General features: G+C 69.5%; 55 protein-coding genes, 3 tRNA genes and 1 pseudogene (2 of these 59 running past the window's edge). 29 read left to right on the top strand and 30 right to left on the bottom strand.

The window, feature by feature from the left end:
- Positions 1–63 carry the 3' portion of an adenosine deaminase gene (locus tag ACFYWI_RS03620; protein ID WP_389224744.1) on the top strand. The gene continues 999 nt to the left of window position 1, outside the view, so 63 of the gene's 1062 nt are visible here — the last part of the coding sequence; the start codon falls outside the window, past its left edge; the stop codon is at positions 61–63.
- Positions 64–93: 30 nt separating this feature from the next.
- On the opposite strand, the gene ACFYWI_RS03615 is transcribed toward ACFYWI_RS03620, so the two are convergent.
- Positions 94–714 (bottom strand): TetR/AcrR family transcriptional regulator, encoded by a 621-nt coding sequence (locus ACFYWI_RS03615; RefSeq protein WP_389224742.1) that lies wholly within the window; start codon positions 712–714, stop codon positions 94–96.
- Positions 715–801: 87 nt separating this feature from the next.
- On the opposite strand from ACFYWI_RS03615, the gene ACFYWI_RS03610 reads away from it, so the two are divergent.
- Positions 802–1434 (top strand): NAD(P)-dependent oxidoreductase, encoded by a 633-nt coding sequence (locus tag ACFYWI_RS03610; protein ID WP_389224740.1) that lies wholly within the window; start codon positions 802–804, stop codon positions 1432–1434.
- A 12-nt stretch (positions 1435–1446) separates the two neighbouring features.
- Here the strand turns inward: ACFYWI_RS03610 and ACFYWI_RS03605 are convergent, their stop codons facing one another.
- The 8 genes from ACFYWI_RS03605 to ACFYWI_RS03570 all read right to left on the bottom strand — a co-directional run bounded on the left by ACFYWI_RS03605 (position 1447) and on the right by ACFYWI_RS03570 (position 6262).
- Positions 1447–2502, bottom strand: coding sequence for a UDP-N-acetylmuramate dehydrogenase (locus ACFYWI_RS03605; RefSeq protein ID WP_389224738.1), 1056 nt, complete (start codon positions 2500–2502; stop codon positions 1447–1449).
- 125 nt (positions 2503–2627) lie between these two features.
- The gene (locus tag ACFYWI_RS03600; RefSeq protein ID WP_389224736.1) at positions 2628–4079 is read right to left on the bottom strand and encodes a DHA2 family efflux MFS transporter permease subunit; all 1452 of its coding nucleotides are present in this window, start codon (positions 4077–4079) and stop codon (positions 2628–2630) included.
- A gap of 79 nt (positions 4080–4158) precedes the next feature.
- Positions 4159–4719 (bottom strand): TetR/AcrR family transcriptional regulator, encoded by a 561-nt coding sequence (locus tag ACFYWI_RS03595; RefSeq protein WP_389224734.1) that lies wholly within the window; start codon positions 4717–4719, stop codon positions 4159–4161.
- Positions 4720–4844: 125 nt separating this feature from the next.
- On the bottom strand, positions 4845–5273 hold the full coding sequence (locus tag ACFYWI_RS03590) for a MaoC family dehydratase (RefSeq protein ID WP_389224732.1): 429 nt from the start codon (positions 5271–5273) through the stop codon (positions 4845–4847).
- A complete protein-coding gene (locus tag ACFYWI_RS03585) occupies positions 5273–5728 on the bottom strand; it encodes a MaoC family dehydratase N-terminal domain-containing protein (protein WP_389224730.1) in 456 nt (151 codons plus the stop codon). The genes ACFYWI_RS03590 and ACFYWI_RS03585 overlap by 1 nt, the downstream gene beginning before the upstream one ends.
- A gap of 88 nt (positions 5729–5816) precedes the next feature.
- Entirely contained in the window at positions 5817–5981 is a 165-nt protein-coding gene (rpmG, locus tag ACFYWI_RS03580) for a 50S ribosomal protein L33 (RefSeq protein WP_003956487.1), read from the bottom strand.
- An 88-nt stretch (positions 5982–6069) separates the two neighbouring features.
- Positions 6070–6142 (bottom strand) — tRNA-Met (locus tag ACFYWI_RS03575).
- Between the two features lie 47 nt (positions 6143–6189).
- A tRNA-Thr gene (locus ACFYWI_RS03570) sits at positions 6190–6262 on the bottom strand.
- 338 nt (positions 6263–6600) lie between these two features.
- On the opposite strand from ACFYWI_RS03570, the gene ACFYWI_RS03565 reads away from it, so the two are divergent.
- The 5 genes from ACFYWI_RS03565 (at position 6601) to ACFYWI_RS03545 (ending at position 10797) form a co-directional block, all read left to right on the top strand.
- Positions 6601–7833: an amidohydrolase family protein gene (locus ACFYWI_RS03565; RefSeq protein ID WP_389224728.1), complete on the top strand. Its 1233-nt coding sequence runs from the start codon at positions 6601–6603 to the stop codon at positions 7831–7833.
- A gap of 56 nt (positions 7834–7889) precedes the next feature.
- Entirely contained in the window at positions 7890–8546 is a 657-nt protein-coding gene (locus tag ACFYWI_RS03560) for an NAD(P)H-binding protein (protein WP_389224726.1), read from the top strand.
- A gap of 71 nt (positions 8547–8617) precedes the next feature.
- A complete protein-coding gene (locus ACFYWI_RS03555) occupies positions 8618–9115 on the top strand; it encodes a GyrI-like domain-containing protein (RefSeq protein ID WP_389224724.1) in 498 nt (165 codons plus the stop codon).
- A 260-nt stretch (positions 9116–9375) separates the two neighbouring features.
- Positions 9376–9753 carry a DUF2267 domain-containing protein gene (locus ACFYWI_RS03550; RefSeq protein WP_389224722.1) on the top strand — a complete coding sequence of 126 codons (378 nt, stop codon included), beginning with the start codon at positions 9376–9378 and terminating at the stop codon, positions 9751–9753.
- A gap of 465 nt (positions 9754–10218) precedes the next feature.
- A complete protein-coding gene (locus ACFYWI_RS03545) occupies positions 10219–10797 on the top strand; it encodes a hypothetical protein (RefSeq protein WP_389224721.1) in 579 nt (192 codons plus the stop codon).
- 301 nt (positions 10798–11098) lie between these two features.
- Here the strand turns inward: ACFYWI_RS03545 and ACFYWI_RS03540 are convergent, their stop codons facing one another.
- Entirely contained in the window at positions 11099–11305 is a 207-nt protein-coding gene (locus ACFYWI_RS03540) for a hypothetical protein (protein WP_389224719.1), read from the bottom strand.
- A 148-nt stretch (positions 11306–11453) separates the two neighbouring features.
- Here ACFYWI_RS03540 and ACFYWI_RS03535 point away from each other — a divergent pair, with 148 nt between their 5' ends.
- The 3 genes and pseudogenes from ACFYWI_RS03535 to ACFYWI_RS03525 form a co-directional block, all read left to right on the top strand.
- Positions 11454–11657, top strand: coding sequence for a hypothetical protein (locus ACFYWI_RS03535; RefSeq protein WP_389224717.1), 204 nt, complete (start codon positions 11454–11456; stop codon positions 11655–11657).
- 1310 nt (positions 11658–12967) lie between these two features.
- Entirely contained in the window at positions 12968–14215 is a 1248-nt protein-coding gene (locus ACFYWI_RS03530; RefSeq protein ID WP_389224715.1) for a hypothetical protein, read from the top strand.
- A 290-nt stretch (positions 14216–14505) separates the two neighbouring features.
- A pseudogene (locus ACFYWI_RS03525) lies at positions 14506–14631 on the top strand (IS5/IS1182 family transposase); the annotation flags it as partial.
- A gap of 12 nt (positions 14632–14643) precedes the next feature.
- Here the strand turns inward: ACFYWI_RS03525 and ACFYWI_RS03520 are convergent.
- The 3 genes from ACFYWI_RS03520 to ACFYWI_RS03510 all read right to left on the bottom strand — a co-directional run bounded on the left by ACFYWI_RS03520 (position 14644) and on the right by ACFYWI_RS03510 (position 17523).
- On the bottom strand, positions 14644–15417 hold the full coding sequence (locus ACFYWI_RS03520) for a class I SAM-dependent methyltransferase (RefSeq protein WP_389224713.1): 774 nt from the start codon (positions 15415–15417) through the stop codon (positions 14644–14646).
- A gap of 709 nt (positions 15418–16126) precedes the next feature.
- Positions 16127–16633, bottom strand: coding sequence for a hypothetical protein (locus ACFYWI_RS03515; RefSeq protein WP_389224711.1), 507 nt, complete (start codon positions 16631–16633; stop codon positions 16127–16129).
- A gap of 808 nt (positions 16634–17441) precedes the next feature.
- Positions 17442–17523: transfer RNA gene (locus ACFYWI_RS03510), tRNA-Tyr, on the bottom strand.
- A gap of 192 nt (positions 17524–17715) precedes the next feature.
- Here ACFYWI_RS03510 and ACFYWI_RS03505 point away from each other — a divergent pair.
- The 7 genes from ACFYWI_RS03505 to ACFYWI_RS03475 all read left to right on the top strand — a co-directional run bounded on the left by ACFYWI_RS03505 (position 17716) and on the right by ACFYWI_RS03475 (position 23206).
- Positions 17716–18204 carry a YajQ family cyclic di-GMP-binding protein gene (locus tag ACFYWI_RS03505; protein ID WP_389224709.1) on the top strand — a complete coding sequence of 163 codons (489 nt, stop codon included), beginning with the start codon at positions 17716–17718 and terminating at the stop codon, positions 18202–18204.
- Between the two features lie 479 nt (positions 18205–18683).
- On the top strand, positions 18684–19067 hold the full coding sequence (locus tag ACFYWI_RS03500) for a hypothetical protein (protein WP_389224707.1): 384 nt from the start codon (positions 18684–18686) through the stop codon (positions 19065–19067).
- A gap of 14 nt (positions 19068–19081) precedes the next feature.
- On the top strand, positions 19082–20650 hold the full coding sequence (locus ACFYWI_RS03495) for a peptidoglycan-binding protein (RefSeq protein WP_389224705.1): 1569 nt from the start codon (positions 19082–19084) through the stop codon (positions 20648–20650).
- 8 nt (positions 20651–20658) lie between these two features.
- Positions 20659–21105: a hypothetical protein gene (locus ACFYWI_RS03490; protein WP_389224703.1), complete on the top strand. Its 447-nt coding sequence runs from the start codon at positions 20659–20661 to the stop codon at positions 21103–21105.
- 22 nt (positions 21106–21127) lie between these two features.
- Positions 21128–21538, top strand: a complete 411-nt coding sequence (locus ACFYWI_RS03485; RefSeq protein ID WP_389224701.1) for a hypothetical protein — start codon at positions 21128–21130, stop codon at positions 21536–21538.
- A gap of 497 nt (positions 21539–22035) precedes the next feature.
- Positions 22036–22542: a methylated-DNA--[protein]-cysteine S-methyltransferase gene (locus tag ACFYWI_RS03480; RefSeq protein ID WP_389224699.1), complete on the top strand. Its 507-nt coding sequence runs from the start codon at positions 22036–22038 to the stop codon at positions 22540–22542.
- A 7-nt stretch (positions 22543–22549) separates the two neighbouring features.
- Entirely contained in the window at positions 22550–23206 is a 657-nt protein-coding gene (locus ACFYWI_RS03475) for an alpha-ketoglutarate-dependent dioxygenase AlkB family protein (protein ID WP_389224697.1), read from the top strand.
- A 29-nt stretch (positions 23207–23235) separates the two neighbouring features.
- Here the strand turns inward: ACFYWI_RS03475 and ACFYWI_RS03470 are convergent, their stop codons facing one another.
- The gene (locus tag ACFYWI_RS03470; RefSeq protein ID WP_389224695.1) at positions 23236–23505 is read right to left on the bottom strand and encodes a GlsB/YeaQ/YmgE family stress response membrane protein; all 270 of its coding nucleotides are present in this window, start codon (positions 23503–23505) and stop codon (positions 23236–23238) included.
- Positions 23506–23590: 85 nt separating this feature from the next.
- Here ACFYWI_RS03470 and ACFYWI_RS03465 point away from each other — a divergent pair, with 85 nt between their 5' ends.
- Positions 23591–24823 carry an APC family permease gene (locus ACFYWI_RS03465; RefSeq protein WP_389224693.1) on the top strand — a complete coding sequence of 411 codons (1233 nt, stop codon included), beginning with the start codon at positions 23591–23593 and terminating at the stop codon, positions 24821–24823.
- Between the two features lie 148 nt (positions 24824–24971).
- Here the strand turns inward: ACFYWI_RS03465 and ACFYWI_RS03460 are convergent, their stop codons facing one another.
- From ACFYWI_RS03460 to ACFYWI_RS03405, 12 genes are all read right to left on the bottom strand, one after another.
- Positions 24972–25370 carry a YccF domain-containing protein gene (locus ACFYWI_RS03460; protein WP_389224691.1) on the bottom strand — a complete coding sequence of 133 codons (399 nt, stop codon included), beginning with the start codon at positions 25368–25370 and terminating at the stop codon, positions 24972–24974.
- Positions 25367–26230, bottom strand: coding sequence for a zinc metalloprotease HtpX (htpX, locus tag ACFYWI_RS03455; RefSeq protein WP_389224689.1), 864 nt, complete (start codon positions 26228–26230; stop codon positions 25367–25369). The genes ACFYWI_RS03460 and htpX overlap by 4 nt, the downstream gene beginning before the upstream one ends.
- A 162-nt stretch (positions 26231–26392) precedes the next feature.
- Positions 26393–27922 carry an NADH-quinone oxidoreductase subunit N gene (locus ACFYWI_RS03450; protein WP_389224687.1) on the bottom strand — a complete coding sequence of 510 codons (1530 nt, stop codon included), beginning with the start codon at positions 27920–27922 and terminating at the stop codon, positions 26393–26395.
- On the bottom strand, positions 27919–29544 hold the full coding sequence (locus ACFYWI_RS03445) for an NADH-quinone oxidoreductase subunit M (protein WP_389225213.1): 1626 nt from the start codon (positions 29542–29544) through the stop codon (positions 27919–27921). The genes ACFYWI_RS03450 and ACFYWI_RS03445 overlap by 4 nt, the downstream gene beginning before the upstream one ends.
- A 27-nt stretch (positions 29545–29571) precedes the next feature.
- Entirely contained in the window at positions 29572–31560 is a 1989-nt protein-coding gene (locus ACFYWI_RS03440) for an NADH-quinone oxidoreductase subunit L (protein ID WP_389224685.1), read from the bottom strand.
- On the bottom strand, positions 31557–31916 hold the full coding sequence (gene nuoK / locus ACFYWI_RS03435; protein ID WP_389224683.1) for an NADH-quinone oxidoreductase subunit NuoK: 360 nt from the start codon (positions 31914–31916) through the stop codon (positions 31557–31559). Before nuoK ends, ACFYWI_RS03440 begins: the two co-directional genes overlap by 4 nt.
- The gene (locus tag ACFYWI_RS03430; RefSeq protein WP_389224681.1) at positions 31916–32488 is read right to left on the bottom strand and encodes an NADH-quinone oxidoreductase subunit J; all 573 of its coding nucleotides are present in this window, start codon (positions 32486–32488) and stop codon (positions 31916–31918) included. The genes nuoK and ACFYWI_RS03430 overlap by 1 nt, the downstream gene beginning before the upstream one ends.
- A complete protein-coding gene (locus tag ACFYWI_RS03425; protein ID WP_389224679.1) occupies positions 32485–33147 on the bottom strand; it encodes a 4Fe-4S binding protein in 663 nt (220 codons plus the stop codon). The genes ACFYWI_RS03430 and ACFYWI_RS03425 overlap by 4 nt, the downstream gene beginning before the upstream one ends.
- 2 nt (positions 33148–33149) lie before the next feature.
- A complete protein-coding gene (locus ACFYWI_RS03420) occupies positions 33150–34115 on the bottom strand; it encodes an NADH-quinone oxidoreductase subunit H (protein WP_389224677.1) in 966 nt (321 codons plus the stop codon).
- Complete coding sequence (locus tag ACFYWI_RS03415) at positions 34112–35536, bottom strand: NADH-quinone oxidoreductase subunit C (RefSeq protein WP_389224675.1); 1425 nt, start codon at positions 35534–35536, stop codon at positions 34112–34114. The genes ACFYWI_RS03420 and ACFYWI_RS03415 overlap by 4 nt, the downstream gene beginning before the upstream one ends.
- Positions 35533–36156 (bottom strand): NADH-quinone oxidoreductase subunit B, encoded by a 624-nt coding sequence (locus ACFYWI_RS03410; protein WP_389224673.1) that lies wholly within the window; start codon positions 36154–36156, stop codon positions 35533–35535. Before ACFYWI_RS03410 ends, ACFYWI_RS03415 begins: the two co-directional genes overlap by 4 nt.
- Complete coding sequence (locus tag ACFYWI_RS03405; RefSeq protein WP_389224671.1) at positions 36147–36545, bottom strand: NADH-quinone oxidoreductase subunit A; 399 nt, start codon at positions 36543–36545, stop codon at positions 36147–36149. The genes ACFYWI_RS03410 and ACFYWI_RS03405 overlap by 10 nt, the downstream gene beginning before the upstream one ends.
- Before the next feature lie 210 nt (positions 36546–36755).
- On the opposite strand from ACFYWI_RS03405, the gene ACFYWI_RS03400 reads away from it, so the two are divergent.
- From ACFYWI_RS03400 to ACFYWI_RS03370, 7 genes are all read left to right on the top strand, one after another.
- Entirely contained in the window at positions 36756–37961 is a 1206-nt protein-coding gene (locus tag ACFYWI_RS03400; protein WP_389224669.1) for a sensor histidine kinase, read from the top strand.
- Between the two features lie 325 nt (positions 37962–38286).
- Positions 38287–39639 carry a sensor histidine kinase gene (locus ACFYWI_RS03395; RefSeq protein WP_389225211.1) on the top strand — a complete coding sequence of 451 codons (1353 nt, stop codon included), beginning with the start codon at positions 38287–38289 and terminating at the stop codon, positions 39637–39639.
- A 207-nt stretch (positions 39640–39846) separates the two neighbouring features.
- Positions 39847–40506 (top strand): LuxR C-terminal-related transcriptional regulator, encoded by a 660-nt coding sequence (locus ACFYWI_RS03390; RefSeq protein WP_389225209.1) that lies wholly within the window; start codon positions 39847–39849, stop codon positions 40504–40506.
- Between the two features lie 249 nt (positions 40507–40755).
- Positions 40756–42693, top strand: coding sequence for a 2-oxoacid:acceptor oxidoreductase subunit alpha (locus tag ACFYWI_RS03385; protein WP_389224667.1), 1938 nt, complete (start codon positions 40756–40758; stop codon positions 42691–42693).
- Complete coding sequence (locus ACFYWI_RS03380) at positions 42686–43747, top strand: 2-oxoacid:ferredoxin oxidoreductase subunit beta (protein WP_389224665.1); 1062 nt, start codon at positions 42686–42688, stop codon at positions 43745–43747. Before ACFYWI_RS03385 ends, ACFYWI_RS03380 begins: the two co-directional genes overlap by 8 nt.
- Positions 43748–44141: 394 nt before the next feature.
- A complete protein-coding gene (gene rarD, locus ACFYWI_RS03375; RefSeq protein ID WP_389224663.1) occupies positions 44142–45164 on the top strand; it encodes an EamA family transporter RarD in 1023 nt (340 codons plus the stop codon).
- Between the two features lie 213 nt (positions 45165–45377).
- Entirely contained in the window at positions 45378–46244 is an 867-nt protein-coding gene (locus tag ACFYWI_RS03370) for a hypothetical protein (RefSeq protein WP_389224661.1), read from the top strand.
- A gap of 112 nt (positions 46245–46356) precedes the next feature.
- Here the strand turns inward: ACFYWI_RS03370 and ACFYWI_RS03365 are convergent, their stop codons facing one another.
- Positions 46357–46989 (bottom strand): CGNR zinc finger domain-containing protein, encoded by a 633-nt coding sequence (locus tag ACFYWI_RS03365; RefSeq protein WP_389224659.1) that lies wholly within the window; start codon positions 46987–46989, stop codon positions 46357–46359.
- A gap of 37 nt (positions 46990–47026) precedes the next feature.
- Between ACFYWI_RS03365 and ACFYWI_RS03360 the strand changes: the two genes are divergently transcribed.
- The 3 genes from ACFYWI_RS03360 to ACFYWI_RS03350 all read left to right on the top strand — a co-directional run bounded on the left by ACFYWI_RS03360 (position 47027) and on the right by ACFYWI_RS03350 (position 49868).
- Complete coding sequence (locus ACFYWI_RS03360) at positions 47027–47476, top strand: VOC family protein (protein ID WP_389224657.1); 450 nt, start codon at positions 47027–47029, stop codon at positions 47474–47476.
- Positions 47477–47873: 397 nt separating this feature from the next.
- Complete coding sequence (locus ACFYWI_RS03355) at positions 47874–49208, top strand: M28 family metallopeptidase (RefSeq protein WP_389224655.1); 1335 nt, start codon at positions 47874–47876, stop codon at positions 49206–49208.
- A 96-nt stretch (positions 49209–49304) separates the two neighbouring features.
- Positions 49305–49868: a flavodoxin family protein gene (locus tag ACFYWI_RS03350; protein WP_389224653.1), complete on the top strand. Its 564-nt coding sequence runs from the start codon at positions 49305–49307 to the stop codon at positions 49866–49868.
- A 79-nt stretch (positions 49869–49947) separates the two neighbouring features.
- Here ACFYWI_RS03350 and ACFYWI_RS03345 read toward each other — a convergent pair whose 3' ends face one another.
- The 3 genes from ACFYWI_RS03345 to ACFYWI_RS03335 form a co-directional block, all read right to left on the bottom strand.
- Positions 49948–51198, bottom strand: coding sequence for an outer membrane lipoprotein carrier protein LolA (locus tag ACFYWI_RS03345; RefSeq protein ID WP_389224651.1), 1251 nt, complete (start codon positions 51196–51198; stop codon positions 49948–49950).
- 178 nt (positions 51199–51376) lie between these two features.
- Complete coding sequence (locus ACFYWI_RS03340) at positions 51377–52390, bottom strand: CHRD domain-containing protein (protein ID WP_389224649.1); 1014 nt, start codon at positions 52388–52390, stop codon at positions 51377–51379.
- A 184-nt stretch (positions 52391–52574) separates the two neighbouring features.
- Positions 52575–53585: a polyprenyl synthetase family protein gene (locus ACFYWI_RS03335; protein ID WP_389224647.1), complete on the bottom strand. Its 1011-nt coding sequence runs from the start codon at positions 53583–53585 to the stop codon at positions 52575–52577.
- Between the two features lie 205 nt (positions 53586–53790).
- Here ACFYWI_RS03335 and ACFYWI_RS03330 point away from each other — a divergent pair, with 205 nt between their 5' ends.
- A protein-coding gene (locus tag ACFYWI_RS03330) for a CocE/NonD family hydrolase (RefSeq protein ID WP_389225207.1) crosses the window boundary here: on the top strand, positions 53791–55621 show its 5' portion. It continues 188 nt past the right edge of the window; only the first 1831 of its 2019 coding nucleotides appear in the window; the start codon lies at positions 53791–53793; its stop codon lies off the right edge, out of view.

The following is a 55621-nucleotide window of genomic DNA, read 5'->3' as shown; positions in this document are numbered from 1 at the left end:
GAGCAGGAACGCGCCAAGTTGCTGGCCGGGATCGACGACTGGCTGGCCGGCCCGGCCGGCTGACGTGCACCGGGTCGGGTCGTCGCACCCCGGTCAGGGTCGGTGCGACTCCTCGGCGACGGAGATTCCGCCCAGCAACGTATGGGCGAGAGCCGCGGCGAACTCGCCGAGAGGCTGGGGAGGCTTGCGGCCCTCGGCCGTCTCGTAGGCGAACGCGCGCTGGACGCAGGCACCCAGGAGCAGGGACGCGGCCGCGTAGGTGTCCGCGTCCTGGCTGATGCGGCCCGCCCCCTGTTCGGCGCGCAGATAGGCGTCCAGGCCCTGGATCGGCTTGTGCGGGCCGGTGTTCAGCTCCCGCATGACCTCTTCGTGGCGGCGCTTGAGCTGGGGCTCGGCGTACAGCGACGCGGCCATCGGGAACGTCTGCTCGTAGAAGAGCGCGGCCTGCCGGGCGATCTCGGTGAGGTTCTCCTCGACGCTGCGGCCGCCGGAGTCGATGACGAGCCCGGTCAGCAGCGGGCCGAGTTTCGGCAGCCGTTCGTTGAGCACGGTCACGAACAGCTCCTCCTTGTTCGCGAAGTGCTTGTAGAGCGCGGCTTCGGAGCAGCCGGCGGCCTTCGCGATCTCCTTCGTGGTGGTACGGGCGAGGCCGAGGGAGAGCATGAGTTCACGGGCGGCGTCGACGATGCGTACCCGGGTCGGCTTCTGCTGCATGCATGCTCCCGATGAGCTTGACGGGCGAGTGAGTGTCCACTCACCCTAGGGGTGAGTGAATACTTACCCACCTTAGGAGGGCGTGCCATGAAGCTCACCGTGTTCGGAGCGACCGGCGGCATCGGCCAGGAGATCGTCCGGCAGGCGCTGGCATCGGGCCATCAGGTCACGGCCGTGGTGCGCGACCCGGCCCGGTTGGGCGTGACCGGTGAGCGGCTCGAGGTGTTCCGCTCCGACCTCTCGGATCCGCAGGCCCTGCGTCCCGCCGTTGCCGGGCGGGACGCGGTCTTTTCCGGCCTCGGCGCCCGCAGGCGCGCCGACGCCGGGATCGCGTCCGAGCTGACGCGCTCGGTGCTGGGGGCCATGGAGGCGGAGGGCACCCGCCGCCTACTGGTGGTCAGCGCCGCCCCGCTGGGGCGTGCTCCGGGGCGCGAGCCACTGTTCGACCGCGCGGTGCTGTCCGTGATCAACGCCGTCCTGAAGGACGTCTACGACGATCTGCGGACCATGGAGCGCGAGCTGGCCCGCAGCGCCACGGACTGGACGGCGGTACGTCCACCGAGGCTGCTGGACAGGCCGCTGACGGGCAACTACCGGAAGTCGGTCGGCGGCAATCCGCCTAGCGGCAGGACCATCGGGCGCGCGGATGTGGCCCACGCGATGCTCGCGATGGCCGGCGACCCGGCGACGCTCAAGCAGGGCGTCGGCGTGGCGTACTGAGACCGCGTCCGGTCAGAGGCTGACGCCGACCGTCACCGGCTCGTTGACCAGGGTCACCCCGAAGGCGTCACGCACCCCGGCGACCACCTCACGCGCCAGTGCCAGCAGATCCTCGGTGGTGGCCTCGCCACGGTTGGTGAGGGCGAGCGTGTGCTTGGTGGAGATACGCGCCGGGCCGGAGCCGTAGCCCTTGGTGAAACCGGCCTTGTCGATCAGCCAGGCGGCCGAGGTCTTGGTGCGGCCGTCCCCCGCCGGGAACGCGGGCGGAGCGACGTCCTCGCCGAGCCGCTCGCGAACGCGCCCGAGGAAGGCCTCGTAGTCGGCCGCGCCGAGGATCGGATTGGTGAAGAAGGACCCGGCCGACCATGTGTCGTGGTCCTCGGGGTCGAGCACCATGCCCTTGCCCGCCCGCAGGCCGAGGACCGTCTCGCGCGCGGTGGCGGCAGGGACGCGGTCGCCGACCTCGACGCCGAGCACACGGGCCGTCTCGGCGTACCTCACGGGCGCGGACAGCCCGCCCGCGTCCTCCAGCTCGAAACGGACGCGGAGCACGACGAAGCGGTCGGGGTGCTGCTTGAAGCGACTGTGCCGGTAGGAGAGGCCGCACTCGGCGTTGGAGAGTGTGACCGTCTCCCCCGTCGAGCGGTCGTAGGCGACCACCTCGGTGATGGTGCTGGACACCTCCTGGCCGTACGCACCGACGTTCTGGATCGGGGTGGCGCCGGCCGAGCCGGGGATGCCCGCCAGGCACTCGATGCCGGCGAGGCCCGCGTCCACCGTGCGGGCGACCGCGTCCGTCCAGACCTCTCCGGCGGCCAGTTCGAGCCGGGTCCCGGTCTGCTCGAAGCCGCGGGTCGCGATGCGCAGGGCGGTGCCGTCGAAGCCCTTGTCGCCGATGACCAGGTTGCTGCCGCCACCGATGATCAGCAGCGGCGTTCCGGCGCCGTCCGCCTCCCGCACGGCGGCGACCACCTCGTCGTCGGTGGTCGCCGTGACGAGTCGGGTCGCGGGGCCGCCGAGCCGGAAGGTGGTCAGGGGGGCGAGGGGGGCGTCATGGAGTTCCTGCACGGGGACAAGGGTACGGTCCGAGGCCCGCCGCTCCCACGGGGCCACGGCTGGTCGGGCCCCGCCCCGTACGCCGGGTGCCGGTGCCGGTACGACACTCGTACCGGCACCGGCGGCCCCGGTGGCTCTCAGACCGTGACCCGCTTGCGCTCGTCCGCCGCCCCGCCGGTGGCGACCACGGTCCCGGGCCCGGCCGGAGTGGTCCTGCCACCCGGTATCAGCAGCGCGGTCAGCGCCGCGACCGCCACGACCGCGGCGCCGATCCAGAGCGCCGGGACGGTGCCGTCGGTGAACGCGTCGGCCGACTCGTAACCGCCGCGGGCCGCGAAGACCGCGCCGAGCACGGCGATGCCGAGGGCCCCGCCGACTTCGCGCAGGGCGTTGTTCGCGCCGGAGGCGATGCCCTGCTCGGCCGGCCGGACGCTGGACATGACCACACTGGCAGCCGGGGCGAAGTAGAGCGCCATGCCGATGCCGCTCAGGATCAGGCCCGGGAGCTGTGTCGCGTACGACACACCCGGTTCGAGGACCAGGGCGAAGAGCCCGAGCCCCACCGCCTGGAGGGCGAGGCCCGTCGCGACGACCGGACGGCCGCCGATCCGGTCGGAGAGATAGCCGGCGATGGGCGCGACGATCAGCGGCATGCCGGTCCAGGGGAGCATCCGCAGGCCGGCCTCGGTGGGCGAGTAGCCGGCGACCCCCTGCAGGAACTGGCTGAGCAGGAAGATCGAGCCGAACATGCCGAGGAACATCAGCAGGCTCGCGACATTGATCCCGAAGAAGGCGCGGTGCCGGAAGAGCCGCATCGGCAGCATGGGGTTCTTGGCCGTGGAGCCGTGCCATACGAAGGTGATGAGCAGCACGGTGCCCGCGATCAGGCCGCCCAGGATCGGCGTGCTGCTCCAGCCGTCCGCCTGGCCGTTGACCAGGGCGTAGACGATGCCGAACAGGCCGGCGCTGACGAGCAGGGTGCCGGGGATGTCGAGGCGGGCGTTCGGGGCGTACGACTCGTCCAGGCGCAGCCGGGCGAGCGGCAGCAGGACCAGGCCGATCGGCACGTTGAGCCAGAAGATCCACTGCCACGAGATGTGCTCGGTGAGGGTGCCGCCGATGAGCGGGCCGCTGGCGACGGCGAGGCCGCCGACGGCGCTGAAGATGCCGAGGGCGGCGCCGCGGCGGGCGGCGGGGACGGCCGCGGTGAGCAGGGTCAGGGTGAGCGGCATCATGATCGCGGCGCCGACGCCCTGCACGGCGCGGGCGGCGATGAGGGCGTCGATGCCGGAGGCCAGGGCGGCCGCGGCGGAGGCGCCGGTGAAGACCGTCAGTCCGACGATGAAGAGCCTGCGCCGGCCGAAGCGGTCGCCGAGCGCCGCACCGAGCATCAGCAGGACAGCGAAGGTGAGCGTGTACGCACTCACCGTCCATTCCAGCTCTTCCAGTGCCCCGCCGAGGTCCTCGCGGATGGAGGGGAGGGCGGTCGTGACGACGAGGTTGTCGAGAGCCGCCATGAAACCGGCGACGCTGGTGATGACCAGGGCCCAGGCTGCAGCACCGGGCCGCGGGGCTGTCTGCTGATGCATTTCTCCCCCAGGAGGGTTAGTTATCGATGACTAACTTTCACGGGCAAAAAGAAGGCACGGAACCGCGCGCACGAACACCTCACTCCTCGGCGCGGCGCGCTGAGATGTAGAAACCCGACCAGATCCGGTGACCGGGGGGGAATCCCAGAGAGACAAGGACGTTGATGAGCATCCCGTAGGCAAGGAAGGTCGTGGTCTCGTCCACGTCCGCCCCGAGACTCAGATGGATGGAGTCCCACAGCTCCAGCCAGCCGGCTCGGATCAGCTCCCCGAACTCGTGGTCGCCCGCCGCCTCCGCCGCCGCCACAGCGACGTACATCTGCATCTGCATCAGCAGCTTCTCGGGGTCGTCGGCGATGAGACGCTGATAGGCGGCGGCCATCGAGTGCAGGGCCTCCTCGCCCTCCAGCCCGTCCGCAGCTTCCCGGAACACGTGCCGGGTGTCCTCCAGGCACCGCCACGCCGCGGCGAGGAAGATGGCCTGCTTGCTCGGGAAGAGCCGGAAGAGATACGGCTGCGAGACACCGACGCGCTTGGCGATCACCTCGGTGGACGTGCCGTCGTACCCACCACGCGCGAACTCGGTGATCGCGGCGCGGATGACGCTCTCGCGTCGCTCATCTGCAGTCATCCTGGCCATGGAGCCAAGTTAGTGGCCAATCACTAAATAAGTCAACAGCCGTGGAACGCCGTAGGGGGCGCTCCTGAGAAACACGCCGCAAGGGGCGCTCCTGAGGAAGGGGCGCCCCTCACACATCGCGTGACTCAGGCGAGCTGAACCACCGCGCGGGACATGCCGAGCACCTTCTGGCCCGCGCTCGTCGCCGTCAGGTCGACGCGCACCCGGTTGTCGTCGAGCTTGACCGCAACCTTGCCTCTCACCTCGATCAGCGCGCCCTGGTCGTCGTTGGGAACGACGACGGGCTTGGTGAAGCGCACGCCGTACTCCACGACGGCGCCCGGGTCGCCGGCCCAGTCCGTCACCACACGTACCGCCTCGGCCATGGTGAACATGCCGTGCGCGATCACATCCGGAAGACCCACCTCGACGGCGAACTTCTCGTTCCAGTGGATCGGGTTGAAGTCGCCCGACGCGCCCGCGTACCGCACCAGCGTGGCGCGTGTCACAGGAAAACTCTGCGCCGGCAGTTCCGTGCCGACCTCGACATCCGCGTAAGAGATCTTCGCTGCCATCACGCCTCCTCGGCGGCGGCGCGCGCCACCAGCTTCGTCCAGGCCGTCACCACGAGCTCACCGGCCTCGTCGTGCACCTCGCCACGGATGTCCACGATGTCGTTGCCCGCAAGGGACTTGATGGCCTCGATGATCGAGGTGACCGTCAGCCGGTCGCCCGCCCTCAGCGGGCGCGCGTACGCGAATTTCTGGTCGCCGTGCACCACCCGGTCGTAGTCCAGTCCCAACTGCGGATCCTGAATAACCTGCTCGGCCGCCTTGAAGGTGATCGCAAAGGCGAAAGTCGGCGGAGCGATCACATCGCAGTGGCCGAGCTCCTTGGCGACATCGGGATCGGTGTACGCGGGATTCGCGTCACCCACCGCCTCGGCGAACTCGCGGATCTTTTCCCGGCCCACCTCATAGGGCTCGGTGGGCGGATAGGTCCGCCCCACGAAGGACTGGTCGAGCGCCATGGACTGGCTCCCTCCTGCTGGATTGACCACAACACAAACGACACGAGGCCGCCCCCAACGGGGACGGCCTCGTATACGAGCCTGATAACTAGCGCGTTTCGCGGTGCGCCGTGTGCGAGTTGCAGCGCGGGCAGTGCTTCTTCATCTCAAGACGGTCCGGGTTGTTGCGCCGGTTCTTCTTGGTGATGTAGTTCCGCTCCTTGCACTCCACGCAGGCCAGCGTGATCTTCGGGCGGACGTCGGTGGCAGCCACGTGAGTGCTCCTTGGACGGACGGTTGACGGATGAACGCATAAAAGAGTAGCCGATCGGAGGACCGACCCCACAATCGGCTACTGTGTGTAGCGGTGACCGGACTTGAACCGGTGACACAGCGATTATGAGCCGCTTGCTCTACCGACTGAGCTACACCGCTTCGATGTCGGATCCCCTCGCCCGAAGACGAGGATCATCCAACATCAGAGCCCCAATACGGAATCGAACCGTAGACCTTCTCCTTACCATGGAGACGCTCTGCCGACTGAGCTATTGGGGCGAGCGATGAAGACATTACACGGTCGGCTGCCGTTCGCCCAAATCCGTTTCCCGGCCCTCGCCCGGCCGCTGCCCGGCCCCGCAGTCCGGCCCGCGCACCGCGCCCGTCGCCTCGCCGTCACCCCGCCGCCACACGCCCGTTGGGGACGTTCCTCCGGCGACGCCCCGTCCGCCCCGTGCGCCACTGGCGACCCCGCCGGTACGACTATTGCGCTCCTCCTCGAAGCGCACTCCGACCGCCCCTAGGCTCGACTTACGCTGCGTGATCTTTTCCGGTCTCACGCCGCCCGAGCGTCGCGCGAGCGCCGCAGGAGCCCCACCGCCCCACGCAGGAGCGCGATGCCCGACAGCCAGCCGCAGCCCCCCGAGGGGACGCCCGCGGACACCACAGTGCTGCTGCTCAGTGGCGCCATGCTCACGGACGGCCGCACCGTCGACGTGCGTCTGGGCGGCGGGCGCATCGAGGCGGTCGGCACGGCGGGCAGCCTCCCCCCGCACTCCTCCCGGGTGGACCTGACCGGCTTTCTGCTGCTCCCCGCCCCGGCAGAACCCCACGCCCACGGGGACACCGCGCTCACCGCGGATGCCCCCGGCCCGGTCTCCTACGCCACCGAGGACGTCCAGCGCCGCGCCACCGAGGCGGCGCTGCTGCAGCTCGGGCACGGCGCGACCGCCCTGCGCTCGCACATCCGCATCGGCGACGTCCAGGGCCTCGGCCCGCTGGAGGCGGTGCTGCAGGCACGGCGTTCCCTGCGCGGTCTCGCCGATCTGACCGCCGTCGCCGTGCCCCGGCTGCTGACGGGCCTCGCCGGGGCCGACGGACTGGCGATGCTGCGGGACGCGGTCAAGATGGGCGCCGGAGTGGTGGGCGGCTGCCCGGACGCCGACCCGGATCCGGCCGGCTACGTCGAGGCCGTCCTGGAGGTAGCGGCGGAGCAGGGCTGCCCCCTCGACCTGCATACGCACGGCGACGACCCGGCCCGTATCGCGCGCCTGGCCGCCATGGTCGGCGGGCTGCGGCAGGGCGTGACCATCGGGCCGTGCGCGGGGCTCGCCCGGCTGCCGCGCGAGGTGGCATCCCGGGCGGCCGACCAGCTCGCGGCGGCCGGCGTCACGGTCGTCTCGCTGCCGCAGGGCGGCTGCGCGGGCGTCGAACAGCGCGGCAACGCGCCGGTACGGCTGTTGCGCGCGGCGGGCGTGCGGGTCGCGGCGGGCAGCGGGGCCCTGCGGGACGTCTCGAACCCGGTGGGCCGCGGCGACCCGCTGGAGGCCGCGTATCTGCTGGCCTCCCAGAGCGGGATGCGGCCGCTGGACGCCTACGGGGTGGTGGCCGGCGCCGCGCGGGAGGTGATGGGGCTGCCCGAGGTGCGGATCGAGGCCGGGTTCCCCGCGGAGCTGCTCGCGGTGCGCGGCGAACGGATCGGCGGGGCGCTCTCCCTCGCGTACAGCCGGATCGTCATCCATGGCGGGCGGGTGGTGGCCCGTACGAGCGCGGTACGCGAGTACTGCGACTCGGCGGCGGCCGTCGCGCTCGAACTGCCGCGGCAGGGGCGGCCGGACCCGGGCCCCTGACCCGGGCTGACGCGGTCCCTGAGCGCACGCTGCGGTTCGGACGTACCGTCGTAGTCATGCGCATTGTCATCGCTGGAGGACACGGTCAGGTCGCACGCCGTCTCGAGCGGCTGCTCTCGGCGCGCGGACACGAGCCCGTGGGCATCATCCGCAATCCGAAGCAGGGTGACGACCTGCGGGACGCGGGGGCCGAACCGGTGTACCTGGACCTGGAGTCGGCGTCCGTGGAGCAGGTCGCCGCAGTGCTGCAGGGCGCAGGCGCCGCGGTCTTCGCGGCGGGAGCGGGACCGGGCAGCGGAATCGCGCGCAAGGAGACCGTGGACCGAGGAGCCGCGGCGCTGTTCGCCGACGCGGCGGAACGGACGGGTGTACGGCGCCACATCGTGCTCTCGTCGATGGGCGCCGACGCCGACCACGAGGGCGACAGCGTCTTCGACGCGTATCTGCGCGCGAAGGGCGCTGCGGACGACTACGTACGCTCCCGGCCCGGCCTCGACTGGACGATTCTGCGCCCCGGAACCCTGACCAACGACGCAGGCACCGGCCTGGTGAAGCTGGCGGCGTCGACGGGTCCGGGGACGGTACCGCGTGACGATGTCGCCGCGGTGCTCGCGGAGATGGTCGAGTCCCCGGGCACCGTGGGACTCACGCTGGAACTGATCAGCGGTTCGGTACCGATCTCGGTCGCGGTGAAGGACGTCGCCGGGAACTGAACCGGCGGCCGCGGCGCCTCCTCCGATGAATTCCCTTCCCCCGTACGGTCCTTGATGTCATGAGGAGTTACATGCAGGAGATCCGGCCCACCATCGTCGAGCGCGGGGAACAGCTCTACGCCTACGTCCGCGGCTCCGTGCGGATGGATTCCTTCGCCACGATCGCCGACCGGCTGCCCGAACTCGTCGGCTGGCTCACCACACGCGGCGCGGAGTTCGCCGGACCCCCGTTCTTCCGCTACAACACCATCGACATGGACGGGGAGTCGGTGGTCGAGGCGGGCGTACCCGTCGTCTCGGCGCCGGAGCCCGAGGGAGACATCGGTATCGCCGTGCTGCCTGCCGGCCGCTATGTGACGGTCACCCATATCGGCCACCCGGACCAGCTGTTCGACGTGATCACGGCAGTGCACGCATGGGCGGCACGCAAGGGCCTGGAATGGGACATGACCGTCGTCGACGGTGTGGAGCACTGGGCAGGCCGGATCGAGTCGTATCTGACCGACCCGCGGGAGGAGCCGGACATGTCGAAGTGGGAGATGGAACTGGCGTTCCGCCTGGCCGACTGAGACGGCTGCCCGAGGGACCGGCCGGAAGGGACCCCGACAGGCTCCCGGCAGGCCGGCTTCCGGGGCGGCTCGTGGCCCCTGGGGCGGCTCGTGGACCAGGAACACAGGCCGAGCGGCCCTGCCGACGGATGTCGTACGTCTCCCCGCGATCCGCATCCCGGGGAGCGGCCTGCGGCGCCTCGCGTGCGGGATGTGTGAGTGGCAAGGTGGTGGGTGAGGTCACCTCCCTCTCCAGCCCTCTATCCGATGAGGAGGCTTGCATGGACGAGAAGGAGTTCTTCCAGGCAGTGGCGGATCGCTCGGGACTCTCACGGCAGGAAGGGGCCGATCTCACCCGCGCCACCCTCGAGACGCTCGCACTTCGTCTGAGCGACGGTGAGGTCCGCGATCTGGCCCTGGAACTCCCCGAGCCACTGCGTGACTCGCTCCAGCAGGGACGGGGGGAGATGAAGATCTTCGGGCCCGATGAAACGATCCGCAGGGTGCGCGAGCGCACCGGCCTGTCCGAGTCCGAAGCAGCCCGCGGTGTGCGGGCTGCCTTCACGACACTGCAAGATGCCGTCTCTCAGAAGGAGTTCGGGCACGCGATGTCGCAGCTCGGCAAGGAGTACGCACAGCTGGTGGAGTCCACCGGCTGACAGGCCTTCCTCCTCGGCCGGCCCCGGCAGCTCCTCCCGGCCGCCATCGTGCAGGTACTCGACTCGGCTCGGTCGTCTCGACTCGGCTCGGCTCGGTTCGGTTCGGTTCGGTTCGGTCGTCGCCCGGCTGCTCTCCGGCGGACGGAAGCAACAGCAGCGTGGTGAGCGGCACAGCCCCTCCGGGCCGACGCGTTCCCGGTCCGTCATGTCCTCGCCCGTCGGGTCCGGTGCGGTCCGGTGCGGGCGCAGCATCACGTGCGTATGCCCAGGTCCGCCGTGACAGTGACAGATGCCGACTCCACGCCGTGCGGCCACCGGCGGCCTTCCGCGGTTGGATCCACCGTTCCCGGCGCCGACCGCCCAACCGACCCACAGCGTCCCCACAGGGAGCGGGCCCTTGGTATGTGCGCAGTTCCCGCCCCGAACAGGACACGAGAAGGCCGCCCGTCGGGCAAAATCCCCTCCATGTCGAACACTTCATCGATTACGTACACGCGAATAGGCACGGTCCTCCACGCGATCGGCATGGTGTCCGAGGAGAAGATGCACAGCGTCCTCGAAGACGCCGCCGACTACGCGAACGAGGAGCTGGAGCACTACTCGGCGGCCAGTGCCCTCGAACGCTTCGGCGTGGCGGTCTCGGTCCACGCCGACGACATCGATTCCATCCACGACGACTACGAGGGCCTGCTGCAAAGGGCCGCCGAGGTCGCCGGCGGCACAGTCACCATCACCGACGTTCGGATCGTTGAGGGCGAAGGCGATTTCGTGGACGGCCGTTTTGATCTTTTACAGTTCGAACGAAACGGCAAGCTCGTGTCCCTCTCCGCCGAGCACTTCGCGGAGGACTACTACGACCATCTGGCTGCGTGCCAGGCCATCGACGAAACCTCCCATGACGACGACCCCCGCTCATGGCGCTACGTCGACTTCGAACGCAAGCCGAACGCCGGCTACGACAGCATCATGGTCCTTGCCACGCCCGAGCAGGCAGAAGCACTGCATGAGCACCTGGGTTTCACGTTCCCCTGGCACAGCGCCTGACCGGCTTCCCCAGGCCTGCCATCGGCGCACCGCGGCTGCCGTGAAGTCTGCGGCCGCACCAGCACACCGCGGCGCGGAAAGAACGAGGCAGAGAGCTGAGCCAGAAAGAGATGCCCGCGTGCCGGAGGTCGTATGGGCGCTTGGCGAGCAGTGAGTCTCGTTCACTGGCAGCGAGGGACCCCGCTCCCAAGTGGCCGAGGGGGTCCCGACGCCCCCAACTATCGGCAGCAGGAGGACCTCAGAAAACACTGTCGTAGCGCACACGCCTGACCCCCGGTGGTCCGGAGGGAGCGGCTTTGTCTTAGCGGCTCTCGATCCAGAACCCGTCGCTCTGCTCGCAGAGCGTGTCGGGGCAGTGCCAGGAGACCAGGACACCAGGGTTCACCTCGCGCTCGAGGTCAGGCAGTTCACGGATCCTGCGCCGACTGGTACTTCCGCAGTCAGGGCACGACTGGGGGCGCAGCTTCTGCGCTATCGCCCGGGGGTACTGCTGCTTGGGCTTGGCCATGCCGTCACCGTGGCACGGATCCACAGGAACGTTCCCCCCGGCCGCTGCTCTCCCTACCGCTGGGTTTCCACCGCGAGGGTTCTCCTGAATCGCCAGACTGATCGCAGCGCCCAGGCGCACCACGCGCCCGGACCCAGCAGGAGGGCCCATGACTGAATGGTTCGTCGCCTACCACTTGAATGGTGGCGACCCGCCCGACCAGTCGTACTACCGCAGCTACGAAGACGAGTGCCGTGACTGTGGGCAGCCGGACTTGAAGCTGACGGATACCCAGCGTGAAGCGATTCAAGAAGAGACCGAGCGGTTCGATCGCCGCTGGCAGGCAGGCCTCAAGCGAGCCCGGGGCCATTAGATCTGAGCCTGACGACGCCCGCCCCTTCTTGGGGCGGGCTTCTTGTCCACGCCCTTATTCCTGAGGCGTGTGCGGGTGCAAGCTGTGCGCACCCCGTCCGGTGCTGCGCTGGGCGGGGGTCAGCTATCCCTGCCGACTCCCCACGGGAGGGCAGGCGCTGTGGAGGTCTGTGCCATCAGGGCATGGGGACGTGTACGGGATCGGTCTGGCCATCCCACACGAAGCGGAGGCTGGTGACCATTCGCACCGCGAGCGAGAAACGGCAGCTTTGCCCACGCTCCAGATCCTCGTGTAATGGATCGTCCCAGTCGACCAGTTCCTCGTCGCCGGTCGCGAGCCTGATGCCTCGAGCTGACGCATCGCCCACGTTGACGAGCCGGTATGTGTGCCACGGCGGAGCGTAGTAATCGCAAGAACCACCTTCGGCAGCACCGGGCAACGGGAAGTGCCGGCCACCACAGGCCGCTGACATCGCCCTCCCGCCTTGGTCGGCGTGCCACACTTCGCCACGCTGTTTCCACCTCTGGTCTCGTCAGGGGTACGTGGAGCTCTAGGCATCGTGGCCCGGCTCCTGCTGGGAGGGAAGGCGCGCACCAAAACCGGGCTGGTGCACGCGGGCGTACACCGGCGCCAGCAGCTTGGGAATCACCGGCTACATTCAGCCAGCACGTTAACTGACCTGATGGAGTCTGCAGGCACTACTGAGATGCGTGCTGGCATCCGGTCGTGACCGTGGTTAACCGGTTATCGCTGCCCTATCTGGTGCTGGGGACGCTGCGTGATTACTGCCCCGGTGTGGCTTCCTCACGTTCATCGCCCTCCCTGCCCATGGATTCGAGGAGACGTCATCTGGCTGGGAGAGGGGGAACACGTGATGCGACCTTGTGCGGAAGGCATGACGGTGCGCCCGCCAGTCGCCCGACTGGCTGACCGACCTGTGCCGTGACATTAGGTCGGCGATGCCCCCAGTGACTGGCTATCCCAGCAGTCGAGACACATTGATCCTCCCTTGGCCAAGGGTTCATCGCCAGCAAGTTCCAGATGCGGACTTGCAGGGGAGCCGCGACGCTGGCGGCATGAGAGACCGACCGGTAATCGTGGACGCCCCGGACGAGCGCGGCCTGCGTACGGTCTCTGTCGGGGGCCAATCTATCGGCAAGGCGTGGTCTGTACGGCATCTGCGCAGGATTCTGCGCCGTGCGGGCCTGCCTGCGGACGTCGATATCGACGATGGAGCGCGCGTCCACTGGATGGTTGACAAGACGCTATGGCCAGACCGCCCTTGGCGAAGACGGACTAAAGCCTTCTTCATGGCGCTTGGACTTCTTGCGTCAGTCACTACGTTCTTCAAAGTGGGATCAGAAGACGCATTCCGGGCTCTGACTTGGGGTGGGCGTCTCGTCGGAGTCACCTTCATGGTCGCAGTGCTAGTGGAGACCCTAGCGACATTGGCCCTCATTGACTATTGGGGCCAAAGACGACTTAGATACTCCGGAGAGACTGTTTTGCTCGGCGTCTTCGCCGTGATGATTACGAACCTCATGTGCTTTATTGTGCAGGTGGAGGGCGGCGATTACACCCATTGGGTTTGGCTCTGGATCGGCTTCCTCCTCTGGTCCGCATGGGCGCTCTGGATACTGAATAGTCAAAAAATCTGGCGTAGACTCCCCCACCCTAAGCGATTCGCGATAGGCGTTGTCGCATCCACGGCGGTTGGTGCCGCGAGTTTGGCATACTCTCAAATGTACGTGCCGTACTCCACTCCTGCCGTAATCCCATTCTCCGTATCATTCGGCAGACCGACCCTGGACTCTAAAAACAAAGTTATCCACGTGCCAGCACACCTGGTGCTCCGCAACACCGGCTCCGTGCGCATCCACGTCGTTGGGACTCTATGGAAGGTTAGGGGGATACCCGGCACGTTTACGAAACAGGGCACCGGATTTGGCACCTGGAAGGACAATATGTGGGCTGATCGCCCCATTCTGCGGCACGATAACCTAGCACCGTCTCGTCTGCTTGCAGCTGGAGAAATTGTGAATGGAGGGGCATGGCTCGACCCTGGAGATGACTTTTCCAAGGACGTAACCGTCAAGGTGCCGACCAATTCGGGAATCGAAAGAGTAGAGATAGTTTCACTTCTGTCGTACATACGGGCGGACAGATGCAAGCTCAGCAATGACTACAAACACTCCTTCCTGTACTCCTGGGATGGCAACTCAAAAGATAAGCGGCACATTTGGGATGCACCTAAGTGGGTTGGTGAACCCGGCGACGAGTTCTTTCGCTATGCATCGAGGATCTATCGCAGCAGTCAGCTTCTGGAGATGACGAGGGCATCCGACTATGCGAGCGCGTGGTGGGTCCTTCCGAAGTGGCGCGAGGGAGATTACTGGGCCGAAGGTGATACAGATCCCTACATGAAGGTAAGTATCTCCAGAGATCCTGAAGCCGAGCAGTTGCTCTCCGATTCGCAGCAGGAGCCATACGGCATGAAGACGCTTGATGTAGTGGCGGGGCAGACGATGGGCCAGCTCCTTAAAGCGGCGAATAAATAGTCGAGATCGGTGGTTCGGGGCATATTCACTCGTCATCATCCAAAGGCGATGACGACCAAAAACGTCGCCCCTTCGCCCCTTCGCCGTTTCGGCGTGCCGCCGGGCCGGAGCGGGGCGTAGACAGGAGCGTCGGCCCGAGCCGTCGAGCCGCGCTTGCTGCGGCGGGTGCCTTGATGAAGTAGGGAAAATTCGGCGCTCTCCGCTGGGATCTCGATGCCGGCCGGGCCAGGACCAGCAAGGTCGGCATCGCAGCACCGCTGGGTGTGGCAGCATCCCGACCCGTCGCCTGCGAAGTGGAGCGGACAATCAACGCCCTGAAGAACTTCCGGGCGGTGGCCACGAGGTTCGACAAGCGTGCCTTCATCTTCCACGGCACCGTCATCGTCGCCTCGATCCGACTCTGGCTCCGCTCGTGATCCGCCGATTGGCTACTCGTCCGAGCTCGCACCCGAGGGCGGTACCTCGAGGACGAAGAAGAGGAAGCAGGGTTTGGTCGAAAGGGCATGGAAGTCATCGGGGAACAGCTCGCGAGCGGCTGGGTCGGGCTGCGGCTCGCTGATGGCGGAAAGACGGAAGCCGGCGGTGGTGAAGGCATCAGTCATCGCGTGCAACGGCCTGCGCCAAAACCTCATCGGGACGGACTGCCCGTTGAACGTCCAGTCGAAGGTATAGCTGGTGGTCGCAAAGTAGTCAGGCCGAGGATCCTGGATCGTGTAGGCCACGAAAGGGTGGTCCATCGACGCGATCAGCCGGCCGCCGGGCCTGAGCACGCGCCGCAACTCGGCCAGCGTCGGCCCCCAGTCCTCCAGATAGTGCAGCACCAGCGACGCGACCACGTCGTCGAACGCACTGTCGGCGAACGGCAGGCGGTCGCGCAGGTCGACCACGTCCAGGGCCACGTCGTCACCCAGCCGCCGTCTTGCCAACGCCAGCATCCCGGCGCTGGCGTCGATGCCGGTGACGACCGCACCGCGGTCGCGCAGTGCAGCGGACAGGGAGCCCGAGCCACAGCCGGCGTCCAGGACCCGACGGTCGGCCACGTCTCCGGCGAGGGCCAACATCGCGGGCCGCTCGTAGTACGCGTTCACGAGGTTGTTCTCGTTCTCCGCCGAGTACGCCTCGGCGAAACTGTCGTAGTCATTCACCCGGGCCGGATCTGCAGACTGGGCGAGACTCTCGGACACATCGGTTACGCGTTCCATCGACGCAGCCTAGTAGTCACATGATCCGCCGGACAGGCCCCAGTACGCCAGCCCCAGAGACCCGCGTTGAGCCCTATCTCGAGGTTCTCGTTGGACGCAGCCGGGACGTAGACGTAGCCGGTTCGCGGCATGGTTCTTTCCTTCACTCGGCCTCCGTGACAGGAGGGTGTAGTGAGCTGCTCTTCAGCGAGTGCTGGACTGGAAGAAGCGCAGCATGAAGCGAAGTTGGGCGTCGAAGATCGTACTGCAGTATCGCGGGTCACACCGTGAGTTCGTATAGCTGACGGCCGGGTGAGTGGCGACGACCCTGATCCACCAGGCTTGGGACAGCCGCATCTAGGGCGGTGCCTGGCATTCCTTGCCCAGCCGCCCATCGCGTGCGCCCGCTTCCGCTCGGCGGGACCCTGTTCGAGCCCCGCCCCAGGCGAAGAGCCGGGTGAGGTAAGCCAGCCTTAGGGCGATTCTTCGTCTTCCACCTCTTCGCCTTCCTGGGCACGCAAATTAGCAGAGAGTTCAGGATCGCTGAGCCGGGACGCCGAATCCTTTGGGCGGGCGTCGATCAAGACGCCAGTGATCTTCTTTCCCGATGTTTCGGACACCAGGCCGGCAGCCTTCTGAATCTTCTTGGAGATGTCAGGATGGCATTGAGCATTTGTTTATCTGATGGCAATAAAGAGGGGAAATGCGGATATGCCCCTTCGACTGCGATCTACTTCTTGCCAGCTCGGGCTAAGGAAGCGCTCTGGTAACTGCCAAGGTCGTCCTTGATGTGGGTGGACATTCCGGGTCCATAGCCAGGGCCGCCGTACACACTCTGCCTGATCTTGAACGTGAGGTCTTGCGAGACCTCAGCGCCGGGCTGGGTGGCGTCCATGGCCTGGTAGAGGTGGGAGCGCAGTTCGTAGAACTTGGCGTAGACAGGCTGGGAGAAGAAGACGCCACCTTCCAGGTTGAAGTCGTTGAGTTCCTGGGCATATTGCTCAGCCCATTCGCGGGTCTTGGGTTGACCTGCGAGAGTCCAGTTGGTCTCGTAGCGAATGTGGATCTTCCAGAGTTTGGGGTAGCACTCGATCCGCCTTTTGATGACCTCTTGGAACTGCGTCTGAACTGCAGCGTTGTGGTTGGTCCGCACAGTGGCGCGGACAGTCAAGAGAGTTCCGATCACGGACACTGCTGCCGCTACGAGGGCGACGACTGCTGGAGAGTTGAGATCCATGGGCACCTTCTATCTCGGGCGCTGCGCTCTTGCCGCTGGTTTCGAGGATTCGCCTCCTCGATTTCGCCCGCGGCCAACTCGCGCCAGCTGGTGGTGCTCAGCCCTCGCAGCGGCGATGGCGGGTGAAGTGCCGCTCTGTCACCTCTTTTGGAGACGTCCGCGGCTCCGTCCCTCGCTGAGCGCGGCCTTCTTCCGACGGCCCAAGCGCCGTCGACGACCTCGACCGGCGCTGTCGGGTCGCCCACGGTACGCCGTACCCGCGTACGGAAGTCCTCTCGCAGGCCCTCCTCGGACCACTGCTGTCGGACCACAGGTAGGTGCGCCCACCGGAGCCCGCCGGGCAACTCCCTCGTCGCGCACAAAGTGACCGTGCCCGGGGCGACGTCCATAGGCGTGTGCTTGTGCCCCTTGGGCAAGCGATCCTCCTTCAGCGGATGGGCACAGCTAGGGTTCTTCCCCGTGCCAGCGGCCGGGGCGAAGACAGGTGCGCGGCCCGAGTCGCCGGGCCGCGCGAGCGCGGCGGAAGCGCCTTGAAGTCGTAGGGAAATTTCGGCGTCCTCTGCCGGGATGCCGCCGGCCCAGAACGAGCAAGGTCGGCATCGCTGCACCGCGGGGCGTGGCAGCATCCCGACCCGTCGCCCGCGCTGGCCCGCGTATGGCCCGCACGCGCTGGTCGGACCCCAGATCAAGGCGGCACAGAGTGAGACAGGTCACCCCGTTTCGATTCCACTCGAAAGATCACTCCGCGGCAACGAGAAGACCCCCGTCGCCCTGCGTTTCCGCAGTTCAACGGGGGTCTTGCTTCGCGTGGCGGCGCCAGGATTCGAACCTGGGTAGGCTAAGCCGACGGATTTACAGTCCGTTCCCATTGGCCACTCGGGCACACCGCCATGGGATGTCGCCCGAAGGGGAACCGCTGTGGGGCGGTGCTCCGTGGCAACGACGTAAACGATACCTGATGCCCGGGGGTGCTCCGCCACCGGATTGATCAGCACTCGGGTGGGCGCGGATGGCTAGGCTTGGCCGTGCGGTCCGGTCAGCCGGCCGCGCCTCCACGCACCCGATACAAGGAGCCACAGGACATGGCCGACTCCAGTTTCGACATCGTCTCGAAGGTCGAGCGGCAGGAGGTCGACAACGCCCTCAACCAGGCCGCGAAGGAGATCTCGCAGCGCTACGACTTCAAGAACGTCGGGGCCTCGATCTCCTGGTCCGGCGAGAAGATTCTGATGGAGGCGAACTCCGAGGACCGCGTCAACGCGATCCTGGACGTCTTCCAGACGAAGCTGGTCAAGCGCGGGATCTCGCTCAAGGCGCTGGACGCGGGCGAGCCGCAGCTCTCCGGCAAGGAGTACAAGATCTTCGCCTCGATCGAGGAGGGCATCTCCCAGGACAACGCCAAGAAGGTGGCGAAGGTCATCCGCGACGAGGGCCCCAAGGGCGTCAAGGCGCAGGTCCAGGGCGACGAGCTGCGGGTCAGCTCGAAGAGCCGGGACGACCTGCAGGCCGTGCAGGCACTGCTGAAGGGGCAGGACTTCGACTTCGCCCTGCAGTTCGTGAACTACCGCTGACTCCGGCGGGCAAGCCGGGGCGGCCTTGTAGTCCTGCGGGTCGAACTTCGGCGGCCGGGCCGCCGCGCGAGCCGCGTTTCTTGCGGTTGCGGGCCTGGTCGACCTTGTCCGGAATGGTTGCAGCGGATCCCGCCGCGATCGGGCCGGATCCGCGGCCTGCCCGGCCCGAGACGCGGTGCATGGACCTTGTTCAGGACAGGCTCGAACTGCGGGGAATCGCCTCGCTGCCCGGCCGTGATCACGATGGACATGGGCTTCTGGCCCTGTTCTTTCTGGATGAGGGTGCGGTCCTTCGGCTTTTGCGGTGGGCGCGGCGCGCGTCGCCTGGTGGCACATGCGCGGGAGCCCTGTGGGGAACCTGTGGTGCTGGGCGTGTCCATGGCAGTCTTCTGCTAACTTCCTGACGGTTGTGACCTGGCACAACTTCCCTGTCCGGAAGGTGTGTCGGGGTCGGGGACGCGGGAAACGGGGGAAGGGCCATGACCTCTGCGGAGGGCTACCAGGTCGGGCACAAGGGCATGTCGGGCCAGGCCGGCGAACTGGACGGTTCCGGCAACGACGTGGGCAAGATCCGCAAGGCCGTCGCCAGCACGATGTGCTACACGCAGGACGCCCTGGGCGGCTCCGACACCGGGCCCGCTTTCAACGCGTTCGCGGCTGCCTGGGAGGCCGAGACCAAGGTCCTCGAAGCAGCCCTGCACGAACTCGCGGACAAGGTCCGCCTCTCCGGCCACGCGTACCGCGGTTCCGACATCGACGTCCGTACGGGAGCCCACGCCGCCTCCGTCGGCTCGGCGGCCGACGCGGGCGTCAGTACGATGCCGGCCCACACCCAGCGCCCGTCCGCGCTGGCCGCCTACTGACGGGGCACGCGTCCATGACGGAATCCACGAACGACCGCAGGCAGAAGCTCGACGGCCTGCGCGGGCGCATCTCCTCGGCCGGCAGCAAGAACGACCTGATCGACGCGATCGAGGCCGCCCTCGGCGTCTCGGCACCGGTCGGCGACCCGAAGGTCATCCGAGCCCTGGGCAAGCGCTACGCCGGCCAGACCGACGAGGCCGACGCGGTGAGCGACCGGATCGGCAAGATCGCCCGCAAGGGTCTTCCGCAGGTCTGGGTCGGCGACACGAGCGTCCTCGCCTCCGACGTGGTGGGCGCCGCCTCCCGCGACGCCCAGCAGATGATCGAGGCGTTCCAGGGCGGCGGCAAGGCACTGATCGCGCTGTCCGACGCGCTGGAGACCGCGCAGACCAAGGACGGCACCGGCCGCGGCAAGCTGCGCGACGCCCGCACCATGCTCGGCGGCAAGGACGGCTTCTTCGACGACTGGCACGAGGACGATGACGAGGAGGACCTCCGTCTGCGGGCCCGCTCGCTGGCCTCCCACGGCGTCGACGACCTGCACACGGCGGCCGCCGACGCCGACGACGCCGCCCGCGTCGCGGCCCGCGACCTCAACAAGTTCGCCGCCGAGGCCCGCGCCGGCCAGATGGACACCGACGAACTCACCGCCACCGACCGCCTCGCCCTCGCCGACACCAGCAACGTCGGCGGCCACGCCGAACTGAACGAGATCCTCAGCGCCAACGACCTCGAACGCTCGGGCCGCGCCATGGAGAACCTCTCGCCCGCCGAACGGGCCCGTATGGAACGGCTCCTGGCGAACGCGTCGAGCCCGCAGGAGAAGGCGTACCTCTTGAAGGCCCTCGCCTCGGGCTACGACGTCGGCGAGGTCGAGAAGTTCGGCGGGAAGATCCACGGCAAGGACTCGACGTGGCTCCAGGAGCACCTGGCGCCGGTCACCACCGGCTCGGGCACGGGGCAGGAGGAGCAGAAGTTCGGTGACGAGCACTGGTCCCAGGACGACGAGACCTGCGTCCCGTCCTCGACGGTCACCGCACGCGCCCTGGTCGACCCGGTCTACGCCCTCGAACTCACCGGCGGCCCCGACGGCCAGGACAATGACCCCGACCACTTCCGCAAGCGCCTGCACGACGAGCAGTTCCGGATGAACGACGAGGGCGACGGCGAGTACGACGGCTGGTGGTGGGACCGCCACGCGGCCGGCATGGACTCCGACGGGCAGGAGGAGATCTCCGACAGGGAACTCGGCCCGCACACCGGCGACAAGTACGACACGCAGGAGATGGACGGCGCCGACGACCGGCGCGGCGTCCTGCCCGACATCGAGAAGTCCGTCGCCGACGGCAAGCCGGTCCCCTTCAACATCTCCCGCAAGGACGAGGACGGCAACATGCACGGCCACAGCCTGATGATCATCGGGCAGGAGGACGGGAAGCTGCAGATCTACAACCCCTGGGGCACCACCACGTGGGTGAGCGAGGACGACTTCATCAACGGCGACCTCAGCGCGGCGACCGACGACCGTTACTCCAAGGCCCATAAGGGCGATGTCAGCCGCGTCTACATCGAGCGGAACTGATGGTGTCCATGCGATCCGCCCTGCGTACGGCGCCCGCCCTGGCCGCCCTGGCCGCCCTGCTCCTCGTCCTCACCGGCTGCGGCGACTCCGGGCCCGCCGCGTACGGCACCGACGACCGGACCATCACCGTCGACGACGGCGAGAAGTTCACGCTGAAGGTCCCGGCCAACCCCGAGCTCGGCCAGAACTGGTACCTGGCGAGCCCGCGCGCGGACGCGGACGTGCTGAAGTACCGGGGCGACCGCGAGGACACCGGCGACGGTGACGGAACCCAGTTCTTCGACTTCACGGCGCTCTCACCCGGGAAGGCGACGGTGAAGCTGCTGTTCTGCCCCTACGGCCGGTGCCACAGCGCCGACGAGGGCGCGTCGAAGCCGGTCCCGACGGCCACGGGCACCCCGAAGGACTCGGACCAGGAAGCCGCCTACTACCTCTATACGATCACCGTCCGCTGAGCCGGACCGGAACGGAACGACGATGGTCCACGACCGCTCCCCACGCACCGACGACGAGGTGCTCGCCGCCACCGACATCGAGGCGCTGCTGCGCCACGGCCTCAGCCGCGACACCTTCCGCACCGCGCTCTTCGGCGACGGTGCGATCGCCGCCGCCGTCACCCTCGACCGGCTCGGTGTGCCGCCGCGCTCGGTGACGTACGTCGCGAAGATCGTCCGGGTCGGCGGCCTCGCGTACGCGGCCGGGCTGGCCGAGCCCCTGCCGTCGGGTGCCGCGTCCGCATGCCTGCGGGACTGGCTGGAGACCGCGGCGCAGGTCGCGGGCACACCGGATGACGAGGCGCGCGCCGCACGCTGGCTGGACACGGTCGCCGAGCTCATCGGCCTGCGCCGCGGCAGCCGGGCCGCGACGGCGGGGCCCGGTCCGGCCTGATCCAAACGAGAGGCGCCGGCCAAGAGGCACTAGCTTGATCTTCAACTGTCCTTCACCATCGCCCTGCGAACCGCCCGCCACACCGTGAGCACAGCCGACGCCACCGGACCGGCCCGCCTGGCCGCCATCCTGACCCACTCCCGCAACCTCGCCGCCCCACGGCGCCGTTCGCGCACCAGCCCACGCTGCGTCAAACGCACCCTGTCGCCCCACGCCTGCAACAAGACCAGAGGCAGCGTCGGACACAAAACCACCGTGACCACCGACGTCACACTCCTGGCCGGAACCGCCAGACCCTAACTTCCCGGTCTTGGGCTTCAGGCAGCCACCATGGGGCGAGCCTCGAAGCCGGGGGCGGAGCGATTCGATCGCTCCGCCCCCGCCCTGTTGCCGCAATGTCCGAAATCCGCCAGCTTCCGCGGCGCCGGGGCCGCAGACTCGTAGACGTGGAACACGACGTAGACACACGGAGCACCCCGCAAGGAGGGGAACGAGTCATGACCACTGTGTACGCGGTCGTCGACAGCCCGCTGGGCGCACTGCTGCTGGTCGGCGGGACGTCCGCCACGGCGAACGGCGGCACCGCGCTCGCTTCCCTCTCCGTACCCGGGCAGAAGGGCGGCGCCGTCGTCCAGGACGGGTGGCGCGACGACCCGGCGGCCTTCGTGGAGATCGGCCGGCAGCTGACGGCGTATTTCGAGGGGCGGCTGACCCGCTTCGACATCGAGTACGTGGACGGCGGGACCGCCTTCCAGCGACGGGTGTGGCAGGCGGTGGAGGAGGTCCCGTACGGGGAGACGACGACCTACGGGAAGATCGCCCGGCAGGTCGGTACGTCCGCGGCCGGGATCCGGGCCGTGGGGACCGCGATCGGCCGCAATCCGCTGCTCGTCGTCCGTCCGTGCCACCGCGTGATCGGGGCGGACGGCGCACTGCGTGGGTACGCGGGCGGTCTGGAGCGCAAGGAACGGCTCCTCGAACTCGAGGGCGCGCCTGCATCGTGAGCCGGTCGTGAGCGGGACCTTGTTTCCCGGGGAACGGGCGGTCGTCGCGCCCGGCGCGGTGCATGTGCCCGGCTGGCTGCCGGTGGAGCGCCAGCGGGAACTGGTCGAGGCCTGCAGGGCCTGGGCACGCGGACCCGTACCGATCCGGCACACCGTGCTGCCGGGCGGCGGTGTGATGTCGGTGCAGACCGTGTGCCTCGGCTGGCACTGGCAGCCGTACCGCTACTCCCGTACGGCGGACGATGTGAACGGCGAGCCGGTCGCGGAATTCCCCGACTGGCTGGTGAAGTTGGGGCGCGCGGCGCTGGTCGATGCCTACGGGGAGGACCAGGGCGATCAGGGATACACCCCCGACACCGCGCTGATCAACTTCTACGACGGCACGGCGCGGATGGGAATGCACCAGGACAAGGAGGAGCGGTCCGGTGCCCCCGTGGTGTCGCTGAGCATCGGCGACAGCTGCCTGTTCCGCTTCGGGAACACGCAGACGCGAGGGCGGCCGTATACCGATGTGGAGCTGGCGTCCGGGGACCTGTTCGTCTTCGGCGGGCCGTCCCGCTTCGCGTACCACGGGGTGCCGAAGGTGCTACCGGGCACGGCCGACCCGGCAACGGGGATGAGCAGAGGGCGGCTGAACATCACCCTGCGCGAGACCGGCCTGTGAGCCCTCGTCGCCCCACCTTCTCCGCGTGCTCAGCGTGAGCGTGAGTGGCCGAACAGGATCCGGTAGACGATCAGCAGCACGAGCGAGCCGCCGATCGCCGCGGCCCAAGTGGCCCCGTCGTAGAAGTCGTTGGCAATCGGCCGGTCCAGCCAGCGCGCCGATATCCAGCCCCCGGTGAACGCGCCCACCACGCCTATGACCGTGGTGCCGATCAGTCCGCCCGGATCACGGCCGGGCAGCAGGATCTTGGCGATGGCCCCGGCCAGCAGCCCGAGGACGATCCAACTGATGAAGTTCATGCCGTGAACCTGCCTTTCGAACAGTGTTGTCCCTCAGGACGACGCGGGGACGGGCGCGGTTGCGGAGATCAGTAGGGTGCGGCGTATGACACCGGAACTGCGGCGGACGCTGGGGACATTCGACGCGGTCGTGATCGGTCTGGGGTCGATGGTCGGGGCGGGCATCTTCGTGGCGCTGGGTCCGGCGGCCCGGGCAGCCGGGTCCGGGCTGTTGCTCGGTCTCGCGCTGGCCGCTGCCGTCGCGTACTGCAACGCCATGTCGTCGGCGCGCCTCGCGGCCCTCCATCCGGCGTCCGGCGGCACCTATGTGTACGGGCGTGAGCGGCTGGGTGCCTTCTGGGGGTATCTGGCCGGCTGGGCGTTCGTCGTCGGAAAAACCGCCTCCTGCGCGGCGATGGCGCTGACGGTCGGCGCGTATGCCTGGCCGGAGCAGGCGCACGCCGTGGCGGTCGCCGCGGTGGTGGCGCTGACTGCCGTGAACTACGGGGGCGTTCAGAAGTCGGCGTGGCTGACCCGGGCGATCGTGGCAGTGGTGCTGGCGGTCCTCACGGCGGTCGTGGTGGTATCCCTCGGGTCGGGGGCGGCTGACTCGGCACGGCTCGGCTCAGGCGGGGACGTCTCGGTGGGCGGGGTGCTGCAAGCGGCGGGTCTGCTGTTCTTCGCCTTTGCCGGATACGCGCGGATCGCCACACTGGGCGAGGAGGTACGGGACCCGGCCCGTACGATCCCGCGGGCGATCCCCCTGGCGCTCGCCATGGCGCTGGCTGTGTACGTGTGTGTCGCGGTCGCGGTCCTTTCCGTGCTGGGCGCGGACGGGTTGGGCCGGGCTGTGGCTCCGCTCGCCGATGCAACCCGGGCGGCGGGCGCGTCCTGGCTGGTGCCGGTGGTGAGTGCGGGTGCCGCCGTCGCGGCGCTCGGTTCTCTGCTCGCGCTGATTCTGGGTGTCTCCCGCACGACGCTGGCCATGGCCCGGGACGGACATCTGCCGGGAGCACTGGCCGCCGTGCATCCACGGTTCCAGGTGCCGCACCGCGCCGAACTGGCTGTGGGAGCCGTCGTCGCGGTGGTGGCGGCGACGGTGGACGTGCGCGGGGCGATCGGCTTCTCGTCGTTCGGAGTGCTCGTGTACTACGCCATTGCCAACGTCTCGGCCTGGACGCTGAGTTCCCGCCGGGCGCGGGCGACTGCCGGGTGCGGGCTCGTGGGGTGTCTGGTGCTGGCGTTCGCGCTGCCCACGGTGTCCGTCGCTGTCGGAGCAGCGGTACTGGCGGCAGGAGCGGGGCTGTACGCGCTGCGCAGGCGGCGTCCGCGTCGGTGAACCGGGCCGTTCGCGGCGGGCACCGTCGGGCGGGGACGACCTCGGTGTCCCTGGGCACGAGAAGTTCGAGGCGTCGGCACCGCCCGCACCGGGAACCGGTCCCATCGGTCCGCGTCGTACTCGAGCGGTGAGTGCCGCGGACCGGGCCCTACCGGTACTGCTCCGTGAAGGGCCGGTCCGTCGGGACGATGTCCTTGCCCAGCGGCATCAAGGAGATCGGAATCATCTTGAAGTTGGCGATGCCGAACGGAATGCCGATGATCGTGAGGCACAGCGCGATGCCCGTGCCGATGTGTGCGAGGGCGAGCCACCAGCCGGCCAGAAGCAGCCACAGCACGTTGCCGATGAGGGAGGCGGCGCCCGCGTCCCGGCGGTCGACCACCGTATTGCCGAAGGGCCACAGGGCGTAGGCGCCGATCCGGAAGGCTGCCAGGCCGAACGGGATGCCGATGATCGTGATGCACAGGATCAGGCCTGCGACCAGGTATCCCAGAAAGAGCCAGAAGCCGCTCAGGACGAGCCATATGACGTTCAGAATGGTTCTCACGGGCGATGACCTGCCATCTGCTCGAGTCGAGCGATTCGTTCTGCCATGGGCGGGTGGGTCGAGAACATCTTGGCGAGGCCGCGGACCGGGCCAAAGGGGTTCGCGATCATCATATGACTCGCCGTCTCGATGCGCGGCTCGGGCGGCAGAGGCAGCTGCTTGGTGCCCGCGTCCAACTTGCGCAGCGCGCTCGCGAGGGCAAGCGGGTCACCGGTGAGCTGGGCTCCCGACGCGTCCGCCTCGTACTCGCGCGAACGGCTGACGGCGAGCTGGATCACAGAGGCCGCCAACGGACCGAGGATCATGATCAGCAGCATCCCGAGGAGCCCGGGGCCGTCGTCGTCGTCGGAGCGGCCGACAGGGATCAGCCAGGCGAAGTTCACCAGGAACATCACCACCGAGGCGAGGGCCCCGGCGACCGACGAGATGAGGATGTCGCGGTTGTAGACATGGCTCAGCTCGTGGCCGATGACCCCGCGCAGCTCACGCTCGTCCAGGAGCCGCAGGATTCCCTCGGTGCAGCACACCGCCGCGTTGCGCGGATTGCGGCCGGTGGCGAAGGCATTGGGGGCCTGGGTGGGCGAGATGTAGAGGCGGGGCATGGGCTGGCGGGCCTCGGTGGAGAGCTCGCGGACCATGCGGTACAGCGCCGGGGCCTCGAACTCGCTGACGGGGCGTGCTCGCATGGCCCGCAGGGCCAGCTTGTCGCTGTTCCAGAAGGCGTACGCGTTCGTACCGATCGCTACGACGAGCGCGACGATCAGCCCCGTGCGGCCGAAGAAGCTGCCGATGACGAGGATGATTGCGGACAGTCCCCCAAGGAGTACGGCGGTCCTCAGCCCGTTGTGCCGGCGGTGCACGGTACGCCCTCCAAGTGGTGCGGCAGGGGAACCCTTTTGCGTGGTGGTGCTCCACTGTTCAGTGGACCCTTCTGCACTGGTCAACGCCAGGCGAAGGACGCTGGTTCCCTGCACGCCCCGTCCCGGGGTGGGCCGTTCGGGTGAGGCCGGGCCCGCGAGGGCTCAGAACAGGCTGTTCGCCGCGAAGCGCAGCACCAGCTGGGGGTAGCCGGACAGGACGACGCCGATGACGGCGGTCAGGGCGATGACGACGGTCACAGGCGCGGGGGCGCGTCCGCGGGCCGGCTCGGCCGTTTCGGGGCCTTCCGCGGCCGGCTCCGGGGCGCGGAAGAGGATCGCCGTCCACTTCAGGTAGTAGTACAGGGCGATCACGACATTGACGCCCATGATCACGGCGAGCCAGCCGAGCCCGGCGTCCACCGCCGACGAGAACACCGTGACCTTGGCGAACAGGCCGATGATTCCTGGCGGCAGACCGGCCAGGCTGAGCAGGAAGAAACCCATGGCCAGGGCGGCGAGCGGGCGGGTGGCGTACAGACCGCGGTAGTCGGAGATCCGGTTCAGCGGACGGGTGCGGGCGACAAGCGCCGCTACCGCGAAGGCGCCGAGGTTCACGACGGTGTACATCAGTGCGTACGCGACCGTCGCGCCGATCTGGTCGTCACTGGAGTACGCCGCGGCCGCGATCGGCACCAGGAGATAGCCGGCCTGCCCCACCGAGGACCAGGCCAGCAGGCGGACCGCGCTCCACCGGCGGTCGGCCGACTGGCGCAGCGCCGCGACATTGCCGGCGGTCATGGTGGCGGCGGCCAGTACGGCCATCGCCGGGCCCCAGATGTCGGCGTACGCGGGGAACGCGATGACCGTCACCAGGATGAGGCCGGAGAAGCCGACCGCCTTGCCGACGACGGAGAGATAGGCAGCGATCGGCAGCGGCGCGCCCACATAGGTGTCGGGCACCCAGAAGTGGAAGGGGACCGCGGCCGTCTTGAACGCGAAGCCGACGAGCGTCAGCGCGACGCCGGCCTTGGCGAGTGTGTCCAGCTGGGCGGGTACGTTCTCCAGTTCGGCGGCGATCTGCGTCAGGTGCAGCGTGCCCGTGGTGGCGTAGACGAAGCTGATGCCGAGCAGCATCACGGCGGTCGCGGTGACCGAGGACAGGAAGAACTTCAGGGCCGCTTCGCTGGAGAGCCGGTCGCCACGCCGCAGTCCCACCAGGGCGAAGGCGGGCAGAGAAGCGACTTCGAGGGCGACGACGAGGGTGGCGAGGTCGCGCGAGGCGGGCAGCAGTGCGGCGCCGGCCGCGGAGGACAGCAGCAGGAACCAGAACTCGCCCGCCGGAAGCTTTTCGCGGGTGTCGGTGAGCGAGAGCAGGGCGGTCAGCAGTGCCCCGCCGAGCACCAGGAACTGGATGACGAGCGTGAAGTGGTCGGCGGTGTAACTGCAGGCATCGGCGTCGCTCGTGAGACAGAACGTCTCGCGGTCACCCTTGCGCAGAGGCACGAGGGTGACGATCGCGGCGGCGAGGCCGGCGATCGCGACAACACCCAGCAGCGGCTTCTGCCGGTCGGCGACGAAGAGGTCGGCGACCAGGACGGCCAGTGCGACCACCGCGGTGATGGTGGGGGGTGCGATGGCGAGCCAGTCGACGGACTGGACGAGGCTGGTGACGCTGTCTGCTGCCACGGTCACGACTTGCCTCCGGTAAGGAGCTTCTGCACTGCCGGGTCGGTGAGGCCCAGGAGGACCGCGGGCCAGAGTCCGGCGAGAACGGTGAGGGCGACGAGCGGGCTCCAGGCGGCGAACTCGTAGCCATGGACGTCGGCGAGCTGCGGCGGCGCCTTGCTCATCGCCCCCCGCGTCACGGCCGTGCCCCCGGCCGCCGCGTCGGTCGCCGCCGCGGCCGCTGCCGTCCCGGTGGGCTGCGCGCCCATGCAGACGCGGCGCACGACGACGAGCAGATACGCGGCGGTCAGCAGGGTGCCGAAGGCGCCGATCGCCATGAAGGTGAGGAACGCCGGGCGGCTCAGGCCGTCGGCGGGGTCGAAGGCGCCGAACAGCGCAAGCATCTCGCCCCAGAAACCGGCGAGGCCCGGCAGCCCGAGCGAGGCGACGGCAGCGAACGCGAGCAGGCCGCCGAGGCGGGGGGCCCGGCCGTACAGCGCGGCTCCGGTGGCACCCGCCAGGGTGTCGAGATCCGCGGTGCCGTACCGGTCCTTGACCGCTCCGACGAGGAAGAACAGCAGGCCGGTGATCAGGCCGTGGGCGATGTTGGCGAACAGCGCGCCGTTGACGCCCGTGGGGGTCATCGTCGCGATGCCCAGCAGGACGAAGCCCATGTGGCCGACCGAGGAGTACGCGATCAGGCGCTTGAGGTCACCGCCCGCGCCCTGCTTGGCCAGGGCGAGGCAGGCGAGGGACCCGTAGATGATGCCGACGACGGCGAACGCGGCGAGATAGGGCGCGAAGGTCTGCATGCCCTCGGGCGCGATCGGGAGAAGAATACGGACGAAACCGTATGTACCCATCTTCAGCAGGACGCCTGCGAGGAGCACGGAGCCGACGGTCGGGGCGGCGGTGTGGGCGTCGGGGAGCCAGGTGTGGAGCGGCCACATCGGTGTCTTCACCGCAAGGCCGATCCCGATCGCCAAAACGGCGGCGACCTGCACGGATGTAGTCAGGTCGCGGCCGTTGTCAGTGGCGAGTGCCACCATGTCGAAGGTGCCGGTCTTCAGCCCGATCAGCAGCAGGCCGAGCAGCATGACGACCGAGCCGAGCAGTGTGTAGAGGATGAACTTCCAGGCGGCGGGCTGCCTCGCCTCGCCGCCCCAGCGGGCGATGAGGAAGTACATCGGGATGAGCACCATCTCGAAGGCCAGGAAGAACAGCAGCAGGTCGAGGACGGCGAAGGTCGCGAGAGTTCCGGACTCGAGGACGAGCAGCAGAGCGACGAATGCCTTCGGCGACGGGCCGGAAGGCATCTTGAAGTAGCTGTAGAGCGCGCAGAGGAAGGTCAGCAACGCCGTCAGGACGACAAGGGGGAGCGAAATGCCGTCGACGCCGAGGTGGATCCGCACATCGAGTGCGGGGATCCAGCTGATGTCGGTCGTGGCCTGCATCTTCGACGGGTGGTCATGGTCGAAGCCCACGGCCAGGACGACCGCGGCGATCAGGATCGCGCCGGTGACCGTGACGCCGTGGCGCAGCACCGCCTGCCCGGGGCTGCTGCCGCGCAGCCCGGGAGGAGCGGGGAGCAGCGCGGCCGCCGCGCCGATGAGCGGGCCGACGACGATGAACGCAAGAAGGAACTGCATCACGGACGCGCTGATATCGATCACGGCTCACGATCCCGCGTTGACGTTGGACAGGACGACGGCGGCGACGGCCAGCACGACGGTGCCGGCGACCAGCACGGTGAGGTAGGTCTGCACGTTGCCCGTCTGTGCGCGGCGCACGCCGGCACCCAGCAGGCGGGCACCGGTGCCCGAGCCGCGTACGTAGGTGTCGACGACCTCGCGGTCGAGGAAACGGACGAGTTCGGCGGCCGCGCGCACGGGGCGTACGAACAGGGCGGTGTAAACGGCGTCGACGTGGAAGCCGGCGGCGGCATGACGGCGGAGCGGGCCGAGCAGCAGCCGGGCAGGGTCGTACGGGGCCGGTGCGGGGCGCGGCAGGTGGAGCGCCTCCGCCTCGACCAGCGCGGGCTCGGCGTCGGGGTGGGGCACGACGTCGGGGGCGACGGCCGCGCCGGTCCGGACGATGACGGCGCTCATGTGCCGCCAAGTGCCGTAGGTGATCAGGCCGCCGACGAGAGCGACGCCGGTGCCGAGGACGGCGGTCGTGACGGTCGGGGCGAGGTCATGGCCGTCGAACCAGCGGGGCAGCCGGCCGACGGTCAGGCCGAAGGCGAGCGAGGGGACGGCGAGCACCCAGAGCACGGTGGTCATGGCGAGGGGCTGCCGGCCGTGGTCGGGAGCCTCGGCGCCACGACCGCGGAAGGCGAGCAGCCACAGCCGCATGGCGTATGCGGCGGTGAGCAGGGCGGTGAGCAGACCGGATACGAGTACCGCCCAGCCGGCGGCCGCGGGCGCGATGTCCGAGTCGCCGAGGGCGGTGTGCTCGGCGGCCACGAGGACGGCTTCCTTGGAGAAGAAGCCGGCGAAAGGAGGGATCGCGGCGAGCGCGAGCAGGGCGATCGTCATCGTCCAGTACGCGTCGGGGATGCGCTTGGCCAGGCCGCTCATACGGGACATGGCGGCGAGCGAGTTGGTGCCCGCGGCGTGGATGATCACGCCGGCGGCGAGGAAGAGCAGCGCCTTGAACGCTCCGTGGGACATCAGGTGGAAGACGGCGGCACCACGGTCACCGACGGCCAGCGCGCCCGCCATGTAGCCGAGCTGGCCGATGGTCGAGTAGGCGAGGACGCGTTTGATGTCGTCCTGGGCCAGGGCGGCGAGCGCCGAGCCGACCATCGTGATCGCGGCCATCACGGCGAGGACGGTCATGGCCGCCGCGGAGGCGGCGAAGACAGGAAGGAGCCGGGCCACGAAGTAGATACCGGCCGCGACCATCGTCGCGGCGTGGATCAGCGCGGAGACGGGGGTGGGACCCGCCATCGCGTCGGGCAGCCAGGTGTGCAGCGGGAACTGCGCCGACTTGCCCGCCACGCCCGCGAGGAGAAGGAGCGCGATCAGAGTGGGGTGCTCGATGCTGCCGGCCGCGACGGCGCCGAGGACGCCGGTGATACGGAACGTTCCGGCGTCGACTGCGAGCGCGAACAGACCGATCAGGAAGGGGACGTCGCCGAGCTTGGTGACCAGAAAGGCCTTGAGGGAGGCGGCGCGCGCCTCGGGCGTCTCCCAGTAGTGGCCGACGAGGAAGTACGAGCAGATGCCCATGATCTCCCAGCCGACCAGCAGCACCATCAGGTCGCCGGAGTAGACGACGAGCAGCATCGCGGAGGTGAACAGGGAGACGAGCGCCGCGTACGACGAGTAGCGCGGGTCGTCGCGCAGATAGGCCGTCGAGTAGATCTGCACACAGGACGCGACGACTGCGACCAGGACCGCGGTGAGGGCGGCGAAGCCGTCGATGAAGAGGGCGAGGTCGATCGGGACCGAGCCGGTGGGGGTGAGCTGGGTCGAGGCGGCGATCGCTCGTCCGCCGTCCTGGCGTACGGCGACGACGACCGCGAGCGCGACCGCGGTGAGCGCCGGCAGTACGGCCAGCGGGCGTACGAAGCCCGGGGCGGTGCGGCCGAGCAGCAGTCCGGCGATGGAGCCGAGGAACGGAAGGAGGGGAACGAGGACGGCGAGGGTCGTGGTGGTCACGCGGTGGCCTCGGCCTTCTCCTCGCGGTCTGCGGGTGTGTCGCCGCCTGCCGTTTCGGCGGTGTCACGGAGCCGGTCGACGTCCGAGGTGCCGCGGTTGCGGTAGACCATCAGGACGATCGCGAGACCGATGCCGATCTCCGCGGCGGCGATGGCGATGGTGAAGAGGGTGAGCGCCTGGCCGGCGTGCAGGGTGTCGCGCAGCCAGATGTCGAAGGCGACAAGGTTGAGGTTGACGGCGTTGAGCATCAGCTCGACGGACATCAGGACGAGGATCGCGTTGCGCCGTGCGAGCACCCCGTACACCCCGACGCTGAACAGGAGGACGGCGAGCACGGCGGGATAGGCAAGGTGCATCAGCTCTTCCCCTCTCGGTCCGTGCCGGACCCCTCGTGGGCCTTGCGGGACAGGACGATCGCGCCGACGAGCGCGGCCAGCAGCAGTACGGAAAGCGCCTCGAACGGCAGCACCCAGTGCCGGAAGAGGATCTCGCCCGACACCTTGGTGGAGCCCTGGGGCGCTCCGTCCAGGTCGATCCAGGTCGTGCGGAACGCGTCCACGACGACCCAGACCAGGGCGGCCGCGGCGGCGACGGCCACCACGAGGGCGACCCAGCCGTTGGCGGAATCCGCGTCCGGGGAACGGCCGATGGGGGCCTTGGTGAGCATCAGCCCGAAGAGAAGGAGGACGACCACGGAACCGACGTAGATAAGAACCTGCACCCAGGCGATGAACTCGGCCGTGAGCAGGAGGTACTCGACGGCGATACCACCGAGCGCCACGACCAGCCAGAGGGCGGCATGCACCAGCTGCTTGGTCGTGACGGCCATGACGGCGGCGCCGAGAGTGGCGATACCGACGAGCAGAAACGCGATCTCGACGCCGGTCGGGGTGAGGAAGCCGTGCGATGCGGCCTCGGCCAACGTCATGCGGGGCCTCCCTCGCCCGATGCGTCGCCGGAGGGCCGGGTCGCCTCACCGGTGGACGGGGTGGGCCCTTCGGCCGACGGGGTCGCCCCATCGGTCGGCGCGGGGTCGGCGGGTGGCTGCTCGACGGCAAGTTTCTCGGCGGCGAGCTTCTCGGCCGCCTTGCGGGCCGCGACAACCTCCTTCGGCTCCTCGGCGCTCGGATCGAGCGCCGGCGGGGGCGGGACCGTCCACATCCACTCGCGGAGCTTGTCGCGCTCGTGGGTGAGTTCGTGGATGTCCGTCTCCGCGTACTCGAACTCCGGGGACCAGAACAGCGCGTCGAAAGGGCAGACCTCGATGCAGATACCGCAGTACATGCAGAGCGAGAAGTCGATGGCGAACCGGTCGAGGACATTGCGGCTGCGTTCGCGGCCGCCGGGGGTGGCCGACGGGACCGTCTCCTTGTGGGAGTCGATGTAGATGCACCAGTCGGGGCACTCACGGGCGCAGAGCATGCAGACCGTGCAGTTCTCCTCGAACAGGCCGATCACGCCGCGAGAGCGGGGCGGAAGTTCCGGCAGGGTCTCCGGGTACTGCTGGGTGACGGTCTTCTTCGTCATGGTCCGCAACGTGACGGCCAGGCCCTTGGCCAGCCCGGATCCGGGGAACGAGGGGGACATGTCTACATCACCACCTTGACGATGCCGGTGAGGGCGATCTGGGCGAGGGCGAGCGGGACGAGCGTCGTCCAGGCGAGCTTTTGCAGCTGGTCCTCGCGCATCCGGGGATAGGTCACGCGCAGCCAGATGACGATGAAGGCGAGCACGGCCGTCTTGAGGAGGGTCCACACCCAGCCGAGGCCTTCGGCGCCGAGCGGGCCGTGCCAGCCGCCCAGGAAAAGGACGGTGGTCAGACCGCACAGGACGACGATGCCCGCGTACTCGGCGAGCAGGAACAGCGCGAAACGCAGGCCGGTGTACTCGGTGTACGCGCCGAAGATGATCTCCGAGTCGGCGACCGGCATGTCGAAGGGCGGGCGCTGCAGTTCGGCGAGACCGGCGACGAAGAAGACGAGGGCGCCCACGATCTGCCAGGGCAGCCACCACCACTCGAAGGCGTTCAGGATGCCGGGCAGCGAGACCGTGCCGGCCGCCATGGCGACCGACGCGGCGGCCAGCAGCATCGGCAGCTCGTACGCCAGCAGCTGGGCGGCGGTGCGCAGTCCACCGAGAAGGGAGAACTTGTTGGCCGATGCCCAGCCCGCCATCAGCGAGCCGAGCACCCCGACGCCCATGACGGCGAGCACGAAGAAGATGCCGGCGTCGATGACCTGGCCGACCGCGCCCTCGCTCGGGCCGATCGGGATCGCGACCAGTACGAGGAGGTACGGGAGGAGGGCAACGGCGGGCGCGAGTTGGAAGATACGGCGGTCCGCGGCGGCCGGGACCACGTCCTCCTTCTGCGCGAACTTCACACCGTCGGCGACGAGCTGGGCCCAGCCGTGGAAACCGCCTGCGTACATGGGGCCGAGGCGGCCCTGCATATGAGCCATCACCTTGTGCTCGGTCTGCCCGATGACCAGGGGGAGGACCAGGAACACTCCGAAGATGACGAGCAGCCGGAAGGCGACATCGAGAGCGTCGTTCACGCGGGGTCGCCTCCGGTCGGTCGGTTCGGCTCGTTGTCGGGTCCTTCGGCGGGTTCGCCCGCCGGCTCGTCGGCGGACTCGGCCCGGGGCCGGGGGGCTTCGCGCTCGGGAGTGATGCCGGGTGCGGGTTCCGCCGCGGGTCCAGGTTCCGTCGCGGGTTCCGTTGCCCTTGCGGGTTCCGTCGCCGCTTCGGGTCCGGGTTCCGTCGCGGGTCCGGGTGCGGGTTCCGCCGCGGGTCCAGGTCCGGGTGCGGGTTCCGCCGCGGGTCCAGGTCCGGTCGCGGGTTCCGTCGCCCTTGCCGGTTCCGTCGCGGGTCCAGGTCCGGTCGCGGCCCCGGGGGCCGGCTCTGGCTCGGGCCCCGGGCCGGGTTCCGTCGCCGTATCCGGTTCCGGCGCGGCTTCGGGGGCCGGGGCGGGCTTCGGTGCCGGCGCCGCCGGTTTCGTTTCCGCGTCGTCGAATGCCGGGCGAGCCTGGTGCCACGGGGCGTCGGAGCTGCGGGTGCGCGGGGGTGCGGTCGCGTCGGCTTCCTGCCCCTCCTCCGGCCGGGGTTCGCTCTCGGAGCCCTCGGCCGCGCTGCGGCTACGGCGTGGTCCGGCAGGGCCTGCCGGGGGCGCATCCGGCGTCGCCCCCGCCTGGGAGGCCGACCCCTCGCTCGCGCTGCGGGTGCGGCGCGGCCGGGGTTCGGCCGCGGCCGGCGCCTCCGCTGCGGCCTGGGACGCCGAGCCTTCCGAGACGCTGCGGGTGCGGCGCGGTGGACGTTCCCCGGCGGCTCCGGCGGCCGCGCCCGCGGCGCGCGGGGTGCGGGCCGGCCGGGCCGGGGCCGGTGGGAGCTGGCCCTTGAGCGGGCCCCATTCGTTCGGGTCCGGGACGCCGGGCGGCAGCATCTGGCGGCGCTTGGGACCACCGTGCTCGGACTCCCCCGGCTCCTTGGCACCGGGCCAGGCCTTGGCCACCCGGGCGGCGAGCACGAAGTCCTTGCGCAGCGGGTGTCCCTCGAAGCCATCCGGCAGCAACAGTGGCACCAGATGCGGGTGGCCGGTAAAGGTGACGCCGAACATCTCGTAGGTCTCGCGCTCGTGCCAGCTCGCGCCCGCGTAGATGTCGACGGCCGAGGGCAGCGAGGGGAGGGAGTGCGGGACGGTGGTGCGCAGCAGCAGCCTGCGGACCGTGCGGCCCTCCAGGGCGACGACATGGGCGCAGATCCGGAAGCCGGTTCCCGGTTCGTCGACCGCGCTCAGCCAGTCGAAATACGTGCAGCCCAGCTTGTCGCGGGCGGTCTCCAGCGCGGCGATCCACGAGCCCACGGGGACATCGACCGTGAGGAGTTCGTAGGCATGCTCGGCCGTGGCCTCCTCGCCGAAGATCTCGGTGACGGCGTCCGGGAGCCGGTCGTACTGAGAGGTCTCGTCCTGCGAGGTCACTGTCCGCCCTCCCCGGCAGCGTGCACGGGTGGCGGGGTGACGAGGCCGCTCTGGAGTGCGGCGGCGGACGGCCGGGCACCGCCGTTTCCGTAGCGCTCACCCAGCGACTCGCGCGCGATCTTCTCCTGCAGTTTGAGGATGCCCTGCAGCAGCGCCTCGGGCCGCGGCGGGCAGCCGGGCACGTAGACGTCGACGGGGATGATCTGGTCGACGCCCTTGGTCACGGAGTACGAGTCCCAGTACGGGCCGCCGCAGTTGGAGCAGGCGCCGAAGGAGATGACGTACTTGGGCTCGGGCATCTGCTCGTACAGACGCTTCACCGCGGGGGCCATCTTGTCCGTCACCGTGCCCGAGACGATCATCAGGTCCGCCTGGCGCGGGCCGGGCGCGAAGGGAATCACGCCGAGCCGGATGAAGTCGTGGCGTGCCATGGACGCCGCGATGAACTCGATGGCGCAGCAAGCCAGTCCGAAGTTGAAGACCCACAGGCTGTAGCGGCGGCCCCAGTTGAGGACCACCTTCATCGGCTCGGGGGCGAGCCGGGCAAGCGCGCCGAGCCTCTTCGGCTCGGGAAGCAGCTCGGGCACGGGAAGCAGCTCGGGATCGGGGGTCACGTCCATGTCAGGACGCCCTTCTTCCATGCGTAGAGCAGTCCCACGGCCAGGAAGCCGAGGAAAATGAACATCTCCACGAGCGTTGTCGCGCCGTATCCGGGGGCCGCGAAGACCGTGGCCCAGGGAAAGAGGAAGATCGAGTCGACCGCGAAGATTACATACAGAAAAGAGTAGATGTAGTAGCGGACCTGGGTGTGGGCCCAGCCCTCGCCCACCGGGTCCACTCCGCACTCGTACGTCAGCAGTTTCTCCGGCGTCGGCACCACGGGCCGCAGCAGACGGCCCGCCCCGAAGGCCACGGCCACGAAGAGCACGCCGATGACCGCGAGCACTCCGACGACCGAGTAACTCTGGAAGTAGTCCGCCGCGAGCACGACCACGGTCGGTTCCGGCACGTCCGCCCCTCGCTCCCTGACCTCGCCTGCACCCTGTCGCCTTGTTCGACGATCTGTACGCACGGGAGTCTAGGCCCTGCTAAAGGGACCGTAAGCAGTCGCGTCACGCTTCCGCTGAGCACCGGAAGGGAAAGGGGTGGGGTTGTCCCTACCTTCTCCCACCCAAGAACCCCATGGCGCGCGGCCGTCCGGCCCGGCAGGCTGGCCCCCATGACCGCGAGCAACACCACGCCTGACAGCGACGACAGACAGGACGGGGACGACCGGCCGCCACCCGCGCGCTTCGCCTTCGACGGCTCGACATGGCGGGAGATCGCGCACCTGCTGGCCAATCTGCCCCTGGCTCTGCTCGGCTTCGTGTACGTCGCGTTCGCGATCTTCACCGGGGTCGGACTGTCGGTGACGGTGGTCGGTCTGCCTCTGCTCGCTGCCGGGCTCATGGGCGCCCGCGCCATCGGCATCGCGGATCGGGCGCGGGCCCGCAAGCTGCTCGGGGTCCGGATCGACGAGCCGAGCCCTCCGCACGGACGCGGCCGCGCGCGGGGCCTGATCCCCTGGGTGCGGTCGAGGCTGAAGGACCCGGTGGCCTGGCGTGCGGTGCTGTACGCGTGCATCCGGCTGCCGTGGGGCGTGCTCACCTTCACCGTCACGCTGGTGGGCCTGTTCGTCCTGTGGCCGGTACTCGCCTTCATCGTCCGCGGGCTGGCCAACGCCGACCGTGCGATGGTGCGCGGCCTGCTGTCGCCCTCCGACGAACTGGAGCGGCGGATCGCCGAACTGGAGTCCGACCGGGGCCTGGTGGTCGACACTGCCGCCGCCGACCTGCGCCGCATCGAACGCGATCTGCACGACGGGGCGCAGGCCCGCCTGGTCGCCCTCGCCATGGGGCTCGGCCTCGCCAAGGAGAAGCTGAGCGGGGACGCACTGGACACCGCGGCGGCGGCGGCCATGGTGGACGAAGCGCACGGCGAGGTGAAGCTCGCGCTCCAGGAGCTGCGCGACCTGGCCCGCGGCATCCACCCAGCGGTCCTGACCGACCGCGGCCTGGACGCCGCGCTCTCCGCCGTCGCCTCACGCTGCACGGCTCCGGTGGCGGTGACCGTGGATCTTCGGACGCGGCCCGCGGAGGCGATCGAGGGCATCGCCTACTTCACCGTGTCCGAGCTGCTGCAGAACGTCAGCAAGCACGCGAAGGCGAGCAAAGTGTCGGTGGACGTGTGGCGCAGGGACAGCCGGCTTCTCATCCAGGTCGTGGACGACGGCCGCGGCGGCGCACGGCTGGACGCCGGCTCCGGTATGGCCGGTCTCGCCGAACGGCTCGGTGCGGTGGACGGGCTCTTCGCGCTGGACTCGCCGGTGGGCGGCCCGACGACGGTCACGGCGGAGCTGCCCTGGCGGGAGCGCGGCGCCCGCTGACCGCTCGCCACGCCCGTACGGGTCCCTCCGCCCGGTAGGGGTCCCCCCCGCCCCGTACGGATCCGGGCCCCCCGCGGTACGAGCCCTCCGAGCGCAGACCGCTTCCCGCGCGCAGGACCCGGGCTTCATCGCGACAGGATTCGCCACGCGGCACAGGCCTCGGACCCTCCCCGCGACAGGATTCGCCACGCGGCACAGGCCTCGGACCCTCCCCGCAGTAGGGGAAACCCCCGGTCCAAGACGGATACCGCCCTCATGGTGCGCGGCGGTCGGCCGCAGCAGTCTTGGAGCCATGAAAGCCCGCATCCCAGAACGGACGACGCCGATGGCCATGAACCAGGGGTACGGACACGCAGACGTATACGGCCCCGAGACCCGGGCCCGTCGCCTGCCTTCCGTAGTGCGCGCTCCGCTCGAGGGCCGCACCTGGCGCGAGTTCGGCTATCTGATGCTCAGCCTGCCGATCAGCACGATCGCCTTCAGCTTCGCCGTCACCGTGACCTCCCTCGGTGCCGGGCTGCTCATCACCTTCCTCGGCATCCCGGTCCTCGCCGCCGGCCTGGCCGCACTGCGCGGATTCGGCGCGCTGGAGCGCGCCCGGGCCCGGGCCCTGCTGGGCCTGGACGTGGCCGACCCCCAGCCGATGCGTGCCGGCCCCCGCGGCCGCACGGGCAAGGGCGGCGTGACCGGCTGGATCGGCGGCGTTCTCAAGAGCGGAGTGTCCTGGCGGCATCTGCTCTACTCGGTCCTCCACTTCCCGTGGGCCGTCTTCGCCTTCTGCGTCTCGCTGCCGCTGTGGGTGTCGGGCTGGGGCCTGCTGCTCTATCCCCTGTGGCAGTGGGTCTTCCCGGTGTACGCCGGCCAGGACGGTCTTCAGCTGTACGGCGACCGCGGCCACGCCTTCTATCTCGACTCCCCCTTCGAGATCGTCGCGACCAGCGTCATCGGGCTGATACTCACCCTCGTCACGCCGTGGATCATGCGTGGGATGACGAGCGTGGACCGGCTGATGGTGGCCGGGCTGCTCGGGCCGTCCCGGCTCGCCACCCGCGTCGTCGAGCTGGAGTCGGACCGGGGCGTGGTCGTCGACACCGCCGCGGCCGACCTCCGCCGTATCGAACGCGATCTGCACGACGGGGCGCAGGCCCGCCTCGTCGCCCTCGCCATGGACCTGGGTCTGGCGAAGGAGAAGCTGACGGAGGACCCTCAGGCGGCGGCCCGGATGGTGGACGAAGCGCACGGCGAGGTGAAAGTGGCCCTGCAGGAACTGCGCGACCTGGCCCGCGGCATCCATCCCGCCGTCCTGACCGACCGCGGCCTGGACGCCGCACTGTCCGCCGTCGCCTCACGCTGCACCGTCCCGGTCACGGTCGAGGTGGATCTGGCGACGCGCCCGGCCCCCGCGATCGAGGGCATCGCCTACTTCACCGTGTCCGAGCTGCTGCAGAACGTCAGCAAGCACGCCCGGGCGAGCCGGGCGTCGGTGGACGTGTGGCGCTCCGACGACCGGCTGATGCTCCAGGTCACGGACGACGGCCGAGGCGGCGCGGACACCACCGCGGGCAGCGGTCTGGCCGGGCTCGCCGAACGGCTGGACGCCGTCGACGGAATCCTGGCCGTGGACTCACCGGCCGGCGGTCCGACGACGGTGACCGCCGAGCTCCCCTGGCGCGGCTGACCCCCGCTCCGCCCTCAACCCTGCCTCCTTCCCGCGTCCTCCCAAGGGCCATGGGTCCGGTCCCTGTCCAATACACGGGACTGGGCCCTTCCGCGCTCCCCAGCTGGAATGCTGGAGGCGGGGCCGCGCAGGCACGAGGCAGGGCCGCGCGGGCACCGAGTACGCGGGACGCATCGACAGGGGGGCTCAAAGGCAGTGAAGGACAGGGTGCGGGTGGTCATCGCCGAGGATTCCGTACTGCTTCGGGAGGGGCTGACCCGGCTGCTGACCGACCGCGGGCACGATGTCGTCGCCGGGGTGGGGGACGCGGAGGCGCTGATCAAGACGGTCGACGAGCTGGCCGCGCAGGCCGAGCTGCCGGACGTCGTCGTCGCGGACGTACGGATGCCGCCCACCCATACGGATGAAGGGGTGCGGGCGGCGGTGCAGCTGCGCCGCGACCACCCCGGGGTCGGGGTGCTGGTGCTGTCGCAGTACGTCGAGGAGCGGTACGCCACCGAGCTGCTCGCCGGCAGCAGCCGCGGTGTGGGCTACCTGTTGAAGGACCGTGTGGCGGAAGTACGCGAGTTCGTGGACGCTGTGGTGCGGGTGGCACGGGGTGGCACGGCGCTGGACCCCGAGGTCGTCGCCCAGCTGCTGGGCCGCAGCCGTAAGCAGGATGTGCTGGCCGGTCTGACGCCGCGCGAGCGTGAGGTGCTCGGCCTGATGGCCGAGGGCCGTACGAACTCGGCGATCGCCAGGCAGCTCGTGGTCAGCGACGGTGCGGTCGAGAAGCACGTCAGCAACATCTTCCTGAAGCTGGGCCTTACCCCGAGTGACGGGGATCATCGGCGTGTACTGGCGGTATTGACCTACCTGAACTCCTAATCGACTGACAATCTGTCAGCTGTCGAGTGAATCAGCAGTCCGAGAACCGAAGAATGAGTGGAGAGCGTCTTTCCTCAAAGGACCCGGGGGCGAGCAAACCATGGCAAACCAGGCCGTCGGACCATCTCAAAAGGACGTCCGAAATACGAGCGGTCCAAGGAAGGCCACCCTTACAGACGTAGGGTGGCATTGGGGTCGGCCGGTGCGCCGGCCGGGCCCGAGCAGCCGCCTCAAGGGAGGTCCAGTTCAGTGACCAGCCAGGTCAGCACCTCAGCCGAGCAGGCCGACGAGGCCGACGAGGCAGTCGTCGGTGGGCAGCGCAAGCCCGCGGGCGAAAAGGAAATCCGCCGCCTGGACCGGGTGATCATCCGCTTCGCGGGTGACTCCGGTGACGGTATGCAGCTCACGGGTGACAGGTTCACCGCGGAGACGGCGTCGTTCGGCAACGACCTCTCCACGCTGCCGAACTTCCCCGCCGAGATCCGGGCCCCCGCCGGCACGCTGCCGGGTGTCTCCAGCTTCCAGCTGCACTTCGCCGACCATGACATCCTCACGCCGGGCGACGCCCCGAACGTGCTGGTGGCGATGAATCCGGCCGCGCTGAAGGCGAACATCGGCGATGTGCCGCGCGGCAGCGAGATCATCGTCAACACGGATGAATTCGCCCAGCGGGCGATGGCGAAGGTCGGCTACGACACCTCACCGCTCCAGGACGGTTCGCTGGACGGCTACCACGTCCATCCGGTGCCTCTGACGACGCTGACGATCGAGGCCCTCAAGGACTTCGGGCTGTCCCGCAAGGAGGCCGAGCGCTCGAAGAACATGTTCGCGCTCGGGCTGCTGAGCTGGATGTACCACCGGCCCACCGAGGGCACCGAGACCTTCCTTCGCACGAAGTTCGCGAAGAAGCCCGCCATCGCCGAGGCGAACGTCGCCGCGTTCCGCGCCGGGTGGAACTTCGGCGAGACGACCGAGGACTTCGCGGTCTCCTACGAGGTCGCCCCGGCCACCCACGCCTTCCCCACCGGTACGTACCGCAACATCTCCGGGAACCTGGCCCTGTCCTACGGGCTGATCGCCGCGAGCAAGCAGGCCGACCTGCCGCTCTACCTCGGCTCGTACCCCATCACGCCCGCCTCCGACATCCTGCACGAGCTGTCCAAGCACAAGAACTTCGGTGTGCGGACCTTCCAGGCCGAGGACGAGATCGCCGGTATCGGCGCCGCGCTGGGCGCGGCCTTCGGCGGCTCCCTCGCGGTCACCACCACATCCGGCCCGGGTGTGGCGCTCAAGTCCGAGACGATCGGCCTCGCGGTGTCGCTGGAGCTGCCGCTGCTGGTCGTGGACATCCAGCGCGGCGGCCCGTCGACCGGTCTGCCGACCAAGACGGAGCAGGCGGATCTGCTGCAGGCCATGTACGGGCGCAACGGTGAGGCCCCGGTCCCGATCGTCGCGCCGCGCACTCCGGCGGACTGTTTCGACGCCGCTCTCGACGCGGCCCGGATCGCACTCACCTACCGCACCCCGGTGGTCCTGCTGAGCGACGGCTACCTGGCGAACGGCTCCGAGCCGTGGCGGATCCCGGACATCGACGAACTGCCCGATCTGCGGGTGCAGTTCGCGACCGGCCCCAACCATGAGCTGGCCGACGGCACCGAGGTGTTCTGGCCGTACAAGCGCGACCCGCAGACGCTGGCCCGCCCCTGGGCGGTACCGGGCACGCCCGGGCTCGAGCACCGTGTCGGCGGTATCGAGAAACAGGACGGCACCGGCAACATCTCCTACGACCCGGCCAACCACGAGTTCATGGTCCGGACCCGCCAGGCCAAGATCGACGGCATCGAGGTCCCGGACCTGGAGGTGGACGACCCGGCGGGCGCCACCACGCTCGTACTCGGATGGGGTTCGACGTACGGGCCGATCACCGCCGCCGTACGCAGGCTGCGCGCGGTGGGCATCCCCATCGCCCAGGCGCATCTGCGCAACCTCAACCCGTTCCCGAGGAATCTCGGGGACGTTCTGGGGCGTTACGAGAAGGTAGTGGTGCCCGAGATGAATCTCGGCCAGCTCGCCACCCTGATCCGGGCGAGGTATCTGGTCGACGCTCGCTCGTACAACCAGGTCAACGGCATGCCGTTCAAGGCCGAGCAGCTCGCGGAAGCTCTCAAGGAGGCCATCAATGACTGAGACAGCATCCGGTGTTCTTTCCCTGGTTCCCAAGGCCGAAGCCAAGCAGTCCATGAAGGACTTCAAGTCCGACCAGGAAGTGCGCTGGTGCCCCGGCTGCGGTGACTACGCGATCCTCGCCGCCGTGCAGGGGTTCATGCCCGAGCTCGGCCTGGCGAAGGAGAACATCGTCTTCGTCTCCGGCATCGGCTGCTCCTCCCGCTTCCCGTACTACATGAACACGTACGGGATGCACTCCATCCACGGCCGCGCACCGGCGATCGCGACCGGCCTTGCCTCCTCGCGCCGAGACCTGTCCGTCTGGGTCGTCACCGGAGACGGCGACGCGCTCTCCATCGGCGGAAACCATCTCATCCATGCCCTGCGGCGCAATGTGAACCTGAAGATCCTGCTGTTCAACAACCGGATCTACGGCCTCACCAAGGGCCAGTACAGCCCGACATCCGAGCTCGGCAAGATCACCAAGTCGACGCCGATGGGCTCGCTCGACGCGCCCTTCAACCCCGTCTCGCTCGCGCTCGGCGCGGAGGCGTCGTTCGTGGCCCGGACCGTCGACTCCGACCGCAAGCACCTCACCGAGGTACTGCGTCAGGCCGCCGACCACCAGGGCACCGCGCTGGTGGAGATCTACCAGAACTGCAACATCTTCAACGACGGCGCCTTCGACGTCATCAAGGACAAGCAGCAGGCGGAAGAGGCCGTGATCCGGCTGGAGCACGGGCAGCCGATCCGTTTCGGCAGCGAGGGCTCCAAGGGCGTCGTACGCGACGAACGGACCGGCGATCTCACGGTGGTGCAGGTGACCGCCGAGAACGAGTCGAGGATCCTCGTCCACGACGCTCACGTCGCGAGTCCCACGACCGCGTTCGCGCTGTCCCGGCTGGCCGACCCGGACACGCTGCACCAGACGCCCATCGGTGTCTTCCGCAGCGTGGAGCGGCCGGTCTACGACACGCTGATGGCCGACCAGCTCGACACCGCCATCGAGCAGAACGGCAAGGGCGACCTCGCCACGCTGCTCGCGGGCCGCGACACCTGGACCGTCGTCGGCTGACGCCGCAGGACATCGTCACAGAGGGGCAGGAGCCACCGGGCTCCTGCCCCTCTCGCGTGTACGGCCGCCCCCGGGCAGTTCTCCCCCGTGCGGGAGTTCACCCGGCGCGTCCCTTCTCCTCGCCGTAGGCGTCTCAGGCGTCGCGCGACGCCGTAGGCGTATCAGGCGTCGCGCGCGGCCCGCACCGGGTCCATCCTCTGCCGAATACGCCGCCGAGCTGTCGCGCGGCCGGTCCACGACGCCGCTCGCCGACCCGGTGGCCGCGGCGCTCGCGATCGCGTGACATGGACCCTTCCCCCAAGTTCCGTCATGACCGTATTGCAATACGGACATGACATCCTGCCCCTGCGCGGCGTACCTTCTTCGAGGTGACGCGCGCAGGACAGGAGGGTCAGTGAAGTCGCAGAGCGAACAGCGGGCAGGCCTGTTGTACGGGATCGGCGCCTACGGCATGTGGGGTCTGGTCCCGCTCTTCTGGCCTCTGCTCAAGCCGTCCGGCGCGCTGGAGATCCTCGCCCACCGGATGGTCTGGTCACTGGCCTTCGTCGGCGTCACGCTGCTGGCGCTGAGGCGCTGGGGGTGGATCCGCGAGCTGCTGCGACAGCCCCGCAAGCTGGGACTCGTCGCCGTTGCCGCGGCGGTGATCACCGTCAACTGGGGTGTCTACATCTGGGCCGTGAACTCCGGCCATGTCGTCGAGGCGTCGCTCGGCTACTTCATCAACCCTCTGGTCACCATCGCCATGGGCGTACTGCTGCTCAAGGAGCGGCTGCGGCCGGTTCAGTGGGCGGCCGTCGGTACCGGTTTCGCCGCAGTGCTGGTCCTGGCGATCGGTTACGGCAGGCCGCCGTGGATCTCACTCACGCTGGCCTTCTCCTTCGCCACGTACGGACTGGTCAAGAAGAAGGTCAACATCGGCGGACTCGAGTCGCTGGCCGCCGAGACCGCGATCCAGTTCCTGCCGGCGCTCGCCTTCCTGGTCTGGCTCGGCGCGAACGGCTCCGCCACCTTCGGCTTCCACGGCGCCGGCCACGCGGCGCTGCTCGCCGCGACGGGCGTGGTGACGGCGGTACCGCTGGTCTGCTTCGGCGCGGCGGCGATCCGGGTACCGCTGTCCACGCTCGGGCTGCTGCAGTACCTGGCACCGGTGTTCCAGTTCCTGCTGGGGGTCGCGTACTTCCACGAGGCGATGCCACCGGAGCGGTGGGCCGGGTTCGCGCTCGTGTGGCTGGCGCTGACCTGCCTGACCTGGGACGCGCTGCGCAACGCGCGGCGTACGAAGACCCGGGCACTGCTGCTGGCGGCACAGGTGGCGGCCGACGGACCGGCTGCGGCGGCGGTGGCCGTGGCGGCTGCGCCCGACCCCGGGCCGGCCCCGGCGGCGCGCCCGGAACCGCAGTCCGAGCCCACGGGCTGACCCCGCCGGGCCCCTGCCGGGGTCAGCGCGCCGACGTCACGTGAGGCAGCTCGTCCCCGCTCGCCGGGCGGCACCCGCCGGGACCTATTAACCACCCGAACAGCCCTGCGCTGCCGCCGCGCACAGGCAGTGACGGGTCGAGCGGTGTACCCCGGGAAGCACAGGCCGCGGTCGTCCGGACCGAGGCCCCCCGCAGAGCGGAGAGCATGCGCCATGTGGCATCCCTTCGCACTGTCCGTCGATTTCGGACAGGGGATCACCGACGCGTGGTCCGCCGTGGCGCGGTTCATCCCCAAGTTCTTCGCGTTCCTGGCGATCCTGGTCGTCGGCTGGATCGTGGCCAGAACGATCGCAAAGATCGCGGGCCGTGTACTGCGCAAGGTCGGGTTCGAACAGCTCGCCGAGCGCGGTGGCGTGGCCGACAGGCTGAGGGGATCCGAGTACGACGCGACCGGGATCATCGTCAGAATCGTCTACTACGCGTTCCTGCTGACGGCTCTGCAGCTGGCCTTCGGGGTCTTCGGCCCCAACCCGGTCAGCACCATGATCGACTCCATCGTCGCCTGGCTGCCGAAGGCGATCGTCGCCTGCGTCGTCGTCGTCGTGGCCATGGCCATCGCCCGCGCGGTGCGCGACATCGTCACGGGAGCGCTGGGCACGGCCTCGTACGGCAGGATCCTCGCGACCACCGCCTGGGCCTTCATCGTGGGCCTCGGGGTGATCGCGGCGCTCGGCCAGGCACAGATCGCGGTCACGGTGACCGGCCCGGTACTCATCGCGGTGCTGGCCACGATCGCCGGCGTGGTCGTCGTGGGCGTGGGCGGCGGTCTCGTCCATCCGATGCGGCAGCGCTGGGAGCGGTGGCTGTCGAACGCCGAAGCGGAGTGGGACCGTGCCCGGGACACCAGGTCGCGCGGCCGCCACGGCGCGTCGCCGCCGAGCCGCGCGCCCGAGTACGAGCGCCCGCCTCCCGGCCGGCCGGGAGGCGGGAGCACGGGCAGAGGCCAGGACCTCGAGGACGAGGGCGAGTGGGGCGACGAAGAGCCCCCCATTCTGGGCGACGGCCGCGATCCGATGTGACAAGCGGCAGCCGGGCGCGGGTCCTCGGCCACGGCGGCGGGCGGCAACGGCAGGGTCCGGGACACGCCGATCTCCCGGCCTGCGTCCTCGGTCGGCCCAACAGGCCTGCCCCTCATGACACTCCTCCTTCTGCCGCTTCTGCCGCGGGGTCCGCATCGCTGTCCGCCAGGCGTGCGCGGTGGGCCCGCACCTTGTTGCGGTTCCCGCACCGTTCCATCGCGCACCAGCGGCGGCGGCCGGGGCGCGAGATGTCGACGAAGAGCAGGTGGCAGTCGTGCGAGCCGCATTCACGGATCCGGTGCGCGTACGGACCGGTGAACAGGTCGACCGCGTCGCGCGCGACGGTCGACAGCAACTGGTCCACGGTCGCGCCGGGGGCCCACTGCCGCGATCCGTCGGCGGCGAGGCGAGCCACGAGCGGGGCCTTGGCCGCCGCCGCGTTCACCACCGCGACATCGGCCGGGTCGAGGTCGCGGGCATGCGCCCGGGCCGCGGTCATTCCCAGCAGCGCGTCGCGCACTTCCCGCACGGCAGCCAGCTCGCGCTCATCCGCGGTCAGTTCCAACCCGCCGGACAGTCGGCTGCTCGCCACCCAGGCGAGCAGTCCGGCCGGCTCGCCCAGCACCTCGTACCGCGCGAGCGCGCCGGGCCCGCCGGTCGGCAGCAGCTCCAGACAGAGCGCACCCGGATCGAAGCGGTACGGACGGCCTTCCGGCGTCCGCAGGACCAGCCCCGGCGTTTCCATTGCGACCTCCATCGTGTAACCACTATAACTGGTTGACATGCCGCTGCACTGGAAACTCGTGATCGACGCGACCGATCCCCACGCCCAGGCCGACTTCTGGGCCGAGACCCTCGGCTACCTGGTCGAGGACAACAGCCACCTGATCGACCAGCTCCTCACCCACGGGGCCGTACCGCGCGAGGCGACGGTGGAATCCCACGGCCGGCGCTCCTGGCGTGATCTGGTCGCCGTCCGTCATCCGGACGACGCCTACGACGAGCACAGCGGCACGGGCCTCGGCCGCCGCATCCTGTTCCAGCGCGTCCCCGAGCCCAAGACGGCCAAGAACCGCCTCCACCTGGACCTGCACACGGACCCGGGCAGCCGGGACGCGGAGACGGCCCGCCTCGAAGCCCTCGGCGCGACGGTCGTGAACCGGGTGGACGAACCCGGCGGTTCCTGGGTCGTGATGGCCGACCCGGAGGGCAACGAGTTCTGCGTCCACTAGCCCTGTCCGGGCGATCCCCCCGGGCCCACGACGACAGCTACGGCACCTCGCTGTGCTGTCGGGGTCGCCCGAGTACGTCCGGCACGAGAGCGATCTTCCCCGGCCTCCGGCCGGGCGGTACCCCCACCGCCTTGCGATGCGCCCCCTCGGCCCTCCGGGCCCGGGGAAACCCCATGCATCCGACGCCGCGGGCCGACCTCGATGACCGCCCGGACAGGACCCAGTAGTCGTTCGGTATACGAACGCCACTGACCGATTTCCGCCCTTGACGGTGTGTCAGCCTCTCACTCACCATTCAGCACGCACAGCGCATCACAGCTCCAGCGCCCCGGGACCCGCCGTCCCGGGGCGTCATGCACGTTCCGTCCCATCCCCGTACGGAATCCGGAGCCCCCACATGACCCTCTCCGTTCCCAGACGCACCGTCGCGGCCGCGGCACTCGCCCTCGCCGGACTGCTCGCCCCCGCCGTACCCGTCGCGAGCGCCGCCGCGGCGGCGGCGGACCAGTCGGCCGCGCCGGTGACCGCACTCGCCGCGCCCGACATACCGCTCGCCAACGTCAAGGCGCATCTCACCGAGCTCCAGTCGATCGCCACCGCCAACGGCGGCAACCGGGCCCACGGCCGGGCCGGGTACAAGGCCTCCCTGGACTATGTGAAGGCCAAGCTCGACGCAGCCGGATTCACCACCACCGTCCAGCAGTTCACCTCCAGCGGCGCGACCGGGTACAACCTGATCGCCGACTGGCCCGGGGGCGACGTCAACCAGACCCTGATGGCGGGAGCGCACCTCGACTCGGTCACCTCGGGAGCCGGGATCAACGACAACGGCTCCGGTTCCGCCGCCGTACTGGAGACCGCGCTCGCCGTCTCCCGCGCCCGGCTCCAGCCGGCGAAGCATCTGCGTTTCGGCTGGTGGGGCGCCGAGGAACTGGGACTGGTCGGCTCGAAGTACTACGTCAACAACCTGCCGGCCACCGAGCGTTCGAAGCTCTCGGGCTATCTGAACTTCGACATGATCGGCTCCCCGAACCCGGGCTACTTCGTCTACGACGACGACCCGACGATCGAGCAGACCTTCAAGGACTACTTCGCCGGCCTCGGTGTCGCCACCGAGATCGAGACCGAGGGCGACGGCCGCTCGGACCACGCGTCCTTCAAGAACGTGGGCATACCCGTCGGAGGTCTGTTCACCGGCGCGAGCCGTACGAAGAGCGCCGCCCAGGCCCAGAAGTGGGGCGGCACCTCCGGCCAGGCCTTCGACCGCTGCTACCACTCCTCCTGCGACTCCTCGACAAACATCAACGACACCGCGCTCGACCGCAACAGCGACGCCGTCGCCCACGCGATCTGGACCCTGTCGGCCGGCACGACGGTTCCGCCCGGTGACGTGTACGAGAACGCCGCCGATGTCGCCGTCCCGGACAACGGCGCCGCCGTCACCTCCACCGTGGGTGTCTCGGGCCGCACCGGCAACGCCCCGGCCGCTCTTCAGGTCGGCGTCGACATCAAGCACACCTGGCGCGGCGACCTGGTCGTCGATCTGGTGGCCCCCGACGGGACCGCGTACCGGCTGAAGAACTCCAGCGGCAGCGACTCGGCCGACAACGTCGTCGCCACGTACACCGTGAACGCTTCCGCCGAGGCGGCGAACGGCGACTGGAAGCTGCGGGTGCAGGACGTGGCCCGGTACGACACCGGCTACATCGACAGCTGGAAGCTCACCTTCTGAGGCCTGTCGAGGCCGCTCAGGACTGCCACCCCCCACGACTGGATGCGTGTGCATATACTGCACACGCATGCAGTCACGCTCGATGGGGAGATGGTCATGGCCCGCACGTTCCTGTTCCTGCTCGGCAGCAGCCGCACCGGCGGAAACACCGAGATGCTGGCCCGGCTGGCCGCCGAGCAACTCCCGGCCGGGGCCGAGCAGCGCTGGTTGGACCTGGCCGCACACCCGCTGCCCGACTTCGAGGACGTGCGCCACGACGACGAGATCTGTCCCGCGCCCACCGGGCACGCCGCCGCCCTGCTGGACGCCACGTTGGACGCGACCGACCTGGTGATCGCCTCGCCGCTGTACTGGTATTCCGTGTCCACCTCCACCAAGCGGTATCTGGACCACTGGTCGGGGTGGATGCGGGTGCCCGGCCTGGACTTCAAGCCGCGCATGGCCGGCCGCACCCTGTGGGGCGTCACCGCGCTCGCGGACCCCGAGCGGTCTGCGGCCGATCCGCTGGTCGGGACGCTGCGCGCCACCGCCTCGTACATGCGGATGCGGTGGGGCGGGGTGCTGCTGGGCAACGGCAGCCGTCCCGGTGACGTACACGACGACGTGCGGGCCCGTGCCGACGCCAAGGAGTTCTTCGCGTCGGCGGTCCTCACGCCGTGATGGGTCAGCTCTGCGCCCCGCCGGAGCGTGCGGCGGGGCACAGACCGCAAAGACTCGTACAGGGTCCGCCCGGGTGTGGCTACTTGGCCTCGTTCGCTGCCTTCACCAGTGCGTCCTTGGTGACAGCGCCGACGTAGACGGTGCCGTCGTCCGTCATCAGGGCGTTGACCAGTCGGGTCGAGAAGACCGTGCCCGAGCCGAACTTCCCGGTGACCTTGTCACCCAGCGAGTCCATGAACTGCTGTGCCTCGGGCGGTACGTCGCCGCCCTTCGCACCGTCCTCGGCGCCGCCGAAGTCCCCGTCGCCCGCTCCCTCGATCCTGGCGATCGAGGTCCAGCCCTCGCCGATGACGTCCAGGCCGCCGAAGTCCTCAGGTCCCGCGAACTCCTCGGGAGTGGTGTGCTCCTTCTGCCGCTCCAGCTCGTCCGCCTCGGTCACCTTGGCGCCCTTGGGCGGGGTGAAGTCGAAGGTGGACGCGGCCGGCTCGGCGAAGTCGACCTTCGTGAAGCCCGCGTCGAGCACGGCCTTGCCACCGCTGCTCGGGCTGAGCGTGAACTTCAGGGGGGTGCCGTTCTCGGCGTCCACCGCGACCGTGATCGCACCGACCGTCGAGCCCTCCTGCTCGGGCTTGATGACGAGTTTGTACGCATCCCGCCCGGCCACCTGCGCCGTGCCGCCGACGGTCACCGAGGTGGTGCCGTCCGCTGCCTTCAGCGCCTCCTGCGCGAACTCCTTCGGCGTGGTGGGCAGTTCCTTCGGGAGATCCTCGGGAAGCTCCTGGTCCTTGCCGGAACGCTCGTGCCGGCCGTCGTCCTTGCCGTGGTAGACCTCGTTGGTGGCGCTGTCGTAGCCCCAGACCTCGTCCCCGTTGTGGATCAGGCTGTACTCGGCGGAGTCGTCCAGGAGGGACACCTTCTGCCGGTCGGGGCCGTCGGCCGCGATCCGCAGGGTGTGGGTACCGGACGCCAGCTGCATCAGCTTGGCGTCGGGGGACGCGGCCGACCCCTCGCCCTCGCCGCCCCCGGGGGCGAACGAGCCGCCGTCGAGGCCCGCGAGCCCCTCGAGCGACGGAAGACCGAGATCCGTGGTGATCTTCACCGTGCCCGAGAGCTGCTGGGTGTCCGACGCGGCGATCTTCTCGATGAGTTCCTGCGCGGTGATGTCCGGCAGGTCGGGGTCACCGGAGGCAGCGAGCGCCGGGACGAGCCCGATGGTCGCCGCCGCCACCCCGGCCACCGCGAGGGGGACGACGTAGCGGGCGGCCTTGCGGCGTCCCACTGCCAGGTCCTTGGCCTCTTCGGTGGTCTGTGCGCTGTCGTTCGGTGCCATGGTGTGCCCTACCTCCGTGGTTGGTCAGGCGTCGTGTATTCATCTGACCAAAACGGCACGGAAGAAGCGTCAGACCGCGGGCGCAACTTGGCGTACTGCTCTGGGATGACACAAAGGCGCGGCGCGTCCCCCGACCAGTAGGGGACGCGCCGTGCCCGCATGTGGTGAGCCGTGGCTGCTACTTCTGGACGAAGACGTAGTCGGCTCCGTACGGGACGCCGACGATCGCGCCCTTGCCGCAGCTGCCGGCCGGGGCCACGCCGCCGACCGTGTTCAGCCGGAAGATCTCCTGGGTCTGCGCGAACAGGCCCCGCTTCTTGCCGGACCGGGTGGCCTTCAGATCCAGCTCCGGGATGTTCTTGTCCCCGTTCGGCGTCTTGCTGATCAGGGACCCGGTGACGGCGCTGTGGTCGGGTGCGATCCACTGCGGTGTACCGGAGTTGGGGGCGACGAAGGAGTGCGCGATGTTCCCGCCCAGCACCGCGCGTACGTCGCGCTGCTGGAAGGAGTACGTGCCGTCCTGGCCCTTCTTGCACTCGTAGATCTGCTTGCCCTTGACGACGGACGCCTGGAAGCCGAGGGCCGCCTTGAACCGGAAGGAGCTGGTGACCTTGTGGAACTGGCCGCGGACGGCGCCGCCCGGGAACTCGGCGGTGTGCAGATTGGCGTAGAAGCCGTTCGGGTCGTTCGTGAACGCGTCGAGCACGGCCTTGTCCTTGACCTCGACGGTGCCGCTCACCGCGCCCGTCCAGCCCCTGGCCTTGGTGCTGCCCTTCCCGAGCAGCTCGGTGAAATCGATCCTGATGCCCCCGTTCGTGCCCTTGGCACCCTGATGGATGTGCAGAGCGGTCGGCTTGTCGGTGCCGCGGAACTTCACCGCGACCGACACCTTGTCCCCCTGGACCTTCACGAATTCGAGCGCCGCGCCGTCGTGGTCACCGACGGCCGGCCCCGACTGCACCGGAACCTCATTGGCACCGTTGAGGCTCGCCACGAAGAACGCGGCCCCCTGGCCCGGCTTCCCCGCGCTGCCGCCGCTCTGGACGCTCACGCCCGAGCCGCTGTCCCCTTGCGCGCCGTGCCGGGCGGAGCCCTTGCCGTCGGCGGCGAAGGCCGGCAGGACCGCGAGGGCCACGCCGGCCGCGGCGGCCACGGCGGTCGTACCGACAAGGATGGTCTTGGTGCGCTTCATCGGTAAATCTCCCCGTACCCACGCTGACGCCCCCTGCGTCAGCTTCTGGGCATGGGTACGGAGTGGATCCGAGGTTAGACTCAATCCAGGAATGTGACCTGTATCACAGATACAGAAAGGGAATGCAAACCTCCGCCGCAAGGTGTACGGCAGGTGAACCAGGAGTGGAGTTACCGCGAGTACGTCAGCCGGCGCGGTGGACGACCGCGTCGCAGAGCTCCTCCAGCGCGGCCTTCGCCGAGCAGTCGGGCAGCGGTGCCAGCATCGTCCGCGCCTCCTGCGCGTACCGCACCGTGTCCCGCCTGGCCTGCTCCAGCGCCGGGTGCACCCGCAGCCGGGCCAGCGCCTGCGCGTGCCGGGCGTCGTCCGTCAGGTCCGCGTCGAGCAGCTCGACGAGCTCCAGGTCCTCGGGCCGCCCGTGCGCCTCGGCCCGGGCACGCAGATGCAGCACCGGCAGTGTCGGAATGCCCTCCCGCAGATCCGTGCCGGGCGTCTTGCCGGACTCGCGCGAGTCGGACGCGATGTCGAGCACGTCGTCGGCGAGCTGGAAGGCTACGCCGAGCCGCTCCCCGTACTGGGTCAGGATGTCCACGACCTGCTCGTCGGCGCCGGACATCATGCCCCCGAACCGGCACGCCACGGCGACCAGGGAGCCGGTCTTGCCACCGAGTACGTCGAGGTAGTGCTCCACCGGGTCGCGGCCGTCACGCGGCCCCGCGGTCTCCAGGATCTGACCGGTGACCAGTCGCTCGAACGCCTCCGCCTGGATGCGTACGGCCTCGGGGCCGAGGTCGGCCAGGATGTGCGACGCACGGGCGAACAGGAAGTCGCCGGTCAGGACCGCGACCGAGTTGCCCCAGCGGGCGTTGGCACTGGCCACGCCGCGGCGCACATCCGCCTCGTCCATGACGTCGTCGTGGTAGAGGGTGGCGAGGTGGGTGAGTTCGACAACGACGGCGGAGGGCGCGATGCCCGGCGCGTACGGGTCACCGAACTGGGCGGCCAGCATCACCAGCAACGGCCGGAAACGCTTCCCGCCGGCCCGGACGAGGTGCTGCGCGGCCCCCGTGATGAAGGGCACCTCGCTCTTGGTGGCCTCGAGCAGCCCCGCCTCGACAGCAGACAACCCGGTCTGGACATCGGCCTCAAGAGCCTGGTCCCGCACGCTCAGCCCGAACGGCCCGACGACGGTCACGAGGGGTACTCCTGTCTGCTGACGATCACATGGATTGTCGATGTGTCGCTGTCTTCACTCAAGTCAGCGTATCCGGTCGCGTTTCGATCACCATGAGCGCCTTCCCGCCACCCCCGGTATGTTCGTGATCAGGCTATATATCCAGAAGTAGTGCATCAGTCCCGACCCGTCGCCCGGGCCCTTGAGCAGCGCCGCCGAGGTCGCCATGCGCATCCGCACCGAGTTCCCGTACAAGACCGCCCATGAGGACCTCCGCATTCCGCTCCCGGACGGCATCACGCTGTACGCGCGCATCTGGCGGCCGGTGACCGACGAGCCCGTGCCCGCCCTGCTCGAGTACGTGCCGCACCGGCTCACCGACGGCACCGCCGCCCGCGACGCCCAGCGCCACCCCTGGTACGCGGGCCACGGTTACGCCTCCGTTCGGGTCGATGTGCGCGGCCACGGCAACAGCGAGGGCCTGCCGGGCGACGAGTGCGACGCCACGGAGATCGTCGACGGGGCCGAGGTGATCGAGTGGCTGGCCGGGCAGCCGTGGTGCTCGGGCAGGGTCGGCATGTTCGGGCTCGGCCGGGGCGGGCGCAGTGCGCTGCGGATCGCCGCGCTCGCGCCCTGGCCGCTGAAGGCCGTTGTCACGGTCTGCGCGAGTGACGACCCGTACGACAACGACGGGCTCCACCTGGGCGGCGCGGTGAGCGCCGCCGGGCTGCACGCGAGGGCCGCCGCCCTGCTCGCCGGCACGGTGCGCCCGCCCGACCCGCTGTTCACCGGTGAGAGCTGGCGCACGCTGTGGCTGAAACGGCTCGAGGCGCTCACGCCGTACGTCCACACCTGGCTCGGCCACCAGCTCCGCGACGAGCACTGGCGGCACGCGGCGCTCCCCGAGGACCACACAGGCATCGAGGCGGCGGTGCTGGCAGTGGGCGGCTGGCACGAACCGCACCGGGACACCGTGCTGCGCCTGGTCAGCCGGTTGCCACGCGAGCGCGTGCGCGGACTGATCGGCCCCTGGCCGCACCAGTACCCCGACACCGCGCGGCCGCCCGGGCCGGCGATCGGGTTCCTGCAGGAGACGCTGCGCTGGTGGGACCACTGGCTGAAGGCCGATTCCGACAGCGCCTCGGGCGCGGGGGCCACCGGCGTGATGGCCGAGCCGCTGCTGCGCTCCTGGATCGGCGCGGCACATCCGCCCGCGACGGCGTACGCCGAGCCGCCGGGCGGCCGCTGGGTCGGCGACGACGTCTGGCCGTCGCCGCACATCACCCTCGTCCCGTACGGACTCGGCGGCGCGCCGGTCCTCGTGCACTCGCCGCAGCACACCGGCGTGGACGCCGGGCGCCTCCGTCCCGTCGGGCAGGACGCCGACCTGCCGCCCGACCAGCGCGAGGAGGACGCCCGTTCGGCGTGTTTCGAGTTCCCTGTCGGCGACGAGGCGATCGACATCCTCGGCCGCCCACAGGTCACGCTGCGGCTGCGGCTGGATGTGCCGCACGGCCAGGCCGTCGCCCGGATCTGCGACGTTGCCCCCGACGGCGCAGCCACCCTCGTCACGCGCGGCGTGCTCGACATGGCCGCCCGCCACGGCCGGGAGCGGTGCGACGCCTGGACGCCCGGCGAGACGGAGGAGGTCGGCTTCGAGCTGTCCGCGATGGGCCACACATTCCCTCCGGGTCACCGCATCCGGCTGGCCGTCTCCTGCGCGTACTGGCCATGGGTCTGGCCGCGCGCCGGGTCGGCGGGCTTCACGCTCGACCCGGAGGGCTCGCGCCTCGAACTCCCCGTACGCGAACGCACCACGGACACGATCGCCTTCGAGGACCCCGAGCACGCCGAACCGCTCGGGGTCAGCATCCCCGTCACACTCGACAAGCGGCGCCCCGCGCTGCTGGTGACCCGGGACGTCGCCGAGGGCGAATGGCGTCTGGAGTGCGACCCGGGCCCCGGCGGCACCCAGGTGTTCCCGGACGGACTGGAGTTCACCGAACAGGCCCTGGAGACGTACACGATCCACGAGGACGATCCGCTGTCCGCCGGGG

Source organism: Streptomyces sp. NPDC002889, from assembly GCF_042888425.1.
GTDB lineage: Bacteria > Actinomycetota > Actinomycetes > Streptomycetales > Streptomycetaceae > Streptomyces.
Note: the sequence above shows the minus strand (reverse complement) of the source record. Positions and strands in the feature narration are given on the sequence as shown.

Bases quoted from the DNA above. Each gene is read 5' to 3' on its own strand.
- ACFYWI_RS03480 (WP_389224699.1), top strand. From the start codon at position 22,036: ATGACCACTGTGTACGCGGTCGTCGACAGCCCGCTGGGCGCACTGCTG.
- ACFYWI_RS03535 (WP_389224717.1), top strand. From the start codon at position 11,454: ATGACTGAATGGTTCGTCGCCTACCACTTGAATGGTGGCGACCCGCCC.
- ACFYWI_RS03340 (WP_389224649.1), bottom strand. From the start codon at position 52,390: ATGAAGCGCACCAAGACCATCCTTGTCGGTACGACCGCCGTGGCCGCC.
- ACFYWI_RS03365 (WP_389224659.1), bottom strand. From the start codon at position 46,989: ATGGAAACGCCGGGGCTGGTCCTGCGGACGCCGGAAGGCCGTCCGTAC.
- ACFYWI_RS03600 (WP_389224736.1), bottom strand. From the start codon at position 4,079: ATGCATCAGCAGACAGCCCCGCGGCCCGGTGCTGCAGCCTGGGCCCTG.
- ACFYWI_RS03380 (WP_389224665.1), top strand. From the start codon at position 42,686: ATGACTGAGACAGCATCCGGTGTTCTTTCCCTGGTTCCCAAGGCCGAA.
- ACFYWI_RS03410 (WP_389224673.1), bottom strand. From the start codon at position 36,156: ATGGACGTGACCCCCGATCCCGAGCTGCTTCCCGTGCCCGAGCTGCTT.
- ACFYWI_RS03540 (WP_389224719.1), bottom strand. From the start codon at position 11,305: ATGGCCAAGCCCAAGCAGCAGTACCCCCGGGCGATAGCGCAGAAGCTG.
- ACFYWI_RS03425 (WP_389224679.1), bottom strand. From the start codon at position 33,147: ATGTCCCCCTCGTTCCCCGGATCCGGGCTGGCCAAGGGCCTGGCCGTC.
- ACFYWI_RS03590 (WP_389224732.1), bottom strand. From the start codon at position 5,273: ATGGCAGCGAAGATCTCTTACGCGGATGTCGAGGTCGGCACGGAACTG.
- ACFYWI_RS03395 (WP_389225211.1), top strand. From the start codon at position 38,287: ATGGCCATGAACCAGGGGTACGGACACGCAGACGTATACGGCCCCGAG.
- ACFYWI_RS03550 (WP_389224722.1), top strand. From the start codon at position 9,376: ATGGACGAGAAGGAGTTCTTCCAGGCAGTGGCGGATCGCTCGGGACTC.
- ACFYWI_RS03615 (WP_389224742.1), bottom strand. From the start codon at position 714: ATGCAGCAGAAGCCGACCCGGGTACGCATCGTCGACGCCGCCCGTGAA.
- ACFYWI_RS03400 (WP_389224669.1), top strand. From the start codon at position 36,756: ATGACCGCGAGCAACACCACGCCTGACAGCGACGACAGACAGGACGGG.
- ACFYWI_RS03560 (WP_389224726.1), top strand. From the start codon at position 7,890: ATGCGCATTGTCATCGCTGGAGGACACGGTCAGGTCGCACGCCGTCTC.
- ACFYWI_RS03545 (WP_389224721.1), top strand. From the start codon at position 10,219: ATGTCGAACACTTCATCGATTACGTACACGCGAATAGGCACGGTCCTC.
- ACFYWI_RS03530 (WP_389224715.1), top strand. From the start codon at position 12,968: ATGGCGCTTGGACTTCTTGCGTCAGTCACTACGTTCTTCAAAGTGGGA.
- ACFYWI_RS03595 (WP_389224734.1), bottom strand. From the start codon at position 4,719: ATGGCCAGGATGACTGCAGATGAGCGACGCGAGAGCGTCATCCGCGCC.
- ACFYWI_RS03500 (WP_389224707.1), top strand. From the start codon at position 18,684: ATGACCTCTGCGGAGGGCTACCAGGTCGGGCACAAGGGCATGTCGGGC.
- ACFYWI_RS03520 (WP_389224713.1), bottom strand. From the start codon at position 15,417: ATGGAACGCGTAACCGATGTGTCCGAGAGTCTCGCCCAGTCTGCAGAT.
- ACFYWI_RS03495 (WP_389224705.1), top strand. From the start codon at position 19,082: ATGACGGAATCCACGAACGACCGCAGGCAGAAGCTCGACGGCCTGCGC.
- ACFYWI_RS03430 (WP_389224681.1), bottom strand. From the start codon at position 32,488: ATGACGTTGGCCGAGGCCGCATCGCACGGCTTCCTCACCCCGACCGGC.
- ACFYWI_RS03345 (WP_389224651.1), bottom strand. From the start codon at position 51,198: ATGGCACCGAACGACAGCGCACAGACCACCGAAGAGGCCAAGGACCTG.
- ACFYWI_RS03585 (WP_389224730.1), bottom strand. From the start codon at position 5,728: ATGGCGCTCGACCAGTCCTTCGTGGGGCGGACCTATCCGCCCACCGAG.
- ACFYWI_RS03350 (WP_389224653.1), top strand. From the start codon at position 49,305: ATGGCCCGCACGTTCCTGTTCCTGCTCGGCAGCAGCCGCACCGGCGGA.
- nuoK (WP_389224683.1), bottom strand. From the start codon at position 31,916: ATGCACCTTGCCTATCCCGCCGTGCTCGCCGTCCTCCTGTTCAGCGTC.
- ACFYWI_RS03565 (WP_389224728.1), top strand. From the start codon at position 6,601: ATGCCCGACAGCCAGCCGCAGCCCCCCGAGGGGACGCCCGCGGACACC.
- ACFYWI_RS03610 (WP_389224740.1), top strand. From the start codon at position 802: ATGAAGCTCACCGTGTTCGGAGCGACCGGCGGCATCGGCCAGGAGATC.
- ACFYWI_RS03370 (WP_389224661.1), top strand. From the start codon at position 45,378: ATGTGGCATCCCTTCGCACTGTCCGTCGATTTCGGACAGGGGATCACC.
- ACFYWI_RS03555 (WP_389224724.1), top strand. From the start codon at position 8,618: ATGCAGGAGATCCGGCCCACCATCGTCGAGCGCGGGGAACAGCTCTAC.
- ACFYWI_RS03490 (WP_389224703.1), top strand. From the start codon at position 20,659: ATGCGATCCGCCCTGCGTACGGCGCCCGCCCTGGCCGCCCTGGCCGCC.
- ACFYWI_RS03505 (WP_389224709.1), top strand. From the start codon at position 17,716: ATGGCCGACTCCAGTTTCGACATCGTCTCGAAGGTCGAGCGGCAGGAG.
- ACFYWI_RS03360 (WP_389224657.1), top strand. From the start codon at position 47,027: ATGCCGCTGCACTGGAAACTCGTGATCGACGCGACCGATCCCCACGCC.
- ACFYWI_RS03355 (WP_389224655.1), top strand. From the start codon at position 47,874: ATGACCCTCTCCGTTCCCAGACGCACCGTCGCGGCCGCGGCACTCGCC.
- ACFYWI_RS03445 (WP_389225213.1), bottom strand. From the start codon at position 29,544: ATGCAGTTCCTTCTTGCGTTCATCGTCGTCGGCCCGCTCATCGGCGCG.
- ACFYWI_RS03465 (WP_389224693.1), top strand. From the start codon at position 23,591: ATGACACCGGAACTGCGGCGGACGCTGGGGACATTCGACGCGGTCGTG.
- ACFYWI_RS03515 (WP_389224711.1), bottom strand. From the start codon at position 16,633: ATGGATCTCAACTCTCCAGCAGTCGTCGCCCTCGTAGCGGCAGCAGTG.
- ACFYWI_RS03470 (WP_389224695.1), bottom strand. From the start codon at position 23,505: ATGAACTTCATCAGTTGGATCGTCCTCGGGCTGCTGGCCGGGGCCATC.
- ACFYWI_RS03485 (WP_389224701.1), top strand. From the start codon at position 21,128: ATGGTCCACGACCGCTCCCCACGCACCGACGACGAGGTGCTCGCCGCC.